The organism is Rhodanobacter sp. C01, from assembly GCF_002001045.1.
Classification (GTDB): domain Bacteria; phylum Pseudomonadota; class Gammaproteobacteria; order Xanthomonadales; family Rhodanobacteraceae; genus Rhodanobacter.
This window is the reverse complement of record NZ_MUNR01000006.1, coordinates 115,343-173,013: the sequence shown is the minus strand read 5'-3', so window position 1 is coordinate 173,013 and position 57,671 is coordinate 115,343. Positions and strand designations below refer to the sequence as shown.

At 63.5% G+C, this 57,671-nt stretch carries 53 protein-coding genes (2 of these 53 running past the window's edge); 31 read left to right on the top strand and 22 right to left on the bottom strand.

From position 1 onward, the window contains the following. The 8 genes from nadD to B0E50_RS03395 all read right to left on the bottom strand — a co-directional run. Positions 1-553 carry the 5' portion of a nicotinate-nucleotide adenylyltransferase gene (nadD, locus tag B0E50_RS03430; protein ID WP_077439732.1) on the bottom strand. It extends 80 nt beyond the left edge of the window, so 553 of the gene's 633 nt are visible here — the first part of the coding sequence; its start codon is at positions 551-553; the stop codon falls past the left edge of the window. Further along, positions 550-1,560, bottom strand: coding sequence for a DNA polymerase III subunit delta (holA, locus tag B0E50_RS03425; RefSeq protein WP_077439731.1), 1,011 nt, complete (start codon positions 1,558-1,560; stop codon positions 550-552). Before holA ends, nadD begins: the two co-directional genes overlap by 4 nt. Beyond that, positions 1,560-2,108, bottom strand: coding sequence for an LPS assembly lipoprotein LptE (lptE, locus tag B0E50_RS03420; RefSeq protein ID WP_077439730.1), 549 nt, complete (start codon positions 2,106-2,108; stop codon positions 1,560-1,562). The genes holA and lptE overlap by 1 nt, the downstream gene beginning before the upstream one ends. Positions 2,109-2,113: 5 nt before the next feature. Beyond that, positions 2,114-4,753: a leucine--tRNA ligase gene (gene leuS, locus B0E50_RS03415; protein ID WP_077439900.1), complete on the bottom strand. Its 2,640-nt coding sequence runs from the start codon at positions 4,751-4,753 to the stop codon at positions 2,114-2,116. Between the two features lie 117 nt (positions 4,754-4,870). Beyond that, entirely contained in the window at positions 4,871-5,491 is a 621-nt protein-coding gene (locus B0E50_RS03410) for a PqiC family protein (protein WP_077439729.1), read from the bottom strand. Continuing rightward, positions 5,488-7,173 carry an MlaD family protein gene (locus B0E50_RS03405; protein WP_077439728.1) on the bottom strand — a complete coding sequence of 562 codons (1,686 nt, stop codon included), beginning with the start codon at positions 7,171-7,173 and terminating at the stop codon, positions 5,488-5,490. Before B0E50_RS03405 ends, B0E50_RS03410 begins: the two co-directional genes overlap by 4 nt. Next, a complete protein-coding gene (locus B0E50_RS03400) occupies positions 7,166-7,789 on the bottom strand; it encodes a paraquat-inducible protein A (protein WP_077439727.1) in 624 nt (207 codons plus the stop codon). The genes B0E50_RS03405 and B0E50_RS03400 overlap by 8 nt, the downstream gene beginning before the upstream one ends. Next, the gene (locus B0E50_RS03395) at positions 7,786-8,403 is read right to left on the bottom strand and encodes a paraquat-inducible protein A (RefSeq protein ID WP_077439726.1); all 618 of its coding nucleotides are present in this window, start codon (positions 8,401-8,403) and stop codon (positions 7,786-7,788) included. The genes B0E50_RS03400 and B0E50_RS03395 overlap by 4 nt, the downstream gene beginning before the upstream one ends. A 137-nt stretch (positions 8,404-8,540) precedes the next feature. On the opposite strand from B0E50_RS03395, the gene trxA reads away from it, so the two are divergent. Both trxA and B0E50_RS03385 read left to right on the top strand, forming a co-directional pair. After that, the gene (gene trxA, locus B0E50_RS03390) at positions 8,541-9,410 is read left to right on the top strand and encodes a thioredoxin (protein WP_077439724.1); all 870 of its coding nucleotides are present in this window, start codon (positions 8,541-8,543) and stop codon (positions 9,408-9,410) included. A gap of 100 nt (positions 9,411-9,510) precedes the next feature. Next, entirely contained in the window at positions 9,511-9,963 is a 453-nt protein-coding gene (locus B0E50_RS03385) for a DUF4442 domain-containing protein (protein ID WP_077439722.1), read from the top strand. Positions 9,964-9,969: 6 nt separating this feature from the next. On the opposite strand, the gene B0E50_RS03380 is transcribed toward B0E50_RS03385, so the two are convergent. Both B0E50_RS03380 and B0E50_RS03375 read right to left on the bottom strand, forming a co-directional pair. After that, positions 9,970-10,641 (bottom strand): hypothetical protein, encoded by a 672-nt coding sequence (locus B0E50_RS03380; protein ID WP_077439720.1) that lies wholly within the window; start codon positions 10,639-10,641, stop codon positions 9,970-9,972. Continuing rightward, the gene (locus B0E50_RS03375; RefSeq protein ID WP_077439718.1) at positions 10,638-11,165 is read right to left on the bottom strand and encodes a sigma-70 family RNA polymerase sigma factor; all 528 of its coding nucleotides are present in this window, start codon (positions 11,163-11,165) and stop codon (positions 10,638-10,640) included. Before B0E50_RS03375 ends, B0E50_RS03380 begins: the two co-directional genes overlap by 4 nt. A gap of 168 nt (positions 11,166-11,333) precedes the next feature. Here B0E50_RS03375 and B0E50_RS03370 point away from each other — a divergent pair, with 168 nt between their 5' ends. The 5 genes from B0E50_RS03370 (at position 11,334) to B0E50_RS03350 (ending at position 19,668) form a co-directional block, all read left to right on the top strand. Further along, positions 11,334-12,011 carry a DUF502 domain-containing protein gene (locus B0E50_RS03370; RefSeq protein WP_077439716.1) on the top strand — a complete coding sequence of 226 codons (678 nt, stop codon included), beginning with the start codon at positions 11,334-11,336 and terminating at the stop codon, positions 12,009-12,011. Positions 12,012-12,013: 2 nt separating this feature from the next. Then, the gene (locus B0E50_RS03365; RefSeq protein ID WP_139350741.1) at positions 12,014-13,843 is read left to right on the top strand and encodes a M14 family metallopeptidase; all 1,830 of its coding nucleotides are present in this window, start codon (positions 12,014-12,016) and stop codon (positions 13,841-13,843) included. A gap of 133 nt (positions 13,844-13,976) precedes the next feature. Beyond that, positions 13,977-16,121, top strand: a complete 2,145-nt coding sequence (locus tag B0E50_RS03360; RefSeq protein ID WP_077439712.1) for a M13 family metallopeptidase — start codon at positions 13,977-13,979, stop codon at positions 16,119-16,121. 384 nt (positions 16,122-16,505) lie between these two features. Then, entirely contained in the window at positions 16,506-18,845 is a 2,340-nt protein-coding gene (locus B0E50_RS03355; protein WP_077439710.1) for a catecholate siderophore receptor Fiu, read from the top strand. Positions 18,846-18,987: 142 nt separating this feature from the next. Then, positions 18,988-19,668 (top strand): Fe2+-dependent dioxygenase, encoded by a 681-nt coding sequence (locus tag B0E50_RS03350; protein WP_077439708.1) that lies wholly within the window; start codon positions 18,988-18,990, stop codon positions 19,666-19,668. A gap of 131 nt (positions 19,669-19,799) precedes the next feature. On the opposite strand, the gene B0E50_RS03345 is transcribed toward B0E50_RS03350, so the two are convergent. Next, a complete protein-coding gene (locus B0E50_RS03345) occupies positions 19,800-20,852 on the bottom strand; it encodes a histidine kinase (protein ID WP_077439707.1) in 1,053 nt (350 codons plus the stop codon). Positions 20,853-21,350: 498 nt separating this feature from the next. Between B0E50_RS03345 and B0E50_RS03340 the strand changes: the two genes are divergently transcribed. From B0E50_RS03340 to rapA, 7 genes are all read left to right on the top strand, one after another. Next, on the top strand, positions 21,351-21,818 hold the full coding sequence (locus B0E50_RS03340; protein WP_305775354.1) for a type IV pilin protein: 468 nt from the start codon (positions 21,351-21,353) through the stop codon (positions 21,816-21,818). 5 nt (positions 21,819-21,823) lie between these two features. After that, the gene (locus B0E50_RS03335; RefSeq protein WP_168170802.1) at positions 21,824-22,423 is read left to right on the top strand and encodes a prepilin-type N-terminal cleavage/methylation domain-containing protein; all 600 of its coding nucleotides are present in this window, start codon (positions 21,824-21,826) and stop codon (positions 22,421-22,423) included. A 59-nt stretch (positions 22,424-22,482) separates the two neighbouring features. Next, positions 22,483-22,917: a hypothetical protein gene (locus tag B0E50_RS03330; protein WP_139350736.1), complete on the top strand. Its 435-nt coding sequence runs from the start codon at positions 22,483-22,485 to the stop codon at positions 22,915-22,917. A gap of 79 nt (positions 22,918-22,996) precedes the next feature. Beyond that, positions 22,997-24,058, top strand: a complete 1,062-nt coding sequence (locus B0E50_RS03325; protein WP_168170801.1) for a PilW family protein — start codon at positions 22,997-22,999, stop codon at positions 24,056-24,058. Between the two features lie 66 nt (positions 24,059-24,124). Beyond that, the gene (locus B0E50_RS03320; RefSeq protein WP_139350735.1) at positions 24,125-24,682 is read left to right on the top strand and encodes a hypothetical protein; all 558 of its coding nucleotides are present in this window, start codon (positions 24,125-24,127) and stop codon (positions 24,680-24,682) included. A gap of 169 nt (positions 24,683-24,851) precedes the next feature. Next, positions 24,852-28,994, top strand: a complete 4,143-nt coding sequence (locus B0E50_RS03315) for a PilC/PilY family type IV pilus protein (RefSeq protein WP_168170800.1) — start codon at positions 24,852-24,854, stop codon at positions 28,992-28,994. Positions 28,995-29,131: 137 nt separating this feature from the next. Next, positions 29,132-31,987 (top strand): RNA polymerase-associated protein RapA, encoded by a 2,856-nt coding sequence (gene rapA / locus B0E50_RS03310; RefSeq protein WP_077439695.1) that lies wholly within the window; start codon positions 29,132-29,134, stop codon positions 31,985-31,987. Positions 31,988-32,024: 37 nt separating this feature from the next. Here the strand turns inward: rapA and B0E50_RS03305 are convergent, their stop codons facing one another. The 5 genes from B0E50_RS03305 to B0E50_RS03285 form a co-directional block, all read right to left on the bottom strand. Continuing rightward, entirely contained in the window at positions 32,025-33,392 is a 1,368-nt protein-coding gene (locus tag B0E50_RS03305) for an amino acid permease (protein WP_077439693.1), read from the bottom strand. A 26-nt stretch (positions 33,393-33,418) separates the two neighbouring features. Continuing rightward, positions 33,419-34,036: a rhomboid family intramembrane serine protease gene (locus tag B0E50_RS03300; RefSeq protein ID WP_077439692.1), complete on the bottom strand. Its 618-nt coding sequence runs from the start codon at positions 34,034-34,036 to the stop codon at positions 33,419-33,421. Positions 34,037-34,225: 189 nt separating this feature from the next. Further along, a complete protein-coding gene (locus B0E50_RS03295) occupies positions 34,226-34,894 on the bottom strand; it encodes a C40 family peptidase (RefSeq protein WP_077439898.1) in 669 nt (222 codons plus the stop codon). Positions 34,895-35,424: 530 nt separating this feature from the next. Beyond that, positions 35,425-36,120 (bottom strand): YggS family pyridoxal phosphate-dependent enzyme, encoded by a 696-nt coding sequence (locus B0E50_RS03290; RefSeq protein ID WP_077439690.1) that lies wholly within the window; start codon positions 36,118-36,120, stop codon positions 35,425-35,427. A 15-nt stretch (positions 36,121-36,135) separates the two neighbouring features. Next, positions 36,136-37,560: a M20 family metallopeptidase gene (locus B0E50_RS03285; protein WP_077439688.1), complete on the bottom strand. Its 1,425-nt coding sequence runs from the start codon at positions 37,558-37,560 to the stop codon at positions 36,136-36,138. 213 nt (positions 37,561-37,773) lie between these two features. On the opposite strand from B0E50_RS03285, the gene B0E50_RS03280 reads away from it, so the two are divergent. From B0E50_RS03280 to B0E50_RS03220, 13 genes are all read left to right on the top strand, one after another. Beyond that, the gene (locus B0E50_RS03280; RefSeq protein WP_077439686.1) at positions 37,774-38,145 is read left to right on the top strand and encodes a helix-hairpin-helix domain-containing protein; all 372 of its coding nucleotides are present in this window, start codon (positions 37,774-37,776) and stop codon (positions 38,143-38,145) included. 98 nt (positions 38,146-38,243) lie between these two features. After that, positions 38,244-38,717: an SET domain-containing protein gene (locus B0E50_RS03275; protein ID WP_077439684.1), complete on the top strand. Its 474-nt coding sequence runs from the start codon at positions 38,244-38,246 to the stop codon at positions 38,715-38,717. A 5-nt stretch (positions 38,718-38,722) separates the two neighbouring features. After that, entirely contained in the window at positions 38,723-39,262 is a 540-nt protein-coding gene (locus B0E50_RS03270; protein ID WP_077439682.1) for a GNAT family N-acetyltransferase, read from the top strand. 183 nt (positions 39,263-39,445) lie between these two features. Then, positions 39,446-40,135: a response regulator gene (locus B0E50_RS03265; protein ID WP_077439681.1), complete on the top strand. Its 690-nt coding sequence runs from the start codon at positions 39,446-39,448 to the stop codon at positions 40,133-40,135. Continuing rightward, positions 40,132-41,532, top strand: a complete 1,401-nt coding sequence (locus B0E50_RS03260; protein WP_077439679.1) for a sensor histidine kinase — start codon at positions 40,132-40,134, stop codon at positions 41,530-41,532. The genes B0E50_RS03265 and B0E50_RS03260 overlap by 4 nt, the downstream gene beginning before the upstream one ends. Positions 41,533-41,715: 183 nt before the next feature. Beyond that, positions 41,716-43,167 (top strand): efflux transporter outer membrane subunit, encoded by a 1,452-nt coding sequence (locus tag B0E50_RS03255; RefSeq protein ID WP_254427165.1) that lies wholly within the window; start codon positions 41,716-41,718, stop codon positions 43,165-43,167. Further along, positions 43,167-44,297, top strand: coding sequence for an ABC transporter permease (locus B0E50_RS03250; RefSeq protein ID WP_077439676.1), 1,131 nt, complete (start codon positions 43,167-43,169; stop codon positions 44,295-44,297). Before B0E50_RS03255 ends, B0E50_RS03250 begins: the two co-directional genes overlap by 1 nt. A gap of 5 nt (positions 44,298-44,302) precedes the next feature. Continuing rightward, positions 44,303-45,055, top strand: coding sequence for an ABC transporter ATP-binding protein (locus tag B0E50_RS03245; RefSeq protein ID WP_077439674.1), 753 nt, complete (start codon positions 44,303-44,305; stop codon positions 45,053-45,055). Then, positions 45,052-46,056 carry a biotin/lipoyl-binding protein gene (locus B0E50_RS03240; protein ID WP_174575018.1) on the top strand — a complete coding sequence of 335 codons (1,005 nt, stop codon included), beginning with the start codon at positions 45,052-45,054 and terminating at the stop codon, positions 46,054-46,056. The genes B0E50_RS03245 and B0E50_RS03240 overlap by 4 nt, the downstream gene beginning before the upstream one ends. An 84-nt stretch (positions 46,057-46,140) precedes the next feature. After that, positions 46,141-46,977 (top strand): alpha/beta fold hydrolase, encoded by an 837-nt coding sequence (locus tag B0E50_RS03235; protein ID WP_077439672.1) that lies wholly within the window; start codon positions 46,141-46,143, stop codon positions 46,975-46,977. Continuing rightward, a complete protein-coding gene (locus B0E50_RS03230; protein ID WP_077439670.1) occupies positions 46,977-47,357 on the top strand; it encodes an EamA family transporter in 381 nt (126 codons plus the stop codon). Before B0E50_RS03235 ends, B0E50_RS03230 begins: the two co-directional genes overlap by 1 nt. After that, a complete protein-coding gene (locus B0E50_RS03225; protein ID WP_077439668.1) occupies positions 47,354-47,749 on the top strand; it encodes an EamA family transporter in 396 nt (131 codons plus the stop codon). Before B0E50_RS03230 ends, B0E50_RS03225 begins: the two co-directional genes overlap by 4 nt. A 21-nt stretch (positions 47,750-47,770) precedes the next feature. Continuing rightward, complete coding sequence (locus tag B0E50_RS03220; RefSeq protein ID WP_077439666.1) at positions 47,771-48,982, top strand: DegT/DnrJ/EryC1/StrS family aminotransferase; 1,212 nt, start codon at positions 47,771-47,773, stop codon at positions 48,980-48,982. 17 nt (positions 48,983-48,999) lie between these two features. Here B0E50_RS03220 and B0E50_RS03215 read toward each other — a convergent pair whose 3' ends face one another. Together B0E50_RS03215 and B0E50_RS03210 are read right to left on the bottom strand one after the other, a co-directional pair. Further along, positions 49,000-49,881, bottom strand: coding sequence for a hypothetical protein (locus tag B0E50_RS03215; RefSeq protein ID WP_077439664.1), 882 nt, complete (start codon positions 49,879-49,881; stop codon positions 49,000-49,002). After that, positions 49,874-50,944 (bottom strand): GNAT family N-acetyltransferase, encoded by a 1,071-nt coding sequence (locus B0E50_RS03210; RefSeq protein ID WP_077439662.1) that lies wholly within the window; start codon positions 50,942-50,944, stop codon positions 49,874-49,876. Before B0E50_RS03210 ends, B0E50_RS03215 begins: the two co-directional genes overlap by 8 nt. A gap of 65 nt (positions 50,945-51,009) precedes the next feature. Between B0E50_RS03210 and B0E50_RS03205 the strand changes: the two genes are divergently transcribed. Together B0E50_RS03205 and B0E50_RS03200 are read left to right on the top strand one after the other, a co-directional pair. Then, on the top strand, positions 51,010-51,267 hold the full coding sequence (locus tag B0E50_RS03205) for a phosphopantetheine-binding protein (protein WP_077439660.1): 258 nt from the start codon (positions 51,010-51,012) through the stop codon (positions 51,265-51,267). Further along, complete coding sequence (locus B0E50_RS03200) at positions 51,264-52,499, top strand: beta-ketoacyl-[acyl-carrier-protein] synthase family protein (RefSeq protein WP_077439658.1); 1,236 nt, start codon at positions 51,264-51,266, stop codon at positions 52,497-52,499. The genes B0E50_RS03205 and B0E50_RS03200 overlap by 4 nt, the downstream gene beginning before the upstream one ends. Positions 52,500-52,600: 101 nt before the next feature. Here B0E50_RS03200 and B0E50_RS03195 read toward each other — a convergent pair whose 3' ends face one another. Both B0E50_RS03195 and B0E50_RS03190 read right to left on the bottom strand, forming a co-directional pair. Beyond that, complete coding sequence (locus tag B0E50_RS03195; protein ID WP_077439657.1) at positions 52,601-54,001, bottom strand: aminotransferase class III-fold pyridoxal phosphate-dependent enzyme; 1,401 nt, start codon at positions 53,999-54,001, stop codon at positions 52,601-52,603. A gap of 76 nt (positions 54,002-54,077) precedes the next feature. After that, complete coding sequence (locus B0E50_RS03190) at positions 54,078-54,779, bottom strand: MtnX-like HAD-IB family phosphatase (protein ID WP_077439655.1); 702 nt, start codon at positions 54,777-54,779, stop codon at positions 54,078-54,080. 141 nt (positions 54,780-54,920) lie between these two features. On the opposite strand from B0E50_RS03190, the gene B0E50_RS03185 reads away from it, so the two are divergent. Together B0E50_RS03185 and B0E50_RS03180 are read left to right on the top strand one after the other, a co-directional pair. Next, positions 54,921-55,724 (top strand): MipA/OmpV family protein, encoded by an 804-nt coding sequence (locus B0E50_RS03185; RefSeq protein WP_174575017.1) that lies wholly within the window; start codon positions 54,921-54,923, stop codon positions 55,722-55,724. Between the two features lie 97 nt (positions 55,725-55,821). Next, on the top strand, positions 55,822-56,436 hold the full coding sequence (locus B0E50_RS03180) for a hypothetical protein (protein WP_077439653.1): 615 nt from the start codon (positions 55,822-55,824) through the stop codon (positions 56,434-56,436). Between the two features lie 220 nt (positions 56,437-56,656). On the opposite strand, the gene B0E50_RS03175 is transcribed toward B0E50_RS03180, so the two are convergent. Next, entirely contained in the window at positions 56,657-57,547 is an 891-nt protein-coding gene (locus tag B0E50_RS03175; RefSeq protein ID WP_254427164.1) for an alpha/beta hydrolase, read from the bottom strand. A 78-nt stretch (positions 57,548-57,625) separates the two neighbouring features. After that, positions 57,626-57,671, bottom strand: partial view of an SRPBCC family protein gene (locus tag B0E50_RS03170; protein ID WP_077439650.1) — the end only. The gene runs 455 nt beyond the window's last position; only the last 46 of its 501 coding nucleotides appear in the window; its start codon lies beyond the right edge, outside the window; its stop codon occupies positions 57,626-57,628.

Genomic DNA, 57,671 nt, shown 5'->3' with positions numbered 1-57,671 from the left:
CGAGCAGCTCGCGGATGCGCGTGGCGGAGATTTCCAGCGGCGTGACCGCCAGCTCGATCAGCTTGCCGGCCATCGTGTGGTGCAGCACGGAGACATCTTCCACACGACGACCTGAAATCACGTGCTGCAGCTCATCCGACAGCTCGGCCTCCACGCCGGGTCGACTCAACACGCCGACGTGCGCAACCTCGAACAATTCGCGCCAGCGGTGCCAGCTAGGCAATCCGGCGAATGCATCAGCACCGATCAGCAACAGCAACGGGCGGTCGCCTTGCTCGGCGCGCAATTCGATCAGCGTATCTATCGTGTAGGACGGCCCGCTGCGTTCCAGTTCGCGGGTGTCCAGCGTCAGGCGTGACTGACCTTGCAGCGCAGCGCGCAGCATCGCCACGCGCTGCGCTGCCGAAGCCATCGGCGGCGGACGATGTGGCGGCACGCTCGCCGGCATCAGGCACACGTCGGCGTCGAGCAGTTCGGCGGCTTCCCACGCCACACTCAAATGGCCCAGGTGCACCGGATCAAAGGTGCCCCCGAAAATGGCGAGAGGCTTCACACCAGTACCCGTGCCGCGCGCGGCTCGGCGATCGCGGCAATCAGCCGCTCGGCCTCCTGCCACGGATTGCCGGCTTCGCGACCCTTGACCATGCGATCGATGCGCGAGGCACGCGCGAGGCACTGCAGCCAGTGCTCACGCGGGGCGCGACGCAACGCCTGGCGAAACAGGGTCTCGCGTGCCTGCCACAGATGCTCGGCGCGGAACTGGGCAGCGAGGTCATGTGCGTTGGCCAGGCGCAAGGCCAGTTGCAGCTGATTGACCAGCCAGCCCATCAGCGCAAGCAGCTCGTCGCCTTCGGAGCGCAACCCGGCAAGGACGCGCAACGCGCGCGCGCCGTCACCAACGAAAGCAGCATCGGTGAGCTTGAACACGTCGTAGCGGGCGCTGTCGGCCACCAGGTTTTCCATCTCGGCGGCATCGATGCGGCTCTCATCGTGCAAAACGGCGAGCTTGTCGATCTCCTGCGCGGCGGCCAGCAGGTTGCCCTCGACGCGCTCGGCGAGCAAGGCGATCGCATCGGGCGTGGCCGACAGCCCGCGCGAGGCGAGCCGCGCGCCGATCCACGCGCTCCACTCGTTCGGACGCGGCGCGTTGAACACAACCATCGTGCCGCTGGCGTCGAGTTTCTTGCTCCACGCGCCATCGTGCTTGCTGCTCCACTCCATCGCGGTGATCAGCAAGGTGACATCGGGTGGCGGATCGGCACAGAACGCATTGATCGCCTTGGCGCCTTCGATACCCGGACGGCCGGTGGGCAGGCGCAGATCGATCAGCCGGCGGGTGGCAAACAGCGACATGCCGGCGGCGGAACGCGCCAGCTCGTCCCAGTCGAAATGCTGACCGACATCGAGCACGTCGCGCTCGCTGTAGCCAAGCTTCTTCGCCTGCGCGCGCAGCGCGTCGGCCGCTTCCAGCACCAGCAGTTCCTCGCCGGCGAGCAGGTACACCGGCGCCAGGCGGTCGGCCGCCAGCGCCTTCTGCCACTGACTGGAACCGAGCGGCATCAGTGCGTGCTGGATGCGCTCGCCGGCACGGCCAGCCCATGCTTGCCGACCGCCTGCAACCGGAACAGGATCGCCTGCACCATGTCGTCGTTGAGGCTGTGCTGGATTTCCTCCACCTGCGAGGCGTTGCCGACGGTGTTGGTGGCGTCGTAGCTGTATTCGCGCGACATGTTGATGTGCTGCAACGGGATCAGCAAGGTGCCGTCGGGACCGGTCACGTCGAACTGCACCTGGTAGTGCACCGAGTATTCGGTGATCCGCACATAGCCGCCATTGGTCAGCGAGTCGGTACCGAACGCGGCAACCGGCACACGCAATTCGGCAATGCCGGTACCCGCGTTGTCCTCGACCGTGACACCGGAGGTTTCCAGTGCACGGGAAAGCATGCGCGGGAATTCCCCGCCGCCAGCGACAGTAAGGTGAATGCGCTGCAGCGACGGCGGCAATGCCGCGTTTTCGCGCAGATGAAAACCACAGGCGGCCAGTGCGAGCATCGGGATCAGCAGCAGTGCAGCCTGGAACAGTCGTCCCGCTTTCATGAAGCTCATGGATTTCATCCTGCGACGATGTTGACGATCTTGCCGGGAACCACGATGACCTTGCGCACGCTCATGCCTTCCAGGAAATGCACCACCTGCGGCTGCGCCCGCGCTGCAGCTTCGGCCTCTTCCTTCGAGGCCGTCGCAGCCAGCTCGATGGTAGCGCGCAACTTGCCGTTGATCTGCACCGCCAGCGTAACCGAGTCACGCACCAGCGCAGCCGGATCGGCCTTGGGCCACGACTGATCCTCCAGCACGCTCTCGGCGTGCCCAAGTACCTGCCACAGTGCGTGGCTGATGTGCGGCACCACCGGATTGAGCAGCAGCACCATCGCCTCCAGCGCCTCGTGGCGCACCGCACGACCCTGTTCGCTCTGGTCGGTGAACTTGCCAAGCGCGTTGAGCAGTTCCATCAGCGCGGCGATGGCGGTATTGAAGGAGTGGCGGCGGCCGAAGTCGTCGCCGACCTTCTGGATCGTCTCATGCAGCTGGCGACGCAAATTCTTCTGGGTCGCATCCAGTGCAGCCGGATCGGTGACCGGGTGGTCGGGATTGGCCGCATGCGTGGTCACTTCGCGCCACAACCGCTTGAGGAAGCGCGACATGCCTTCGACGCCAGCCTCGCTCCATTCCAGCGACTGTTCCGGAGGGGCGGCGAACATCGAGAACAGCCGCACGGTGTCGGCACCATACTTGCCCACCATGGTTTGCGGGTCGATGCCGTTGTTCTTCGACTTCGACATCTTTTCGGTGCCGCCGATCTTCACCGGCTGGCCGTCAGCCTTCAGCACCGCACCGATCACGCGCGCCTTGTCGTCGCGTCGGATCTCGACCGCAGCCGGGTTGATCCAGTCCTTCGAGCCGTCGGCGTTGTCGCGGTAGAACGTCTCGGCGATCACCATGCCCTGGCACAGCAGGTTCTGCGCCGGCTCGTCCGAATGCACCATCCCCGCGTCGCGCAGCAGCTTGTGATAGAAGCGGAAGTACAGCAGATGCATGATCGCGTGTTCGATGCCGCCGATGTACTGGTCGACCGGCAGCCAGTAGTTGGCGCGCTCGTCGATCTGCGCATTCGCACCGGGGCTGGTGTAGCGCGCGTAGTACCAGCTCGACTCCATGAAGGTGTCGAAGGTGTCGGTCTCGCGCTCGGCCGGGCCGCCACACTGCGGACAGATGCACTTGCGCCATTCCGGATCGGCCTTGATCGGCGACTGCACGCCACTGAACGCCACGTCCTCCGGCAGCACCACCGGTAACTGGTCTTCCGGCACCGGCACTGCGTCGCACTTGGGGCAATAGATCACCGGGATCGGGCAGCCCCAGTAGCGCTGACGACTGACACCCCAGTCGCGCAACCGCCAGTTGGTCCGACGCTGGCCCTTGCCTGCGGTTTCGAGCACGCCGGCAATGTAGTCGAAGGCGGCGCGGTAATCCTTGCCATCCATCGCGCCGGAGTTCATCACGCGCATGTCGGCACGGGTCTTGTCCGAATACCAGTCCTGCCAGCTCGCCGCGTCGTAGTTTTCGTCACCAGCGGCGATCACCTGCCTGATCGGCAGGCCGTACTTGTGCGCAAACGCGAAGTCGCGCTCATCGTGGCCGGGCACCGCCATCACCGCGCCGGTGCCGTAGCCCATCAGCACGAAGTTGGCCACCCACACCGGCACCTTGTCGCCGCTGATCGGATGGATCGCGAACAGGCCGGTAGCCATGCCGCGCTTGTCCTGGGTCTCAAGCTCGGCCTCGGAGACGCCACCATGCTTCAGCTCGTCGAGAAACGCGGCCAGCTGCGGGTTGCCCTGCGCCGCTTTCAGCGCAAGCGGATGCTCGCCCGCAATCGAAACGAAGGTCACGCCCATCAGCGTGTCCGGGCGCGTGGTGAACACTGTCAGTGGCTCGGCTTCGCCTTCCACAGCGAAGTGGATTTCCAGCCCCTCGCTACGGCCCAGCCAGTTGCGCTGCATGGTCTTGACCGCGTCGGGCCAGCCCGGCAGCGTGTCCAGGCCGTCCAGCAGCTCCTGCGCGTAGTCGGTGATCTTCAGGAACCACTGCGGGATTTCGCGCTTCTCCACGACGGCGCCGGAACGCCAGCCGCGACCATCGACCACCTGCTCGTTGGCCAGCACGGTCTGGTCGATCGGATCCCAGTTCACCACCGCGTTCTTGCGGTACGCCATGCCCTTCTTGAGCAGGCGGGTGAACATCAGCTGTTCCCAGCGGTAGTAGTCCGGCTTGCAAGTAGCGAACTCGCGCGACCAGTCGATCGCATAGCCCAACGACTTGAGCTGGCTGCGCATGTGGTCGATGTTGGCGTAGGTCCATTTGGCTGGCGCGGTGTTGTTCTTGATCGCGGCGTTCTCGGCCGGCAGGCCGAACGCGTCCCAGCCCATCGGCTGCAATACATTCTTGCCCTGCATGCGCTGGTAGCGGCTGATCACGTCCCCAATGGTGTAGTTGCGCACGTGACCCATGTGCAGCGCACCGGACGGGTACGGCAGCATCGAGAGGCAGTAAAACTTCGGCCGCGCGGCATCCTCCTTCACTTCATAGGCGCGCTGCGTGTTCCAGTACTGCTGCGCGGCAGCTTCCACCGCCTGCGGGCGATAGGCAGCTTCATCCTGCTCGGGAGAGATCGGTGCTTGAATGTCCTGCATGGTTCCGTTGCCGTGGTGCGGTGGGTGCGCGCCGGTGGCAGCCGGCAGCGGTGAACTGATCAGACTAGCCCAGCACAGGCCGGGCGCCAAGGGATCGGACAAAACCGGTAGGTGCCGTCACCCTGCCGGGCAGGCAGGAATCTGGCCGCTGCCGAGTGAGCGCGCCGCCGTGGCGATCTGCCCGGCCAACTCGCCGAGCGCGCGCTGGTGGCCCTGCACCAGCGCGTCATAGCCCGGGCCGACACTTTCACTGGCGCGACTGGTGCAGGCCAGAACGGCAGAATGGTCACCATGCAGCAGTCGCACGCTCCAGGCGCCCTCGATCAGCGCATAGCTGCCAGGCGCCGAATCGAACCGGCGAATGTCCAGCTTGATCCTCAGCACGGGCTTGTCGTTGCCCGGCAGCCCGCTGACATCCTGGCTGTGCAGCTCACGCGCGAGATCAGCGGACAGCGCTCCGCGAACCTCGTCACCGAGGGGTGCGATCCAGCGTTCGCTGCCGAGCAGGGCCACGCCCTGCCCGCCTTCGCGCACGACCAACTGCGGCTGGTCGACCTGCGCCGGCACGCTGACCGGCAACAGTTCGAACGGCAGCGATAATGTTGCGGACGGCGCAGTCAGCCCACCGACTGACTCGTCGACCGGTGAAACAAGCGTGTAGTAATGCAGCGGTGCCGACGCACATCCCGCCAGCAACAAGGCGGCAAGTCCGAACAGCGGCTTTGCGTTACGGATCATGGCTTGCTCCCTTGCTGCGGCTGTATTGCCGGTGGAGCGGCGGCCGGTTTCGGATCCGCCTGTCGTCCGCGGATCAGCGCTTCCGGATGGCCGCCGAGGTAATCGGTGAGCACGCGCAGCGAACGCGCCATGCGCTGTACCTGTCCCAGCGTGGCGCCAAGGTTCTGTTGCAGCGGCGAATCACCGGACAGCGCATCGTTCGCCGTACCCATGGTCTTCTGCACGCCCTGCAAGGTGTCCTTGAATGCGGGCAAGGTCTGGCCATTGACCTGCTTCAGCGTGGCATTGAGGCCAGCCAGGGTCTTGTCCAGGTTCTGGCCGATGCTGTCGAACGGTATCTTGTCGAGCTTGGCGACGATGTCGGCCATCTGCTCCTGCAATTTGTCGAAGCTGCCCGGCACGGTAGGGATGATCAGCGGTTTGGCGTTCGGGTCGAACGTCACCGCCGGGGTATGCGGAATGAAATCCAGCGCCACATACAGCTGTCCGGTCAACAGGTTGCCGGTGCGTGCCTGCGCACGCAGGCCGTGGTCGACCATCCGCCCGAGCAGTTGCGACAGGTCCGGACTCTCGCCGCGCGCCTTTGCCAACGCCTCCAGCTTGTCGTAGGCATTGCCGAGGCGCTGCGGATAGACCACCGCACCCACCACCACCGGAAAGCGCTGAGTCTTGTCGTCGTAATCAAGATTGACCGACACCACCTTGCCGATGTTGATACCGAGGAACTCCACCGGCGCGTCCACCGCCAGCCCGCGCACCGACTGCTCGAAGCGCATGCGGAAGTAATGCGGCTCGCCATCAGGTGGCGCCATCGCCGTGGCCTGGTCGTCAAACAGCTGGTACTGGGTCAGCTCGGGAGCCGGCGTGGTGTCGTGCGGCCCGCGCGGATCGAGAAAGGCAATGCCGCCGGCCAGCACCGAGGCCAGCGACTGCGTGTTGACCTTCAGGCCAGCGGCGCCGAGCGACACGTCGATCCCGCTGGCATTCCAGAAGCGGGTGGACCGGGTGACGAATTTGTCGTTCGGACCATCCACGAAAATGCCCAGCGAGACGCCCTTGCCGTCCTTGTCCAGATCATAGGAAACCACCCGACCGACCTGGATGCGCCGGTAATAGACCGGCGAGCCGATGTCGAGCGAGCCCAGGTCGTCCGCATGCAGGGCGAAGCTGCGCCCGGGCGCGCCGTGGTTCACCGAGGGCGGGATCTCCAGCCCCTTGAACTCGTCCTGCGGCGTCGAGGAATCGCTCGCGTCAACACCGATGAAGGAACCGGACAACAAGGTGTCGATGCCCGACACGCCGCCCAGTCCGATGCGTGGACGCACCACCCAGTAGCGCGTGCCTTCGGTGGCAAAGCTTGCGGCACTCTTCTCCAGCGCCACGCTGACCAGCACCCGCTTGTGGTCGGAACTCAGCCGGATCTTGTGCACCCGGCCGATCACCACGTTCTTGTACTTCACCGGCGTCTTGCCGGCGTCCAGGCCCTCCGCGCTCTGGAAACTGATGGTGATCTGCGGGCCGGCCTGCAACCAGTTGTTGATCACCAGCGACAGCCCCACCAACGCCGCCAGCGCCGGCACCAGCCAGATCAGCGAGGCATTGAAGCGCCGTCGCTTCACCACCGGTTGCGGCAGTGCATCGTCGTCCGGCCGATCATTTTCGATGCGGCTGTCGTCAGTCATCAGTATCCCTGCCATCCCAGATCAACCGGGGGTCGAAGCTCATCGAGGCCAGCATGGTCAGCACCACGGTCAGGCCGAAAAAAATCACGCCGGGCAACGGCTCCACCAGGCTCAGCAGGCCGAAGCGCACCAGGGCCGTCAGCAACGCCACCACAAACACGTCGAGCATCGACCAGTAGCCGATGAACTCGACCAGTCGATATATCTTGGCACGCTGCACCCGTGCCCAGCCGCTGCCGCGCTGGCTGGTCACCAGCAGCACGCTCAGCGAGAGGAACTTCAGCATCGGCACCACGATGCTGGCGGTGAACACGATGACCGCCAGATCCGGCGACCCCTTGACCCACAACTCGACCACGCCGCTGATGATGGTGTTGTCGTCGATGTCGTTCAAGCTGGCAGTGCGCATGATCGGCAGCACGTTGGCCGGGATGTACAACAGGAACCCGGCGATCAGCAGCGCCCAGGCGCGCATGTAGCTGTCGGGCTTGCGCCGGTGCAGTGCCGAACCGCAGCGTGGGCAGGCCATGTCATCGCCGCCCGTGTCGCGGCATGTCAGGCCACATGTGTGGCAGGAGATCAGGCCAAGTTCGGCGGCGCGGGGCAAGCTGTTCATGCCGGGCGTTCCGCTGTGTGATCCCACAACTGGCGCAGGTCCACGCCGGCGAAGATGGTGATCAACAGGGTCAGCGCGGCATACGCATAGATGCCCGGATCCGCCACCACATCGAAATAGTTGTGCGCCTTGACGATCGCCACCAGCGCACCAAGCACGAACACCTCGCTCATCGTCCACGGCCCCAGCCGGTGCAGCGCCACCATCAGCGGCACGAAACCTGGCGCGCGTCGCCCTTGGCGGCCAAACCACAGCAGCCAGCCCAGCGTCAGCATCTTGACCAGCGGGAAGAAGAACAGCGTGAAGGCGGCCAGCACCGAGACTACCTGCGCCTGCTGTTGCCACATCGTGATGATCATGCCCCACAGCGTGGTACCGCTGAACTGGCCATTCAGGCCTAGCGTCACGATCGGCCACATGTTTGCTTGCACGAATACGATCATCGCCGTCAGTACCAGCGCCAGCATCGCGTTCACGCTCAGCCCTTGGTGCCGTTCAAGCTCGGCCATGCAACGTGCGCAGCGCGCCACTTCGCCACGCACGAGCGGACGGCGCTGGTACACCGTGTCGCAGTGTTCGCAGATCAGCAGACTTTCCGGTGCAGCCATGCCCATGCGCTCGATGCCTTGTTGCGGCGTGACGATCCGCGGATTCTCGCAAATCTGGAGTGAAGCCGCTGAACCGCGTGCGACCGCTTGATATGCTGCCGAATGCCCTGATCTGAACCGTCAATGCCGAGCTGGAGCTTTTCGTGACTGATGCCACTGCCGTTTCCCATGTCTTCGACGTGGATCAGCAAACTTTCGAAGCCGACGTCCTGCAGGCCTCGCTGACCACCCCGATACTGGTGGATTTCTGGGCCACCTGGTGCGAACCATGCAAGACGCTCGGGCCGATGCTGGAAAAGCTGGCCGCCGAATACAACGGTGCGTTCCGGCTGGGCAAGGTCGACGTGGACACCCAGCAGGAGCTGGCCGGCATGTTCGGCATCCGCAGCGTACCGACCGTGGTGCTGGTGAAGGATGGCCAGGTACTTGACGGTTTCGCCGGTGCGTTGCCGCTGGGCCAACTGCGTGAATTCTTGGCGCGTCACGTGCAACCGCTGGAAGCCGCCGAGAGTGCCGAAACCGCCGATGAAGTCGTGCAGGAATCCCCGGAGCAGGCAGTCCACCGACTGCAGCAGGCGATCATCGCCGAACCGGACAAGGCCGAACTGAAGCTCGACCTCGCGCTGGCGCTGATGCGTGCCGGCCAGATCGCCGACGCCGAAACGGGACTCGCAGCCTTGCCGGCCAACCTTGCCACCGATGCCCGCGCCGTGCGCCTGCGCAGCGAACTGGAACTGGCCCAAGCGCTGAAAGACTCCCCCGGGCTGGCCGAACTGCAGCAGCGCGTGCAGGCCGACCCCGGCGACTGGGTGGCACGCGACCAGCTCGGCGTGCATCTGTTGCTGCAAGGCGACGCCGAGACCGGTCTGGAGCAGTTCCTGCTCATCTTGCAGAAAGCCCGCGACTGGAACGATGGCCAGGCGAAGAAGCGTCTGCTCGCCGCCTTCGCCACGCTCGACAATGCCGAGTTGGTCGGACGGTATCGGCGCCGGATGGCATCGCTGCTGTTCTGACCACCCGATGCGTACCCTTGTGCAGGAGCGCACCCGCGCATTCCATACTTGAGCGTACGTTCGGGTAAGATGTCGTCCATCCCCGAACTGACGAGCTTCCATGCGCGCTGCCACCTTCCGCCGCCTGCTCAACCTGTGGCCGCCATTCCTCTTCAACTCCATTCGCCTGCAATCCCTCAGTGATGACTACACCGAGGCGAAGGTGGTGCTGCGGCTGCGACCGTGGAACCGCAATTACGTGAAGAGCCAGTTCGGCGGCAACCTGTTCGCGATGGTCGACCCGTTCTGGATGCTGCTGGCCATGCACCAGCTCGGCACCGACTACTACGTGTGGGACAAGGCAGGCACGATCGACTTCGTCGCACCCGGCTACGAGGATGTCTACGCGCACTTCAGGCTGGAACCGGCGGTCGTCGACGAACTGCGCACCGCGGCAACCGGTGGCGAGAAAGTGCTGCGCTGGTTCGAGACCGAGGTGACCACCGCCTCCGGCAAGGTCATCGCCATAGTGCGCAAGCAGCTCTACGTGCGGCTGAAGCCGAAAGCGCGCTGAACGTGCTCATTCGCTCTCGAAGCGCTTGAGCTCTGCCAGGACAGATTCCGCTTTCTGCACACTGCGACCGGCAAAGTTGTTCTCCAGCCAGCGCCGGTGACCCGCCCAGCGGATCAGGCCATATGCCAATCCGACCACGGCCAGCGAGACGAAGCCGCAAAGCACCATCCACAGCACCAGCCCGGGGGCTCGACCCCACCAGTCGGCGTAACCCATTCGATCCCAGTCGTACTGGATCAGCATGAGCATGACCGGAATCCAGACCACGCTGCCCAGCACGGCGAACACCGGCGCCTCCACCCCGACTCGCCATGCACGCAGCGTCGCCAGCCGCCGCTGGATCTCCAGCACCGGCGCCGCATAGTCGATGCCCTGTAGCAGGGACAGCACTCGCACCGAGAAGATGATCGTCAGGATGCCGAATACTTGCACCGCGATGCCGCAGGCCATCGCCTGCCATATATGTGTATGCGTGCTCCAGAACGCCACGCCCCACAGCATCACACCGATACCCAAGGCGATCTGCGCTCCCTGCCCCCACACCAGCGACCGCAGTCCGCGGCGCATCCTGTCCATACGACTGTCGCGGAAAATCTGCACATTCAGCGCGTGCTGCTGCTCCAGTCGGCGATCGAGCGCCTGCCAGGCAAATTTCATCTCGTCGAGTTCCATCGTCATGCTCCAGTGCTTGCCGTCGCGGTCATCTGTCCGCGCAATTTCTGCTTGATGCGGCCGATCTTGGTCGCCACATTGGTTTCGCTGATGCCGAGGATCTCGGCCATCTCGGTGTAGCTGCGGTCTTCCAGATACAGCAGGATCAGCGCGCGATTGAGCGGATCGAGCTGGCCGATGAACGCGTACAGTGCTTGTAACCGTTCGTCCTGTTCGGCGATGCCCTCACCCCCACCGACGGTTTCCAGGTGGTGTGCTTCCAGCGGCTCGAAACGATCAGCCTCCGACCAGCGCTCGCGCCGTGCCTGCGAGATCGCCACGTTCAGTGCAATGCGATACGTCCAAGTGGAGAACTTCGCCCGTGCCGGGTCATAGCCACCGAATGAACGCCAGAGCTGCGTGCTGATCTCCTGCACCAGATCGTCGCGATCGGCCGCATTGCGGCTGTACAGGCCAGCCACCTTGAACACGATCTTGCGATGTTCGTGCAGCAGCGACTCGAAGCGTTGCTGGTGTTGCCTGGCAGTCATGGACGTCGTTTCCCCTCCGTTCCACCCATGATTCGCATGGACGCGAAAAAAATCACAGTGGCGCAATGACGATGCCATCAACGCCGGCATGCGCGGATCGCAGCGGCAACATGACAGGCCATCATCGTCCCCTACAATGAGAACTCCCTTCTCCGACCAAACCCGCCCATGCGCCCCCTGCGTCTCAAACGCTATCTGCTGACCGGCCTGCTCACCTTCATCCCGCTATGGGTGACCTGGCTGGTGTTCAAGTTCGTGCTGGGCTTGCTGGCCAGTATCGGCGCCCCACTGGTGAGTGCCCTGCTCAATGCGCTGGCGCTGGTCGCACCGCGCGTAGCCGACACGCTCAATACGCAATGGCTGACTTTCATCATCGCGTTGCTGATCACCCTGATCGCGCTGTACCTGCTCGGCTGGCTGGCCAACCGGGTGATCGGCCAACGTTTCATCAACGCATTCGACGGCCTGCTGGCGCGCATCCCGGTGGTGCAGACGATCTACGGTGGCACCAAGAAACTGATGGCTGTGCTGCAGAACAAGCCCTCCGGCGTGCAGCGAGTGGTGCTGGTCGAGTTTCCGCGCCGCGGCATGAAAGTGGTCGGCTTCGTCACCCGGGTGATGATCGAGGAGGGCACCGGCCGCGAGATGGCGGCGGTATTCATCCCGACCACGCCGAACCCCACCGGCGGTTATCTCGAAGTGGTGCCACTGGATGAGCTAACCCCCACTGACTGGACGATGGACCAGGCCATGGCCTTCATCATTTCCGGTGGCGCGGTGGCGCCCGATACGTTGCCTGCCTCGCCCGCAACACTTCGACACGACGAACCCAAGGATCACGCATGAGTCTGCGCCATGTCTTGCTGGCTACCCTTCTGGGTGTTGCCACCATGGTCGTGCACGCTACCGGCTCGAACGCCACCGACTGGATCACGCCGGCCGAGGCCGCGCATTTCCGCACCACGCCGAGCTATGCCGATACTCTGGTCTATCTGAAACGGCTACAGCAGGCGGCACCGGGCGTGATTCGCCTGGAAACCTTCGGCACTACGCCGGAAGGTCGGCCGATGACCGTGGTGATCGCCAGTGACGACGGCACGTTCGATCCCGCCACCGCGCGCAAGGCCGGCAAACCGATCGTGCTGCTGCAGGCCGGTATCCACCCCGGCGAGATCGAGGGCAAGGACGCCGGGCTGATGCTGTTGCGCGATATCGCGGTCACCCACAAGTACCCGCACGTACTCGACCATCTGGTGCTGGTCTACATCCCGGTGTTCAGCGTCGATGGCCACGAGAATTCGTCGCCGTACCACCGCATCAACCAGAACGGCCCGGACAGCATGGGCTTTCGCGGCCAGTCGCAGTACCTCAACCTCAACCGCGACTACGTCAAAGCCGACGCGCCGGAAATGCTCGCGTGGCTGAAGCTGTGGCAACACTGGCTGCCGGACTTCCTGATCGACGTGCACACCACCGACGGCGCCGACTACCAGTACGACCTGACCTGGTACACCGAGGATCCGCACAAGCTCGATCCGGCGGTGAGTGCATGGCAGCACGACATGATCGTCAACCATGCGATACCTGCATATGAAAAGCGCGGCCACCTGGCCTCAATCTATCTGGAGTTCAAGGACGGTCGCGACCCGCGCAAGGGCATCGAGAACTTCGGTTCCGGCCAGCGTTTCTCCACCGGCTACGCCGCGCTGCAGAACCGGCCTGCGCTGTTGATCGAAACGCACATGCTCAAGCCGTACGCCGTTCGTGTGCACGCCGTGTACGACCTGGTCGAGCTGATGCTGGAGCAGATCAACCAGCATCCAGCCTCGTTGCTTGCAACCACCGCGAAGGCCGACGCCGACACCATTGCCCGCGCCCACGATGCACAAGCCCGCGTGCCGCTGACCTTCAAGCCGGATCCGCAATCGACCAAGTTCGAGCTGAAGGGCTATGCATTCACCCTGACCCACAGCGACATTTCCAACAGCGAATGGATCCAGTACGACCCAAGCCAGCCGAAGACGTACAGCATCGACAACTGGAATGGCCTGCTGCCGGATCTCTCGATCACCCCGCCGGCGGCGTACGTGGTGCCGGCGCAGTGGACGACCATCATCGACAAGCTCGATGCACACGGCATCCGATACCGCCGCATCGATCATCCGCTGACGATCCACGCCGAGGGTTATCAGCTCGATGATCCAAGCTGGGCCAGCAAGTCGTTCGAGGGACACCTGATGCTGCGCGACTTCGCCCTGCATACGGTGCCACGTGAGGTAACGCTGCCAGCCGGCTCGGTGATCGTGCCGCTGGATCAGCGCACCGCCAACGTGGCGATCAACCTGCTCGAACCGCAGGCACCCGACTCGCTGCTGCGCTGGGGCTATCTCGACGCAATCTTCGAGGCCAAGGAATACGCCGAGCCACGCGTGCTGGAAAAACTGGCGCGCGAGATGCTGGAGAAGGATCCATCGCTCAAGGCCGAATTCGAGCGCAAACTGCACGAGGATCCCGCCTTCGCCGCTGACTCCGGAGCACGGCTCGAATTCTTCTTCGACCATTCGCCGTGGTATGCCGCCCAGCATGTCGGCGCCTACCCGGTTCTGCGACTTGATGCCGCCCAATGGCTGAGCCTGCAGGCAGCGCGCGCCACGACACTGGCACCCCCTGACCTTTGACACTGTCTGGGTCATGACGTTTGACCTAGCGTGAGAGAGGCATGGCCGCGTTTTGGGGAGAAACCAGCAGGATACGGCCAGTGACGACCCACCTACCCGCCCGATGGGCGACCTACTCAACAGAGGGACATCCATGACCAAGCAGTATCTGAAGCCCCTGGCCCTGGCGGTAAGCCTGGCCCTGACCTTGACCGCCTGCGGCAAGAGCGAACAGGCCGCCGCCCCGGCGCCGCCCCCTGCCAGCACCGCCGCTGCCGCCAGCACTGCCCCGGCAGCTGCCAGCACCAGCGCAGCCGTCGACACCGGCAAGAGCATCTTCGATGTCAGCGAGCTGGATCCGACCATCAACGCCTGCCAGGACTTCAACGGCTTCGTCAACGCCAAGTGGGTCGCCGCCAACCCGATCCCCCAAGACCGCACCCGCTGGGGTGCCTTCGACCAGCTGGCCGATGCCAGCCTGAACACTCAGCACGACATCGTCGATGCCGCCTCCAAGAATGCAGCGCAGGCCAAGGCCGGCTCGATCGAACAGAAGATCGGCTACCTGTACCAGTCGGGCATGGACGATGCCGCCATCGAGAAGGCCGGCTTCGACCCGATCAAGCCGAAGCTCGACGCCATCGCCGGCCTGAAGAGCGGCAGCGACGTCGCCGACTACATCACCAAGAGCTACGCCGAGGGCGACGGCCAGGTGTTCCAGTTCGGCGCCGGCGCCGACTTCCAGCATGCCGACATGCAGATCGCCTACGCCAACGAGGCCGGCCTGGGCCTGCCGACCAAGGACTACTACAGCGACGCGAAGTACAAGGACATCCGCGATGCCTACGTTGCGTACATCGCCAAGACGCTTGAACTGACCGGTGTGGCCGAAGCTGATGCCAAGAAGCAGGCCGATGACGTGCTGGCGTTCGAGACCAAGCTGGCCGCCGCCTCGCTGTCGCCGGTCGAGGAACGCGATCCGAAGAACGAATATCACTTCGTCAGCGTGAAGGCCGCCGACCAAGTCACCCCGCACTTCAGCTGGGACAAGTTCTTCACTGCCCAGGGCGTGACCATCGACAAGGGCTTCTCGCTGTCGCAGCCGAAGTTCTTCGCCGAGTTCGACAAGCAGCTCGCCAGCGCGCCGATCAGCCAGTGGCAGGCCTACCTGCGCTTCCACACCATCGACGATGCATCGAACTACCTGAGCAAGAACTTCCAGGACAACAGGTTCGACTTCTATGGCAAGACCCTGGCCGGCCAGCCGCAGCAGAAACCGCGCTGGAAGCGCGTGCTGGGCGCCGTCAACGGCTCGATGGGCGAGGCGCTTGGCCAGCTGTACGTGGCCAAGGTGTTCACGCCCGAGGCGAAGGAGCGTGCGCAGGAACTGGTCGACAATGTGCGCAATGCGCTGAAGGCCCGCATCGAGAACCTCGACTGGATGAGCGCCGAGACCAAGGCCAAGGCGATCGACAAGTGGAATACCTTCCTGCCGAAGATCGGCTACCCGGACAAGTGGCGTGACTGGTCGGGCCTGAACGTCACCCCCGACAACTACTACGCGAACGTCCAGGCGGCCGCCAAGTTCAACTACGAGTACGACCTCGCCCACATCGGCAAGCCGACCGACCGCAAGGAATGGGGCATGACCCCGCAGACGGTCAACGCCTATTACAACCCGACCGACAACACGATCAACTTCCCGGCCGCGATCCTGCAGCCGCCGTTCTTCAATGCCAAGGCGGACGACGCGATCAACTACGGCGGCATTGGCGCGGTGATCGGTCACGAGGCCAGTCATGGCTTCGACGACCAGGGCAGCCAGTTCGACGGTGCCGGCAACAACAAGAACTGGTGGACCAAGGACGACCGCGCCAAGTTCGACGCCCGCACGCAGAAGCTGGTGGACCAGTTCGATGCCTACGCGCCGCTCAAGGACAAGCCGGACCTGCACGTCAACGGCAAGTTGACCCTCGGCGAAAACATCGCTGACCTGGGTGGCATGAACGTGGCGTATGACGCCCTGCAGGCCGCGCTGAAGGCACACCCCGAGGAAGCCAGCCAGAAGATCGACGGCTACACCGAAGACCAGCGCTTCTTCCTGAACTGGGCGCGCGTGTGGCGTGGCAACGTGCGGGAGAAGCAGGCGGTGCTGTACCTCAACACCGATCCGCATGCTCCCGCCTCGCTGCGTGCCATCGCCGCGCCGTCGAACATGCCGGCGTTCGCCAGCGCGTTCCAGTGCAAGGCTGGCGACGCGATGGTGCGTCCGGACGACAAGCAGGTGAAGATCTGGTAAGCCGTCACGACGGCATGCCGCAGCTCAGCGCGGCGTGAAAACCAGGGCCCCGCACGCAAGTGCGGGGCCCTTTTCGTTGATCGGAACACTCATGCAGCGCTGTATACCGTCACGGCGGCATGCATCTGCCCAAGACATGTATTGCAAATCATTCTCATTAAAAATATCTTGTGCATCTGCTCTGGCAGGGTATGTGGTGCACGCGAACCGCTGCACCGCACAGGCCAGATCACCGATTACCGGGGTTTGCACAGCCACGCAGTCACCCACTGCGCGTGCCGCCTGCTGACCTGAACACCTGCATCCAGCCATTGCGAAATCCGCATTCGCCAGACCCGCCAGGCCCTGTCGATACGCGACGCTCCATTCATCCACGGAATCCCCATGCCTTTCATCACCAGCCGCAAACATCCCGCAGCACGGCGCAAGTCACCCCAGGCCTCCGGCATGGTGGCCGCCACCCTGATTACCGGCTTGGCACTGGCCATGCCCGCGGCGGCAGCCGACATGCCGGCCAGCAACCCCGACAACGACGCACAGGTTGCCAACGCAAAGACCCTGCCGAGCGTCAAGGTGGAAGCCACCCCCAACGACTACAAGATCGACAAGGTCTCCTCGCCCAAATTCACCCAGCCGATCCTCGACACCCCGCAGACGATCAGCGTGATCAGCAAGGAGCTGATCCAGCAACAGGGTGCCACCACGCTGACCGAGGCGCTGCGCAACAGCCCCGGCGTCGGCACCTTCTACGCCGGCGAGAACGGCTCGACCAGCACCGGCGACGCGATCTACATGCGCGGTTTCGATACCTCCGGCAGCATCTTCGTCGATGGCGTGCGCGACCTCGGCACGATCTCGCGCGACGTGTTCAACATCGAGCAGATCGAGGTGACCAAGGGCCCGGACGGTACCGAGTACGGCCGTACTGCCCCCACCGGCGCGATCAACATGGTCAGCAAGCAGCCGCAGCTGGGCAACAGCGTTTCCGGCTCGGTCAGCTATGGCAGTGCCGACCAGAAGCGCAGCACGGCCGACTGGAACGAGGCGATCGGCGAAAGCGCTGCATTCCGGCTCAACGTCATGGGCCAGAACAGCGGCGTGCCCGGGCGCGACGACGTGGAAAACAATCGCTGGGGCATCGCGCCGACCTTGGCTTTCGGGCTGGGCACGCCGACCCGCGTGTATCTGGATTTCCTGCACATCAAGCAGAACAACATTCCCGACGGCGGCGTCTCGACCATCGGCCTGCCCGGTTACAGCAGCCCTGATCCGTCACGCGCATTCCTCGCCGACGCACCGGCGGTTGACCCGAGCAATTTCTACGGCACCAGCCAGGATCATGACCGTGACCAGCAGGACATGTTCACCGCCATCATCCAGCACGACTTCTCGGACAACCTCGCGCTGCACGACACGCTGCGCTGGGGCCGCACGCGGCAGGACTATCTGCTGACTTCGTTCATGGCAACCGCGGCCAACCTGCTGACCCCGGATCCGACCGACCCGTCGACCTGGACCGTGGCGCGCAGCAATCCGAACTTCAAACACCAGAACAATCGCATCGCCACCAACCAGACCAACCTCACCGCCAACTTCGAGACGGGCGCCATCACGCACAACCTCAGTGCCGGCATCGAACTGACCCAGGAAAAAGCCACTGCACTGGGCATCGTCGCGCTGAATGGCAGCACCTGGCCGGCAGCCAACCTCTACGATCCCGACGCCGATGTCGGCGGGCTGATCTATGGCCCGAACGGCACCTTCACCAGCGGCCAGACCAACACCGAAGCAGCCTACCTGTTCGACACCATGAAGTTCGGCGAACAGTGGCAGATCAATGCGGGCGCACGGCTGGATCACTACAGCACCGATTTCAACAGCACCGTGGTCTGTGGCGGCAAGAGCACACCCGCGTGCGGTGCGTTGCCGGCCGGCAGCGTCGTGCCGGGCATCGACGCCCGCGTCTCCGGCAACCTCCCCAACTACAAGCTCGGGGTGCTGTACAAGCCGACCGCCAACGGCAGCATCTACGTCAATTTCGCCATGTCGCAGGAGCCGCCGGGCGGCAATACGCTTGCCTTCAGCAGCTCGGCCAACAGCCTGGACAATCCCGACCTCGAACCGCAGAAGGCGCACACCGCCGAGATCGGCACGAAGTGGAACGTGCTTGACGACCGTTTGCTGCTGACCGGCGCGTTGTACCGCACCACAGTCACCAATCAGCTGGTGCAGGATCCAACCAATTCCGCCGTGTACGACCAGATCGGCAAGCAACGCGTGGAAGGCATCGAGATCAACGCCGTCGGTAAGCTCACCGACAACTGGTCGCTCAGCACCGGCTACACGATCATGAATACCAAGGTGGTCAATGGCAACTCGGTGACCTCCGACGGTTCCAGCGCGCTGGCGTATACCCCGAAGAGCGCCTTCACCGCGTGGACCACCTACCGCCTGCCGTTCAACCTGACCATCGGCGGCGGCGCACGTTACTCCGGCGAGCTGCAGCGTGGCACCGACAGTGCGATCGGCACGCCTGCCTATACGCAGGACTACTGGGTGTTCGACGCGATGGCCAGCTACACGGTCAACAGACACTTCGACCTGCAATTGAACGTGTACAACCTGTTCGACAAGGATTACGTCGCGGCGATCAACAAGAGCGGTTACCGCTATATTCCGGGAGTCGCCCGCTCGGCCATGCTGACGGCCAACTTCCATTTCTGATCCCTGCCCGAAGACCCCGCCGTTCGGGAGAATGCAAGAGACAGGGCTTCGGCGCGGAGGCTGCAATACCGTCCGCTCGAACGTCGCCTGCCCTTGAGCCATGGGCTGACTCGAGGGCAGCAACCCAACACCGGAACCCATCATGCTGCTGCATATTCCCGAAGTCCTCAGCCGCGACCAGATCACGCAGTTGCGCAGCGCGCTGGATGCCGCCGACTGGACGGACGGTCGCGAAACCGTCGGTGCGCAGGGCGCGAAGGTAAAGCACAACCAGCAGCTGCCGGATGCTTCGCCACTGCGGCAGCGACTGGGCCAGTTGGTGCTGTACGCCTTGGCGCGACATCCGGTCTATCACGCGGCGACCCTGCCACTGCGCACGCTGCCCCCGCGCTTCAACCGCTACGAAGGCGGTGGTCACTACGGATTCCACGTCGACGGCGCGGTCATGGCACTCCCGGCCGAGGCCGGACAATTGCGCAGCGACATCTCCTGCACATTGTTCCTTAGCGAACCGGATGAGTACGACGGCGGTGAGCTGATCGTCAGCGACACCTACGGGGAGCACGATGTGAAATTGCCCGCCGGTGACCTGATCGTCTATCCGTCCAGCAGCCGGCATCGGGTCGCACCGGTCACGCGTGGCGCGCGCGTCGCCTCGTTCTTCTGGGTACAGAGCCTGGTCCGTGACGACGGCCGCCGCCGTCTGCTGTTCGAGCTGGACGGCTCGATCCAGACCTTGACCCAATCCGGCGCCGATGCCGATGCGCTGCTGCAACTGACCGGCATCTACCACAACTTGCTGCGGCAGTGGGCCGAGACCTGAGCGACTCGCCTGTGTTTCTCAACTTATCAAGCAACTGATGGGCATGCACGATGAACTTCTGTCGGCGGCATGAGCGTCTACCAAGTTAAACGCGATGATTGGTCAATTGTTGACGACCATCCGCATATGCATCACTGACGTGGCCCTGGCAATTGCAGCAGTACCACGAAACGATTTCCCTGCGGCCCCGCCTGTATTTTGGCCAGCGGCCCGTACCGGTAAGCAACACGTTGCCTTACGCTGTCCAGACCGTGACCGTTGCCTGCCTCGGGTGGTGTGACCGGTAACGGATTGCCTATCTCGATACGCACTCCGTTGCCATCGCGCCGTCCACGCAAGGTCACGTCGCCGCCTTCGCGCAATGGCTGGATACCGTGGCGAACCGCGTTCTCCACCAGTGGCTGCAACAACAGCCGCGGCAATGGAAAGTCGGCAGGCAGGTCATCCAATTCGCGCTGCACACGCAGACGCTCGCCCAGACGCAATTGTTCGATCGCCAGGTAGCGCTCGACCAGCGCCAGCTCATCACCAAGCGTGCCATCACCAGTGATGTGCTGACCCAGCGCAGCGCGGAACAGCTCGGACAGGTCCTCCACCGTGCGCTCGGCCGCGTCAGGATCGACCCGGATCAGTGCAGCCACCGTGTTCATGCTATTGAACAGGAAGTGCGGGCGGATGCGCGCCTGCAACGCCTCGACCTGTGCCCGCGTGACGGCCGCCAGCCGGGCCTGCCACTGCGTCAGCACGTAGAAGTAGCGCAGCATAACCGCACCAAGCAAGGCCGCGATCGCCACGTTGTCGCGAACAAAGATACCCAGGTCGCTCTGCTCCAGCTGCAACTGCAGAGCATCGTTGAATTCGTGCGCCACCACGCTGGCGCCAGCCACGATCGGCATGATTACCAGCCACGCTCCTACATAAGGCATCTGTCTCGGCAATCGCTGCAGCAGCGAACGCAACGCACACAACACCAGCCCGATCATCAGGGCCAGCCAGGTCACAAACAGGATGCTGATGCTGTAACTGCTCCAATCCCGCCGGTTGTCTGATGCCAACCACATCGTCGTTGCGGCAAGCGTTGCGATCACCAGCAGCGCGAACATCATGGGCAAACTGCAGAAATCCGGCAAAGGACCGTATTCGGTTGGGCTTGGCGGGCCGCTGACAGGGCGAGAGTCACGCATGCGGCCAAGTATGCCGTATTTGCAGATGAGGCCTGGGGTGAGTCGCAACGGCATGCGCTGCACGCATTCACGTCGACAATCCGTTGCTCCGGTTGTCCGATTGCGATGTGAGCAATCTGCACCGACCACACTAGGTTTCCTGCTGCGTCCTGTCGCACTGATCGCCTCGACAGCGAATCAAGCGTTGCTCACGGACGCTCGCCGCTATTCGACCGAGCAATACGAATCAGCGACTCGTCACATCGTTGTTTAGTTAGAAAGTGCCTGCGTGCATCCTCAGACGGCTATCGCAAGAAATTGCGTTAGCTTGTTGATCCGCATCAATATTTTTGCGACGAACGGCTGCTTTCCTCCGACAAGCGGTAGTTCTAATCGGATTGCCTGCACGCGAGAATGAATCGACGCCGCGGCAAGCATGCAAGTCGACCGGGGCAGCAAGGGGCATCGGAAAGCATCCGATGAAAGACCATTAGGTATCGACGCCATACGGGGCAATCCATGAACACGATGCACACGCATCGCAAGCCGGCCGCCGGTTTTACGCTGATCGAGCTGATGATCGTGGTCGCGATCGTCGCCATCCTCCTCGCGATTGCCCTCCCCAGTTACACGGACTACATCACTCGCGGCAAGCTCACCGAGGCGCAAAACAACCTCGCGGCCTATCGGGTGAGCATGGAGCAGTACTATCAGGACAACCGCAATTACGGCGGCGCTACATGCGGTGTACCGGCACCGACCAGTACCAGCCTCAAATATTTCGCGATTACGTGCGCACCTGTTGGTGGCGGTTCGACAGCCCAGGCGTATCTGGCAACAGCTACCGGAGACGCCGGCACGTCCGTGGCCGGTTTCACGTTCACTATCGACAACAGCAACAACCAGCAGACCACGGCTGAGCCTGCAGGCTGGGGCTCTGGCACGATCAATTGCTGGGTGATCCGCAAGGGCGGAAGCTGCCAATGAGGTCGATGTCGCCACGACGCGGTTTCAGTCTGGTCGAGCTGATGACGACGCTTACGGTGCTTGCGATCCTGATCCTGATCGCCATTCCCAATTTTGAACAGTGGATGCTGAATACGCGTATCCGCACCGCCACCGAGTCGATCCAGAACGGTCTGCGGCTGGCGCGTAACGAAGCGTCGCAACGGGCGACTTTTGTCAGGTTCGAATTGACCTCGGCCACCGACGCGATCTGGGCGGTCTGCCAGCTACCGGCCACAGCGGCCAGCGCCGCCGCCGTAACCAGCTGCACAGGTCAGACAACCATCCAGCAGGTACGTGCTGACGATACGAGTGGCGTGCAGATAGGAGCCGGGACAGCCGTGGCGGATCTCGCTGCGGGCAGTTATGCCACCGCCATCACCGGTGGCCTGCCGGCCGGCATCACATACACCGCGTTGGGCCGCCCATCGGACTACGGCAACACCTCGATCCTCCGCATCGATGTCACCGCGGCGCAAGCCGGCAGCAGGCGTCTGGTCACCACGATCTCGGCAGGCGGCATGGTGAACATGTGCGACCCGGCCATCACCTTCAATACCACCAGCAGCACGCAGGGGTGTCCATGAAAACCTCGAGCATTGTGCAATGTGGCCATGCTTCACCACGATCGTCCCGGCAGGGTTTCGTGTTGCTGGATGCACTGATTGCCGTGGTGATCTTCTCGATCGGCATCCTTGGTCTGGTGGCCCTGCAAAGCTCGGCGATCAAACTCGCTGGCGATGCGAAATACCGCACCGATGCCGCCATGCTTGCTGACCAGGTGATTGCCGAGATGTGGGCAAACAACGCTGCCAGCCGAGCCGCTTTCATCACCCAATATACCGGTGGCAGTGGCACGAATGGCACGGCCTATACGGCATGGGCCAATACCCTCGACTGTGCGTCCGCCACCGCCGCCACAGGATGCCTTCCGGGGGTGACAGCCAACCCTCCCGTCATCACCGTGACCCCCATCACCACCGATACCAACGATTCGTTGGTTAAGGTCACCGTCAACTGGCAGGCCCCGAACGACACTGGTCCCCACAGCTATGTATCCATTACACAAATCGGCATCTGAGCCCGCTCTCGATCGCCGACGCGATCCCGCACGCTGCCCGCTTCCAGCGAGCACCGGAGGGTTTTCGCTGATCGAACTGATGGTGGGCATACTGGTCAGCCTCATCGGCACACTGGCGATCATGGCGGCTTTCTCGGTATACGAGGGCAAGAAGCGCACCACTACCAGCGGCGACGATGCGCAGCAAAATGGCAGTTATGCCCTGTATGAGCTGGAACGCCAGGTTCGTTCCGCTGGCTCCAGCATTGTGCAAGGCAAGAGTTACAGCGTCTGGGGCTGCCCGATCACGGCGCTCACGGCAGCCGCCATGCCCGCCCCGTTCAACAACGCGGCTCTTGGCCTGCCAGCCACCACGCCGGTGGTGCCGGTACTGATTGCCGCGGGTGGCACCAGCCCTGACGCGATCAGCGTGATTGGCGGCGACTCTTCGCAACAGGTGTTCAAGATCGGAGTCACCTCGGCTACCGCCGGAAATCCGGTGGTGGTAGGCAACTCGTTCGGCATTCTTCCGAACGATTACCTGCTGGGCACGCTTGCCAACGGTACGTGCCAACTCGGCCAGGCCACGGCCGTGACCACGGCGAGCAACAGCATCACCGTGGCAGCGGCCACTACCCAGATTACCGGACTGGTCAATTCGGTGAATCTGTTCGATCTGGGTCCCGAACCGATATTCACCCTGTTCGGCGTCGATACAACCAGCAATTCGCTGGTGTCGTTCGATCAATTGCAGCGGACGGCCAACGGCGGTAAAGGCACGCTGCCGATTGCCGATGGCATCGTGCAGATGAAAGCCCTGTATGGCATCCACGATGGCACGGGACCTGCCGGCGAATCCACCTACGCAGTCGACAAGTGGGTGCAGCCGGTAGGTGCCACCTGGGGCATCGGCGCACTCACGGCGAACACTGTCGCGGCAGCTGCAGCAGCGACCCAGATCGTCGCCATTCGTGTGGCAGTCGTGGCGCAAAGTCGTTTGCCGGAGCGCACAAGTGACTACGTGGGAAATGCCGCGCTGACATTGTTCCCCGATCTTCCCGCAGCAGAGCAATACAGCGTCGCCACACAAACGCAATACCGCTACAAGGTCTACGACACCACCATTCCGATTCGCAACGCGATGATCGTCCAATATTACTGAGCGACCGACATGAGCATGAAAAGCGTTGGCAGCGGAAATCGGAGCAACCTGCGCCGCCAGAAAGGCATGGTATCGGTCCTCATCGCGATCATCGTGCTGGTGGTATCGCTGCTGGCTGCGATGGCACTGATGCACTCCGTGGATACCAGCAACACGATCGCCGGCAGCCTGTCCTTTCGTCAAGGCGTCGTGCAGGAGGCCGAACGTGCCTACAGTGCCGCCAAGGACAGTGCCACCCTGTATCCCGAACCATCCAGCGACAGCAATCAGCCGACTCTTGGCTACTACGCCACACCACAGGCAGCCACCGTCCGTCCCGACAAGGACATGCCCGACATCCTTGTGAATGCAACGTGCCCGTCAACTGTCGTTGTTTGCATGACTGGATTGGCCACCAACAATACCGTGCTTTACGTGATCGAGCGACTCTGCCCGGCGGTGGGCGCTGCCAACCCGAGCACGTGTGTCGTGCCGGGCGCATCGATCGAGGGCGGCTCCGTTTCCAACCAGACCAAGGACAACGGCCCTCCCTTTTCATCCGGCGCCTATGCAGCGTTCCGATTGAGCGTGAAGGTGATGGGTCCAAGGGGCGCCATTGGATATGTACAGACCGTACTGCGTTGAAGGACGCAGAAACGAGAAGTACACGGGGACGCTCGCTGGCACACGACACATTCGCACGGTGACGGCTCAGGGGTAATTCATGCAACCGAACCAGCGACTTCCTTCCAATCATGGGCATGAACCGAGAGTTCGTACCCCCAGCTTTCTCACTCGCAAGTCGGAAACGGCCATGTCCAAGTCTCCTCGTTCATTCCGCTTCACTAGTCTTGGCAGCGTGCTGTTGACCTGCGTGCTGACCTTGATGGGCGGCGGTAACGCACAGGCGCAGACAGTACTGTCGGATAACCCGGTATACAGCGCTTCCAATGTGCCGGCCAACTTGATGATGGCACTCTCAGTGGAGTTTCCGACCGGCACCGTGGCGGCGTACGGCACCGCGAAGGGATATTCGGCAAGCACCACGTTTCTCGGCTATTTCGACCCTGGCAAGTGCTACACCTACAGCACGTCATCCCCACCCGGGACACAGACTGCGGGGTACTTCGTACCCAACGGGCCAGTGAACTCCAGTGGTGGTTGCAACATAAAGTCCGGTACGACGACCACGTCCTACTGGAGCGGCAACATGCTGAATTGGGCCCTCATGACGGCCCTAGACGAGTTCCGCCAAGCTCTTACCGGTGGCACGCGCATTGTCGACACCACGTCGAGTACGGTGCTCATACGTTCGAATCTCAACTCGCAAAGCACAACGGGCAACGACCCCAATCGACAGATTGATGCCACGGACAATGTCTCGCCGTCCACGGTGGTCGGCGACACGAATTACTCGTCAGCAACAAACGTTTATCTTGAAGTGGCTGCACAGGGCACTCAATTCGTCATCTCGAACAACAGCTCATTCAGCAATTCGGGAAATGGAAATAAGGCGACCACCTACAACGCTGAGGTCCAGGTTTGCGTAGTGAACAAGACAGCGTTCACGACATCCCCATACGGACTGGAGAGCAATTGCAACTCGGCGCACGCGACTACCGACTATGTCGGTGCCGGCCAATACGCCAAACCCGAAGGCCTGATCCAGCAAAACTACACCAAGATCCGTGTCGGCGCAGCGGCCTACGCCTTCCAACAAGGCAATGGTGCCGCCAACGGTACGGTAAGAGCCTTGCTGCGCGACAATGGCCCGACGACCTACAACGGCTACGGTACGCGCCAGACCAATACTCACAGCGAGTGGAATGCGACAACAGGCATCTTTGCCACCAATCCGGATACAGATGAAGCTGCCGGAACAGCCCCTGGAGGGGTGAATGCAACAGCTACGGGCGCCATCAACTATCTGAACAATTTCGGCTACGCCAACGGTTATGAGACGTATGACACGATTGCCGATCTGTACTGGGCAGCACTGGCCTACTACATGCAGGTGCCACTCGATTCCACCTACACCAGTGGCTTGACTACCACCAATAGCCTTGACACAAGTTATCCCGCGTTCACCGGTACGACTGGTGCAAATGGACAGCTCAATGATCCGATCCAGTACACCTGCCAGTCCAACGCGATTGTCACCATCGGCGACGCGCATACATGGTATGACACCCGTGTGCCCAGCTCTGGAGGACCCGCTGCTGGCACCGGTCAGGGACCCTTAGCTGTCGTCAATGGGGCCGATGCGGGTGGCTATGCCACGCAGCTAGGCAACCTTCCCTTGATCGAGGCCAACGGTGCCACAAAGGCATCGATCACCATGGCTCAGCTTAGGTACAAGGGCTCGAGCGCGCTGACAACAACGGTCGTTCCTGCCGCCAACCAGTTGGGGCTCACCACTGAACCTGATGGCACGACCAATCCGACCTACAACATGGCGGGCTTAGCCTATTTCGCCCATACCCAGGAAATCCGCCCCGACATCAACGCCAAAAACCCGACCAACACGTTCAAGCACACTGTAACCACCTATACGCTCGACGTACTTGAACCGGGCTCCTACGACGGCATCAATCCCAACTACACCTACGATCCGGCCGATTTCAATACAACCAGTGGCCAGGCTGGCCCGAATATGTACTGGTTGGCTGCCAAATACGGTGGCTTCAATGACGTCAATGGCAACGGCATTCCCGCCAATATCCTGACCTGGCACACCAATACAACTACGGCAGCGGCCTTCAATCTGCGGCCGGACAATTACTTTCCCGGCAACCAGCCAGCATTGATCCAGTCCGGTCTGCAGCAGATCTTCAACAATGTTTCCTCGACCGCCTCGCAAAACGCGTCGGCACCGAGTGTGTCGCCAACCCGTGCACTCAGCAACGTCACCGCGAGCGTCGCTCCCTACTATTCACCTGTTGCCGGCTTTCCGATCTATACCACTTCGTACACCCCGGTCACCTGGACGGGCGATGTGGAAGGCTATGTTGGGGCGGATACCGCGGGTGCCGCTGTCACGCCCGTCACTGGCAGCACTCCCTGGCATGCGCAGTTCCAGTTGGACACCCTGACCCAGTTCCTGTCCGGAACGACCGTGGTGGGCTGGAATACTGTCGGTCGCCGCATCATCACCTGGAATGGTTCGAAGGGCGTGCCGTTCCGTTACACCAATTTATCCACTGCCGAACAGAGTGCGGTAAATAGCGTGACTACCGGTGGTACCGGTACAACCTTGGTCAATTACTTGCGTGGCGACAAGAGCAACGAAGGAACTTATTACCGCACGCGCACCCATATCCTTGGCGATATCGTGAATTCCACGCCGGTACTGGTACAGGGCGCCACTTCACCGTCGTACACCGAAACCGCGAATCCGGGATACACCACTTTCTCGACAGCGTCGACGACGGCGACGCCGGCCGGGGTGGCCAACCGCCAGCCGGTAGTCTACGTGGGCGCGAATGACGGCATGCTGCATGCGTTTGAGGCCGACTTCCTGAATTCGACAGCAACCGATACCGTCACGGGTGGCGGCAGCGAACTGTTCGCTTATGTGCCGAGCCTGCTCTTCAATGGCCCCACGAGCACACCCCTGGTGAACGGCCTGCCCGCGCTTGCCAATCTCAATGGCGTCTCCACGAACAACTATGCGCACCACTTCTACGTGGACCGCACGCCCCAGGTCTCCGATGTCGATTTCACCTATACCGGCAATGGCACGGTGACGCCCGTCACTACAGCCAGTACATCCAACTGGCATACGATCCTGGTGGGCGGACTCGGCAAGGGCGGCATGGGCATCTACGCACTTGATGTCACCAAGGTTCCGGCTGCAGTCGATACCACCACCAGCAGCACGACCGTGGAGACATCGGAAGCCAAGAATGTGCTGTGGGAGTTCAACGACTCGGACATGGGTTACAGCTATGGCGCCCCACTGATCGTGAAAACCCGCAAGTACGGCTGGGTCGTGGTGATGACTTCCGGTTACGACAATACCGGCAGCGGCCAGGATGGCCATGGCGTACTTTATGTCCTAAATATCCAGACCGGTGCACTGCTGCAGAAGATCGACACTGGCGTGGGCAGCACTTCCGCCCCTGCCGGCCTCACCCAAGCCACCGCCTATACCCAGAACGTTGCCGACGGCACCATCGATCAGGTCTATGCTGGCGACCTGCTGGGCAATGTATGGCGTTTCGACCTGTCCGAAGGCGCCGTGAATGCTAGTGGCGCCGCGACAGGTCCCTATCCGGCACCAACCCTGCTGGCCACGCTTACCGATGCATCGGGCAAGGCTCAACCGATCACCACGGCACCGCGCATCGAGGAAAGTGTCGATTCCACCGGTCTCGGCACGCTCCGCTGGGTCTTCGTAGGCACGGGCCAGTTTCTCGATATCAGTGACCTGTCAACCACCCAGCAACAAACCATGTATGCCTTGCGCGACGGCACCGGATCCACCCCGTCGACCACCGGGCTTCCACTGACACGAAGCACGTTGACAGCCAACACCAACCTGCTGACTGGCCTTAACCTGACCGACTCCTCTACAGGCTGGTACTACGATCTGACCGGTACCGCAGGCGCGAACGGAGGTACCGAGCGAGTTGTGGTCAACCCTGACGCCGCAGCAGGCGTCTCCATCATCACTTGGACAACGTTAACGCCGTCCACCGACCCTTGTTCCCTCTTGGGTAGTGTCTATGCCACCAACTTCAGTGGTCAGTCTCAGCTCGTGAACACTTCGAATACTGTGATGAGCTCCATTACTACGAACACGGCAACGACCGGAATCCAGATCGTTCAGCTGCCTAACGGTACCTATGCGCTGTTGTATGGCCAGACCGGCGGTGCACCCCAGACGGCAACCATCCAACAGCCAGGCTCGGGCAATGCACTGCAACGCACAAACTGGCGCGAGATACTCAACTGAGTTGTCCGTGTCCATTGATTGGCCGCCCAGGCGAGCGCATCGCCCGGGCACCATCGGCAAGCTGGAGTGCATTCTCCCTAGGCAGCAACAACCACTCGGCGGATAATCGACAGCCCTCTACGCCAAGCGGCTGCGCAATGTTCGTACCTGGTCAACGCTGGATCTCCTCTGCCGAACCCGAGCTTGGTCTCGGCACTGTCTTGCGCGTCGAAGGGCGCGGCGTGCAAGTGCTGTTTGCCAAGGCGGGGGTACTACGCCCGTATGCGATCGATTCGGCGCCACTGCTGCGTGCCGAATTCCGCGCCGGCCAGCGTGTGGCAGGCAAGGGCATCGCGTTCCTGGTGGAGCGAGTGGAAATCCGCGAGGAACTGCTGATCTATCGTGGCGAGGGCCGTGAACTGCATGAGGGCCAGCTCGACGACGAGCAGAGCGTAAGCCAGGCCGACGATCGCCTGATCGGCGGCCGCACCGACCCGGTGGCGCAGTTCGAGTTGCGCATGGAAGGCCTCAAGCGCCGCGCGGAAGCACGCCGCTCGGCGGCCTGGGGCCTGGGTGCGGCAAGGATCGGGCTGGTGCCGCACCAGCTGCGCGTGGCCGGCATCGCCTCGGCGCGCCGACCGCCGCGGGTGCTGCTGGCGGACGAGGTGGGCTTGGGCAAGACCATCGAGGCGGGCATGATCATCGCGCGCCAGCTCGCCACCGGCCGCGCCTCGCGCGTGCTGCTGCTGTTGCCCGATACCTTGGTGTACCAGTGGTTCGTCGAGCTGCTACGTCGCTTCAACCTCAGCTTCGCGATCTATGACGAGGAGCGCTGCGAAGCGCTGACTCAATCCGACGAACAGCAATCCGGCGACAGCGGCAACCCGTTCGAGGACGAGCAGTTGGTGATCGCCGATTTCGGCTTTCTGGAAAATTCGCCGAAGTACGCGCAGCAATTGCTGGACGCCCCGTGGGACTTGCTGGTCGTCGATGAAGCACACCATCTGGCGTGGTCGCCGGAAACCGCCAGCCCGCGCTACACGATGGTGGAGAAGCTGGCGGCGGCGATCCCCGGTGTGATCCTGCTCACCGCCACTCCGGAACAGCTCGGCCGCAGTGGCCACTTCGCCCGCCTGCGCCTGCTCGACCCACAGCGTTATCACGACCTGGACGGCTATCTGGCCGAGGCCGACAGCTATCAGACACTGTCACGGATTGCCGACCGGCTGCTGGATGGCATCGCGCTCGACGATGCCCAGCGCGACACCCTGGCCAGGGCCTTCCATGGCGACGAGATGCTCACCGCGCAATTGGCGGATTCAACCAAGCCGGCGAACGCGCGTGAACTGCTCGCCGCGCTGATCGATCGCCATGGCACCGGTCGCGCGATGTTCCGCAACAACCGTGCCGGCGTCGGCGGCTTTCCCAAGCGGTTGCCCGAATGGCATCTGCTCGATGCCGACACGCTGGAGGAAGGCACGCGCCAGTCCCTGCTGGCCGAGTTTCATGCCGACATCCAGCAACCACCGGCCCTGATTGAAATCGATTACAGCGTTGATCCACGCGTCGATACCTTGATTGCCCTGCTCGACCAGCACCCACAGGACAAATTCCTGCTGATCTGCCGCAGCCAGGCCAAGGTGCTGGCGCTGGAGGAAGCGCTACGCACTCGCAGCGGCGTTGGCGTGGCGCGCTTCCACGAAGGTCTCGGCATCATCCAGCGCGACCGCAATGCGGCGTATTTCGCCCAGCCCGATGGCGCGCGCCTGCTGCTGTGTTCGGAAATCGGCTCGGAAGGGCGCAATTTCCAGTTCGCGCACCGCTTGATCCTGTGGGACCTGCCGCTCGACCCGGATCTGCTCGAACAGCGCATCGGCCGGCTCGACCGCATCGGCCAGAAGCACGACATCAGCATCCACATCCTCGCCGTCGCCGACAGCGCGCAGCACGTGCTCGCGCGCTGGTACGACGAAGGCATCGATGCGTTCCGCCTGAGCCCGGCTGACGGTCGCGAGCTGCTGCGCCGCTATGGTGAGCCGCTGGCACGGCTGGCTGATGAACATGCACGTGGCGACGACAACCGCGACCAGGAGCTGGACGTGCTGCTCGCCGAGACGCGTGCCAGCCACGAACAGATGGCCGAGCTGATCCGTGCCGGTCGCGACCATCTGCTCGAACTGGCGTCCAGCCGCGACCTGCACGCCGACGAACTGCAGCAGGCGTTTGCCCGCGAGGATCGCGACCCCGGCCGCGACGCCTTCGTGCAGCGCCTGCTGGAAGCATTCGGCATCCATGCCGAGGAACTCGGCGGCCAGGTGCTGCTGCTCGACCCGCAATACCTGTCCACCGATGCCTTGCCCGGTTTTGCCGAAGGCCCGCAGTCGGTGACGTTCGCCCGCGAGGTGGCGCTGGCACGCGAGGATCTGCCGCTGTTGCGGCTGGATCACCCGCTGGTCGCCGGTGCGATGGATCTGGCGCTGTCCGGTGAACAGGGCAATGCCGCCTTCATGGTCGATGATGAACTGTCGCCGCGCACCGCCCTGCTGCAGGCGGTGTTCCTGCTTGAATGCGTCGCCGATCGCCGGCTCGACGCCGAGCGCTTCCTGCCGACCCTGCCGATCACGGTCACGGTCGACACCAAGCTGGCCGAACGCGTCGATTTCTCGCCCAGCGACATCGCCTTGCGCAAGGCCGGCGACCGCAATATCGAAGTGGCGCGCTACCGCAAATTCCTCGGCAAGCTGGTACCGCCGATGCTGGAACGTGCCGGAACACTCGCTGCCACGCGCGGACAGGCCAGCATCGACGAGGCAGTGGCGCTGGCCACGACCACGCTGGATGCCGAACTGTCGCGGTTGCTCGCCCTGCGTGGGGTGAACCCCTCAGTCAGCGAAACTGAAATCACCGCAGTCGCCGATGAACGTTCGGCCCTGCTGGCGGCGCTGCCGCAATCCCGCCTGCGGCTGGACGCGGTGCGCTTCGTGGTCAGCCCGGACTTTCTCGCGTTGCGCTGAACGGCTCACGCCATCCCCCAGTCCATTGCCCGCGTGATCAGGCGGCGGGCTGATACCCCGTGGCCCGCAGGCGACGGTCGATGCCGAACACCTTGTACGCGACCGTCAGCAACAATACCCAGGCCACGCCCAGATAGAGTGCCACCCGGGTATCCGGGCTGTAGCCGAGCATCACCAGCACGAAGGCGAGAAACGCCAGGCACACCACGCTGCTCAACGGCCACCAGCGCAGGCGGAAGGCCAGCTCGACCTTCTGTTGCCGGCGGAAACGCCAGTGCGCGATCAGCACCATGCTCCAGGTCCACACGGTGTTGAACGCGAGGATCGACATCATCATGCCGAAGATGCGCCCAGGTATCAGGTAGTTCATCAGCACCCCGAACAGCAGGAACACCAACGTCACCAGCACGCCGCGCACTGGCACGCCATGCGTGCTCAACCGCCCCATTGCTGCTGGCGCCTGCCCCTTGCCGGCCAGACTGTGCAGCATGCGGCTGCCGCTGAAGGTAGTGGAGTTGAAGCTGGACAAAGCCGCGGTGATCACCACGAAGTTGATCAGGCCCGCCGCCTGAGGAATGCCGAGCCTGGCGAACGTACTGACAAACGGACTGCTGTTCGCGTCCAGTTCGTTCCACGGATAGATCGCCATGATCACGAACAGCGCGCCCACGTAGAAGATCAGGATGCGCCAGATCACCGAGTTCACCGCGCGCGGGATCGTGCGCTCGGGATGCGCCGCCTCGGCCGCCGCCATGCCGATCGTCTCGATGCCGCCGAAGGAGAACACCAGCACCGGCAGCGCCAGCACCATGCCGGTCACCCCGTTCGGAAACCAGCCACCGTGCGTCCACAGGTTCGATACCCCCAGCGGATGGCCGCCGTTGCCCCAGCCCAGCCAGATGATCGCGGCACCGCCAAGGATCATCAGCACCACGGTCAGCACCTTGACCAGCGCGAACCAGAACTCCAGCTCGCCATACACCTTCACCGCCATCAGGTTCAGGCCGCCGATCATCGCCACGCTGCCGAACGCCCAGATCCATTGCGGCAGTTCGGGAAACCACGCCTTCATGTAGATGCCCACCGCCGTGCTCTCGGCGATGCCCACCCCCATCATCAGGATCCAGTAGTTCCAGCCGGTGAGGTAACCGGCGAATGGCCCGAGGTACTTGTGCGCATAGGCGCTGAAGGAACCGGCGATCGGCTCGTGCGCGGCCATCTCGCCCAGCGCGCGCATGATGATGAAGATCATCGCGCCGCCGAACATGTAGGCGAACAGCACCGATGGACCGGCCAGCCGGATCGTGCTGGCCGAGCCGAGAAACAGGCCGGCGCCGATGCACATGCCCAGTGCCATGAAGGTGATGTGGCGCGGGGTCAGCCGGCGTTGCAGGGATTCGGACATGGATTCCACTCGTGGAGAAGGATGGTTCAGCGTCGCAGGATGCGCTTCGGCTTGAGCGGCAGGCGCCCGCGCCAGTACTGGATCAGCACGATGCCACCCAGCATGCCACCAAGGTGGGCGAAATGCGCGACACCCGGCTCGATGCCGGTCACTCCCATGGTCAACTCGACGACGGCATACCCCGTCACGAACAGCCACGCCGGCATCGGGATCGGCAGGAACATCAGCATCACCTTCTCGTGCGGATACATCATGCCGAACGCCAGCAGCAGGCCGAAGATCGCACCGGACGCACCGAGCGTGGGACCGTATTCCGTCGGCGGAAAGAACCACAGCACCGCCAGCTGCAGCAATGAGGCGACGATCGCGCAGACGAAGTAGTAGATGGTGAACTCGCGCGCGCCCAGCGTGCGCTCGATCGCTCCACCGAACATGTACAACGCGAACATGTTGAACAGGATGTGGGCATAACCACCGTGCAGGAACGCGCTGGTGACGATCTGCCAGACCCCGAAGTAGCCACTGCCCAGCGGCCAGAGCGCGAAATACTGCACGATGACGTCGCCCATCACCTGCTGCAGCAGGAACACGACGACATTGGCGATGAGCAGGTTGCGGGTGACCGGCGGCAGATCAAAAGGCATCAGAGGATTCCCGGTGGAACAACGACAGCAGGGTAAGCGTTGTGCAGGCATCGGTGTGATACCGACATGGGTCCGCTTACCGGTATCGCACAAGATCGTTCATCCATCGACAACGTCATCGAGCTGGCACAGCGAACGAAAAAGCCGCCTCGCGGCGGCTTTCCTGCAACAACGGCAACGGGCATCGGATCAGCCGTTGCGTGCAACCTGCGCGATTGCCTCCGGACGCTTGGCGCCCGCAAAGCGCTTGGCCCAATAAGCATCGTTGAGGCTGGAGATTTCCACCGACTTGCCGGTGGCGGGCGAGTGGATGAAGCGGCCCTCGGAGATGTAGATGCCTACATGCGAAATGTTGCGCTTGCCGTGGGTGCGGAAAAACACCAGATCACCCGGCTTCATGTCGGCACGATTGACCTTGAGCCCGGCCAGGAACTGCGAGGCGGAGTTGGTCGGCAGCTGCAGGCCGATCGCATGGGCAAACACGTAACGCACGAAGCCGCTGCAATCGAAACCGGTCGAGGGATCGCGGCCACCGCGTACATAGCGGATGTCACGCAGGTTCATGGCCAGCGAAATCAGCGCCTTGCGCAAGTCGGTGACATTCTCGGCATCGGCAGTGTCTGGCGTCTGGCCGGAGCTGGCAACTGCGACGACATCCACGGCCTCGACACTTCGATCACCGGCTGCCAGCGAACCGAAAAAATAAGTCGGTTTGGTGGACTGCACCAGCATCTGGGTCGGGTTGAATACCGGAGCCTGGCTGAGCCAGGCAGGGGTGGCGTCGACGCTGGCCGGAGCCGCGGTCGTCACGAAGGCATTGGCCTGAAGCAGGTGGGATACCGGCTGCGCCGGCGCCATCTCGACAGTGTCTGTGGTATCGGCAACATCGGTATCTGCAACGGTTGCACTGGGTGCCGCCGAGTGATGGCGAACCGTCTTGTGCGCCGCGCCTGCCAGCTTGCCGTGGGTCGTCGGCTTGTGGTGGATCGTCGACTTGCTGTTCGCCTGCTTGTGCTGCACCTGCTTCGCATGGACCGGCTTGCTGTGCGTCTTGCTGGTAGCGGCCTGCACCGGTACGACAACGAACAGGGCAGCAGCGAGCACTGAGAAGGCGGTCAATCGGCTGATTGGCATGCGGGAAAATCCCCTGGAGGACATCAGGATTAGCCGCCTGCAGAGCTGACGACGTAACTAGCGTGTGAAGTTAGCAAGAAGACATAGGCCGTTTGTTCTATCGAGGTTAACTGAACTCCATCGTTTCAAAAAACCGTGATCTGCCGCACGATTCTATAACCCAATGATTTTAATGAATTAAAATCCGAATTTCGCGCTTTGTCGATGATTTCGGAGTCCGATCGAACCATCATGGCATTCAATCCGGGAGCAGATTAAGTCCGCCCACCAAAGATTGCCGTGCCGATCCGCACCTCGGTGGCGCCTTCGGCGATGGCAAGCGGAAAGTCGCCACTCATTCCCATGGAAAGCCTTTGCAGATCGTGGCCTTGCGCCACGGACTGGTCACGGAGCTGGCGCAGCAGGCGGAAACAGCCGCGTACTTCGGCAGCCTCGTCGGAATGGACCGCCATCGTCATCAGGCCGCGCACATGCAAGGTGTCGTAGTCACGCAAGGTATCCAGGAAGGCTGGCAGTTGCGCCGGCGGCAATCCATGCTTCTCCGGCTCGGGCGAGGTTTTGACCTGCACCAGCACGTCCATCGAACGACCCGCCTGCTGCAGCTGCCGATGCAGCGCCAGCGCCAGCTCCGGCCGGTCCAGCGACTGCACCTCGCTGGCCAATCGCGCCACCTCTTTGGCCTTGTTCGTCTGCAGGTGGCCGATCACCACCCAATCGATGCCGCAGTCGGCCAGCGCTGCCGCCTTGTCGCGGATCTCCTGCACCCGGTTCTCGCCAAAGCGACGCAAGCCCAGCGCGACCGCCGCCCGGATCATGTCCGAACCGAAGGTCTTGCTGACCGGCAGGATGCATACCGTGGCTGGATCGCGTCCAGCGGCATGACAGGCGTCATCGACCCGCTGGCGAATTTCCGCCCAGTTGGAAGCCAGATAGGCGGTATCCGTACTCATGCGCGGGATATCGACTCAGGCCTTCGCACCCTGTTGATGGTGTCGTGCCACCACTTCGGCCACCACCATGCTTACCTTCTTGCCGGTGGGGATGTGCAGAAATTCATTCGGGCCGTGCGCGTTGGAATGCGGACCGAGCACGCCGGTGATCAGGAACTGTGCCTTGGGGAATTTTTCTCCCAGCATGCCCATGAACGGGATGCTGCCGCCTTCGCCCATGTAGGTCGCCGGTGCGCCGAAGTAGTGCTGCGAAGCCTCCGCCACCGCCTGCTCCAGCCACGGCGACAGCGCAGGCGCGTTCCAGCCGCTACCGTCCTTCTCCAGGGTGAAGGTGACCTTGGCCCCGTACGGCGGGTCCTTTTCAAGCAGCTGTTTGAGGAATTCGCCAGCCTTCGCACCATTCAGCGTCGGCGGAACACGCAGGCTCAACTTCACTGACGTCAATGGACGCAGCACGTTGCCGGCGCTCTCCAGCGCCGGGATGCCACCGATGCCGGTGACCGCCAGCTGCGGACGCCAGGTACGGTTGAGCACCAGCTCGGCCAGATCGTGGGTCACCGGCTGCATGCCCTCGACCCAGGGAAATTTGCTGTAGATATCGTCGCCAAGTACTTCGGCCGAAAGCTTGGCCTGTTCGACCCGCTGCGCCGGAATCTCGACATACAGCTCTTTCGGCTTGATCCGGCCGGTCTCCGGATCCTCCAGCCGCGACAGCAGTTCACGCAGAATGCGGAAGCTCGATGGCACGACGCCGGAGGCGTCGCCCGAATGCACGCCCTCCTCCAGTACCTGCACGGTGAGATTGCCACCGGTCATGCCGCGCAGCGACGTAGTCAGCCACAACTGGTCGTAGTTGCCGCAGCCGGAATCCAGGCAGACCACCAGCGACGGGCTGCCGATGCGCGACGCCAGGTGATCGACGTAATACGGCAGGTCGTAGCTGCCGGACTCCTCGCAGGCCTCGATCATCACCACGCAGCGCGCGTGCGGAATGCCCTGCTCGTGCAGTGCCAGCAGTGCAGCCAGCGAACCGAAGATCGCGTAGCCGTCGTCAGCACCGCCGCGACCGTAGAGCTTGTCGCCCTTGATCACTGGCGTCCACGGACCGAGGCCCTCGGCCCAGCCGGTCATTTCCGGCTGCTTGTCCAGATGGCCATAAAGCATCACGGTATCGTCGCCCTGGCCGGGCACTTCGATATAGATCAACGGCGTGCGCCCTTCCAGCCGCACCACTTCTAGCGTGGCCCCCGGCAACGCTGCCAGCTTGGAGCGCGCCCAGGTTTCCATCAGCTTCACCGCGGCATCCATGTAACCGTGTGCGACCCAGTCCTTGTCGAACATCGGTGACTTGTTGGGAATGCGGATGTACTCGACCAGCTGCGGCACGATTTCGTCGTCCCACAGGCCGCTGACGTAGCGGGAAAGGCGGGCAGTATCCATGGTCGGGCTCCGGCAAAGGTCAATCACGCATTGTACCAGCGCGCCCCGACCGCACCGGCATCATGCCGACATGCCATCAGGGGATGCCCACAAGTGGCTGCAACACCGGCGCACAGCCCCGCCCTGGCGGAGCCGACTGCACCGTTGTGTACCCCACAGCCAGAGTGAGGTCGCGGCACCCGGATGCCGCCATCACACCCAAGGAGAAAGGCCATGTTCCACAAACTTGCCGCGTTTGCCCTTGCATTGACCCTTGCACTGCCCGGCCTGTCGTTCGCCGCAACGCCGGTCAACATCAACAAGGCCGATGCCACCACGATCGCCAGTTCACTCGATGGCATCGGCCAGTCCAAGGCGCAGGCGATCGTCGCCTGGCGCGATGCGCACGGCCCCTTCAAGAGCGCGGATGACCTGGCCCAGGTCAAGGGCATCGGCCAGGCGACACTGGAACGCAACCGCGCCGCCATCCTGCTCACCGATGCCACAACACCGGCAACCACGGCCGCAGCCAAGGCGGACAAGCCCGCCAAGAGCCGGCGCCGCAGCAAGAAAGCTGCTGCCGAGGATGCCGAAACGACGGAATAATCACGAATACCCCACGGATGGGAACCCGGCGGCGCGATCCCTCGTGGGGCGCGCCGCTTGCGTTACACTCGCGCGCCCTTCCCGTTACCGCACCCACCATGATCCTGCCGCGCTATCACGTTGCCGTCTCCGCCATCCACGGCGCAGGCAAGGGCCTGTTCCTGGATGAAACCGTGGCGGCCGGACGCATCATCACGGCGCCCGACGGCATCAACGAGACGTTCCGCCATGCCGACATCACCGCCTCGCCGGAGCTCAGCTCGCAGTTCCACGCCAGCGCACGCTGGTTCGAGGATCGCTACACACTGTCTCCCGACTGGCCCGACGAGTGCTACATCAACCACAGCTTCACGCCGAACGGCTTGTGGCACCTCGGCTTCGTGTTTGCGCTTGCCGAACTGCCACCCGGCACCGAGATCACGGTGGATTACCGGCACCTGCTGCCACCCGGCCAGGCGGAGGATTTTGTGGATTCGGTCACTGGTGAGACAATTACCGGATTGTCCTGGCCTGAGAGCCTCGCCAGCAGCACCCGTGCGCTGGCCGCACTGCTGGACGCCAACCACCGCTGATTGTGATGTTTGATATTCCGACTCTTGAAACGGCGCGCCTGCGCCTGACCGCGCTGACCGAACAGCACTTCAATGACTATGCCGCGATGCTGGCCGACCCGGACAGCACGCGCTGGATCGGCGACGGACAGCCGCTGGACCGCACCAATGCCTGGCGCTCGCTGGCCATGCTGCTGGGTCACTGGCAGTTGCGCGGCTGCGGCATGTGGGCGCTGGAATTGAGATCCACCGGCGAATTCATCGGCCGCGCCGGCCTGATGTATCCCGACGGCTGGCCGGATCTGGAACTCGGCTGGATGCTGAAGCCGGAACACCGCCACCACGGCTATGCAACCGAAGCGGGCGACGCGGTACTCGATTTTGCCTGGAACCAGTTGCATGCCCAGCGCGTGATCAGCCTGGTGCGGATCGGCAATGAAGCTTCCGACCGGGTGGCCGAACGACTCGGCGGCGAGCACATCGAGGACATGGATTTCTACGGCAGCAACAGCCACGTGTTCGCCTACTACCCGCCGCATCGCGAGACCCGGCGCGCCTACGCCTGATCCTGAGCCGCACCCGAACATCGCTGGTGCTGACGGGAACTGCCATGGACGCTGCTTGTCTGCAGCTCCACGACACCGGAGAATCCGCAGACGCGCTGCGTCCACCATGGGCCGCAGCCTGACACCAGGCCGTACCGCGTTTCATGATTGCTGATCCGCGGCCGATCCCCCCAGGAGTCCCTTATGCGCATCCTGCTGGCCGAGGATGATCCATCCATCGCCGAAGGCATCTGCGCATCGCTGCGGCACGGCGGCCATGCGGTGGATCACGTCGCCAGCGGCAGCCTCGCCGATGCGGCACTGCGCGACCACGAATACGACCTGCTGGTGCTGGATCTGGGACTGCCCGCGCTCGACGGCAGCGAGGTCTTGCGTCGCCTGCGCGGTCGCGGCACGGTCCTGCCGGTGCTGGTGGTGACCGCGCGCGACGGCCTGCCCGAACGCATCCGCGTGCTTGACCTGGGTGCGGACGATTACCTCGTGAAACCCTTTGCGCTGGCCGAGTTCGAGGCGCGCGTGCGCGCCTTGCTGCGTCGGGCCAGCAGCCAGGGCAAGCCGGAACTGCAACTGGGCCGGCTGCGGCTGGACCTGCCCGGCCACCGCGCCTGGATCGACCAGACCCCGCTGGAACTGACCGCGCGCGAGTTCGGCCTGCTGGAGGCGCTGGCCCTGCGAGCCGACCGTGTCACCAGCCGAGCGCAGTTGATCGAGGCGCTGTGCGACTGGGATCAGGAGCTGACCGACAACGGGCTGGATATCGCGATCCATCGCCTGCGCCGCAAGCTGCAGGGCAGCGGCACCGGTGTGCGCACGATCCGCGGTCTGGGCTATCTGCTGGAAGAGGCTGAAGAATCCGGAAGCGACCCGGCATGAAGACGCCGCAAATCCGTCGCCGCCGCCCCAGCCTGCGCCGGCGTCTGCTGATTTTCCTGCTGATTCCGATGGCCGCGTTGCTGCTGCTGGACGCAGTGCTGACCTACGGCGTGGCTCTGGGTTACGCCAACAAGGTGCACGACCGCGACCTCAGCGACGATGCGCTGACGCTGGCGAAGATGCTCGGCAACGACCAGCTTGGCGGCACGCTGACGCCACAGGCGCGGTTCCTGCTCGAATACGATCCGGCCGGCCACAGCTATTTCAGCGTCATCAGCACCCGACACGGCCTGCTGGCCGGCAACGGGCGACTGCCGCAGCTTTCGCGAACACCCGTACTGGGCGATGCACCCACGCTCTATGACGCGCAACTGGATACGCATGCACTGCGCGCCGCCAGCGTGCACACCGCTGCCAGTCATGACCCCAACGACAGCCTGATCATCACGGTGGCCGAAACCCTGCGCGACCGTCACGAACAGGCCCGGGAAATCCTCTTTCTGGCCACCGTGATGCAGACCCTGCTGCTCGTCTGCGTGCTCTCGCTGGTCTGGTTCGGCGTCAGCCGCGGCCTGCGCGTGCTCGACCCGCTGACCATCCGGCTGGCCGCACGCACGCACGAGCTGACGCCGATCAACGGCCCCGACGTACCACAGGAGATCCAACCGCTGACACGTACGATCGATGCCTTGTTCGGCCGCCTGCGCGGCATGCTGGCCCTGCACGACCGTTTCATCGCCGACGCGGCACACCAGCTGCGCACGCCGCTGGCCGGATTGAGCGTGCATGTCGACCGTGCACTGGCTGACCCACAGCCGGAAACCGTGACCGACGCACTCATGCACATCCAGCGGCTGACCCATCGCGCCGCACGAACCACTTCGCAATTGCTCTCGCTGGCGCGCGCGCAGGCCTCGCCGGACGACAACGAAGAGTTCAAACGGCTCGATCTGACGCGCCTGATTCCCGAAGCGGTTTCACTACGCGTGCATGATGCGCTGGTCGCTGGCGTGGACCTGGGCTACCAGGAGCCTGCTACTAAGCAAACGCTATGCATCATCGGCGATGCTGCCAGCGTGCTGGATCTGCTCGACAATCTGATCGACAACAGCGTGCGCTATGGCGGCCGTGGCAGCACGGTCACTGTCGCCCTGCATGCACGTGCCGATGGCGGTGCCAGCCTGAGCGTCGAGGATGATGGACCCGGCGTACCGCCCGAACTGTTGCCGCGCCTGAGCGAGCGTTTTTTCCGCGCCGCCGCCAACGGCGAGGAAGGCAGCGGACTGGGCCTGGCGATCGTGCAGCGCATTGCCGAACGGCATCACGCCGAAGTGATCTACCGGTCGAGCGAAGAGCGTGGCCTGCGCGTCGAAGTGATCTTCCCGCCACTGGCATGACATGCAACCGGATCACAGGACTCGCTGCACCACGGCTGTACGTTCGGGCAACCCCCTATTGCGCTCTCCCGCTTCGCCTTCACAATAGTCGAGGACGCTGCCGTGGCAACGATCCATCCTGATCACCACGGATACCGACTCGGCACGCCAGCGCCGGATCATCGCCATGGAACCATGCTTACCGTGCCATCTCCACTCATGCGCAAGGTGATCACCCGCAGCCTGCTGCGTGGCGGCCTGACCGCTGCTTTGCTTGGCGGACTCGCCGGCTGCGCCGCGCCGCTGCCCAGGCTGACCCCACCGGTGCCTGCGCAATGGCAGCATGCCGTCGCCTCGGATCCAGCCAAGCCGAGCGATCTGCATGGCTGGTGGCATGCCTTCGGCGATCCAGGACTGGATGCCCTGGTCGATCATGCATTGGCCAACAATCTCGATGTTGCCCAGGCAGTCGAGCGCATGCGCGCGGTACGCGCGCTGCAGCGTAGTGCCCAGACACGCTACTTGCCGGCGGTGCGCGCGAGCACCAACGATGTGGTCGAACCGAGCGCAAATGCCTCCTATCAGCTGGTCGGTTTCGATGCCACCTGGGAATTTGGCCTGTTCGGTCGTGCCGAAGGCTCCCGCCGCGAAGCGCACGCCGCGCTGGACGCGAGCATCGCCGATCTGCGCACCGCGCAGGTCTCGCTGGTCGCCGAAGTCGTGCGCGAATGGATCGAGTTGCGCACCGCGCAGCAGCAGGAACAACTGCTGCTGCAGATCAACGACGCCCGTCAGCACGAATGGGAATTGCTGCAGGTGCGCCAGCATCTGCAGTTGGTGGCACCCAACGCGGTGGATCAGGCTCAGGCGGCATTTGCGCAATCCACAGCCGCCCTGGCCGCTCCGCGACAGGCCATCAACGCCAGCGCGCAGCAGTTGGCCATGCTGCTGGGCCAGAACCATCCTGATCCGGCGTGGCTGCAGCCCGGCACTCCACCTGAACTGGGTGCATGGCGGCTCAACAGCACTCCGGCTGATCTGGTGCGCACGCGCCCCGAGATTGCCCGTGCCGAAGCTGATGTATTGCAAGCCGCCGGTGCGCTGGCCCTGGCCCACGCCGACATGTTTCCCAGTATCGGCATTGGCGGTTCGGTCGACTGGGCCACCGACATCTTCGACAACAAGAAACATGGCACCACCCCCAATTCGATCGTCTCGTTGGGGCCCGAGCTGACCATTCCCCTGTTCGACTGGGGTATCCGGCTGGCAGCCAAGCACGCCAAGGATCACGAACTGAAAGCCAGCGTGCTGGCTTACCGGCAGGCCGTGCTGCAAGGCGTGGCCGAAGTGGAAACCGCGCTGGGCAACGTGCAGCAACAACGGCAGCGCGAACAGCAGAGCCAGCTCGCGTGGCAGGCATTGCAACGCGTCGACCAGACCGTGCAGGCACGGGTCGGCCTCCGGTTGGGCAGCCCGCTCGATCGTGCCGAAAGTCAGGTTGCCGCCGCCCAGGCTGCGATCGAGCTGGCTGATGCACGCGCGGGACACAGTCTGGCTTACGTGGCGCTGTTCAAGGCACTCGGCGGGGCGCCCTTGCCAAGCGCTGCCGAAACAGATGCGCCCGCGGCAGCAGCCTCTGACGAGATGCACCGCTGATGGTTGCCCTTGCGCGCAAGACGCTGATCTACGAATGGCGACGGTTTCTGCCGGCCATGCTTGCGGTGGGTTTCGCCGGCCTGCTGCAGCTGCTGCAGATCGCGCTGGTGCTGGGCATCTTCGGTAGCACCAGTCTCTACATCACCGGTTCGTCGGCGGATGTCTGGGTGGGTTATCCAGGCACGCAGAGCGTGGGCTCGGGCCGCACGATCGATGCCGACGTGGAATCGCGCATCCTGATGGACCCGGCCGTGCTGCGAGTCGAACCGTATATCTGGGACGATGGAGACTGGCGTGGCCCTGCCGAAACCGGTGGCGTCTCGGTGTTCGTTTCCGGTATCGACCCCAGCGCCAATGGCCTGATGTTCTCCAAGGCACTCCCGGCCGACCTGCGCGCACGACTGGCGGAACCGGACGCGGTCGTCGTCGATCGATCCGCACTGGACCAGCTCGGTGTCGACATCGGCCAGACCGCCACCATCAATGGCCATCAGGTGCGTGTGGTCGGCATCAGCAGCGGCCTGCGCGCGCTGGGTGGCGTCAACGTGCTGTGCTCGCTGGATACCGCGCGACAGCTGAATGACGATCCGACTGACAGCGGTCCGACCTATCTGGTCGCCAAGCTGCGCAATCCGGCCCAGGCTGCGGCGGTCGCCGTGCGCCTGCGCGGCAGCACGGCGTTCGGCCCCTATACGACCTGGAGCGCCAAGGATTTCGCGAAGATCTCGGTACGCTACTGGCTGTTCGACACCGGCGCCGGTGCCGGCGTGCTGTTCCTGGCCGGCATCGTGTTCCTGGTCGGTGCGGTGATCACCAGTCAGACCCTGATCGCCGCGGTCAATGGCTCGATGCGCGAATATGCCACCCTCAATGCGCTGGGCGTGGGTGTTGGAGCGCTGCGCCGGGTGGTACTGGAGCAGGCGTTCTGGGTGGGCGCACTCGGGCTGCTTGGTGCCGGCCTGCTCGGCATCGTGCTGATGCTGCTGGCACGCAGCCAGGATGTGCCGGTGGTGCTGAACGTACCGGCGGCTCTCGGCTGCATCATTCTGGTGATGGGCCTGGCCGCGGTTTCCGGACTGGCCGCCATGCGCAGCATGCGTCGCGCCGACCCTGCCACCTTGCTGAGGTAGCCGCGATGCATCCTGCCGCCACTACCGAACACGCAGGCACTCCCGCCCTGCTGGCCGAAGGGATCAGCAAAGCCTTCATCTCCGGCCAGCAGCGCACCCAGGTGCTGGACAACCTCTCGCTGAGCCTCGATGCCGGCGAACTGACCCTGATCTCCGGCCCCTCCGGCTGTGGCAAGAGCACCTTGCTGGCGATCCTCAGCGGCCTGCAGAAGGTCGACAGCGGGCATGTGCGGGCACTGGGCAGCGAACTCGGCCAGCTCGACATGCGCGCGCTGGAGCGCTTCCGCCTGCAGCACACCGGCTTCGTGTTCCAGGGCTTCAACCTGTTCCCGGCGCTGAGCGCGTTCGAGCAGGTCGAGCTGCCGTTGAACCACATGGGCCTGTCGCGCAACGAGGCACGCCGCCGTGCGCAGCAATCGCTGGAAGAAGTCGGCCTGGCACACCGCATGCGCCTGCGCCCGTCCGAGCTGTCCGGCGGCGAGAAGCAGCGCGTGGCGATTGCCCGCGCGCTGGCCAAGGAGCCGGAGCTGCTGTTCGCCGACGAACCAACCAGCGCGCTGGATGCCGCCAACGGCCAGATGATCATCGACATCCTGCACCGGATCGCCCGCACTCACGGCACCACCGTGTTGTGCGTCAGCCACGATCCGCGCCTGGTCGTCCACGCCGATCGCGTCCTGGCGATGGAGGACGGCCGCATACTCAGCGATCGACGCCCGCCCGCGCCGACCGCACCAGATCAGGGAATTCCGTCATGAAGCTGCCCATCATCAAGCCGCCCGCACCCTTTCCGTCACGGCACCCGCAGGCGTTGCTGCTGATTCGTTTAGGCTGTCTGGCCATGGCGATGACATTCCTGCTGAGCGCGTGTTCCAGGTCCGCCGATGCCCCCGACAAAGGCACGGCCAAACCCCCTGCCGCGTATGCCGCGGTAGCGCGCGGCAAGATCGATATCGAAGGCGGCCTGCTGAACCTGTCGATGCCGCGCGAAGGCACTCTCGCCACGGTCGCCGTGCATGAAGGCGACCACGTCAAGCAGGGGCAGCTGCTCGCCACGCTGGATACCGAGCCGGCAACGCTGGCCGTGGAGGCGGCACAGACGCAACTTGAGCAGGCACAGGCGCAGCTGAAGCTGCTGGCAGTCAAGCAGACAGCCGCGAAAGAGCGTGCCCGCCGGCTCGTGGCGGCAGCGGCGGCCGGCGCCGGCGACGGCCAGAGCGCCGACGATGCGCGTGAAATCGCGGCACAGCTCGACGCCGAGCAGCAGGGCGACCAGGCCGCGCGGGACATGGCCAGCCAGAAGCTGGACGAGGCCCGCTACGAGCTGAAACAGCGCAGCCTGCACGCGCCGTTCGACGGTGAGGTGGTGCACGTGCTGGCCCAGCCCGGTGCCAGCGTGTCGCCGTCGTCCGGCCCGCTGTTCACCCTGCTGCCGCAGAAGCCGCGGATCGTCCGTGCCGAACTCAACGAGAGCTTCGTCGGCGTGATCCAGCCCGGCATGCATGCCGAGGTGGTCGCCGACAGCGGTGGCGACAACACCCGCTGGAGCGCGCACGTATTGCGCGTCGGCCAGGTGTACGGACCCGCCACGCTGGAGAACGATCCGCAGATACGTGCCAACGCGCGCACGGTGGAATGCGTGCTGGCATTCGACCAGACCGGCTCTGATGATCGGACCCGGGACCTGCGCATCGGCCAGCGCGTGATCGTGCGCTTCGGCACCGCGTCGACGCCTGCCCAAACTGCCCCGAAAGACTGAGGAAACCGCGATCTGCGAGCCTTTACAGTATCAAGGACCGTCGTCGGTCAACTGGCGACGGCCTATCAGGTACAGGGTAACCGCGTGATTCAGCAAACTGATTTCTTCTTCGAGGGCGGGCGCAGCGGCGTACTGCTGATCCATGGCCTGACCGGCACGCCGATGGAAATGCGACTGCTCGGCAAGGGTCTGAACCGTGCCGGCTTCACCGTACACGGCATGCAGCTGGCCGGCCACTGCGGCAATGTCGAGGACCTGCTCGCCACCGGCTGGCGCGACTGGTATGCCAGCGTCGAGAAAGCGGCCGACGAGATGCTCGAAAAAGTCGACCATCTGTTCGTCGGCGGCCTGTCGATGGGCGCGCTGCTGGCACTGAAACTGGCCGCGGATCGGCCGCAACAGGTTGCCGGTGTCGGCGTCTACGGCGCCACCTTCCGTTACGACGGCTGGAGCATTCCGTGGGCCGCGAAACTGTCGTTCCTGCTTCCGCTGCTTAAAAAGTTCGGCATCGGCCGCAATCGCAGCTTCATGGAGCAGCCGCCCTACGGCATCCGCGACGAACGTCTGCGCGCCCAGGTCAGCACGGCGATGCTCGGCGGTGACAGCGCCGCGGCCGGCCTGCCGGGCAACCCGTGGTATTCGCTCGCCGAAATGTACGGCCTCGCTGCCGAAGTGCGCAGCCAGTTGCCGCAGGTGGTCGCGCCGTGCCTGGTCGCGCACGCCAGCGAAGACGACGTCGCCAGCCTGAAGAATGCGGAACTGGTGATGCGCGAAGTCAGCGCGCCGGCCGAACTGCTGCTGCTCAAGGACAGCTACCACATGATCACGATCGACAAGGAGCGCCGCACCCTGATCGATCGTTCGGCTGCGTTCTTCGACAGCATCGCCGCGTCGAACGGCACGCAGCGCGTTGCCGCCTGATGATGTCGGTGGCGGGATCCATCTCACCTCTGGTCGCCGGCCTGTGGTTGCTCAACATCGTGCTCGACACCGGTGGCCAGTTGGCTTTCAAGGCCGCTGCCGGCGATGAAGCAGCGGGTGATGGTCTGGCACGCTGGAAGCACATGGCCTCACGGCCATGGCTGTGGCTCGGCGTCGCCAGCTACGTGATCGAGTTCCTGGTGTGGATCGCGTTCCTGTCGCTGGTCCCGCTGTCCGAAGGCGTGCTGCTGGGTTCGATCAACATCGTCGCGATCATGGTCGCCGGGCGTTTCCTGTTCGGCGAGAAGCTGACCCGGCTGCGGGTCGCCGGCATTCTGCTGGTGACACTCGGCGTGGTGATCGTGGGAGTCGGCGGATGAAGCGTTTCTACCTGTTCGGCTTCCTGCTGCTGATGGGTTTCGACACCCTGGCGCAGATCAGTTTCAAGTACGCCGGCACGCAGGCGCTGCCGGTGGCTGCCAGCATTGAGTGGGTGCTGCGCGTGTTCGGCCAGCCGTGGGTTTACGGCGCGGTGATCGGTTACATCGGCGCGTTCTTCACCTGGATGGCACTGCTCAAGCACGCGCCAATCGGCCCGGCCTTCGCTGCCTCGCATCTGGAAGTGGTATCGGTGATGCTGCTGTCGGTGTGGCTGTTCGACGAACATCTCACCCTGCCCCGCGTCATCGGCGCAGTTGCGATCATCGCCGGCATCGTCTGCCTTGGCATGGCGGAGAGTCGCGAACACGTACCGGAGCCTGCCGAAGCCTGAGGCATCGGCCAAGCTGCGCATATGCTGCCACGCCGCCATCACGAACTGCCGCCCACCGCCGGCTTGCCGCTTCGGTTCGCCGACCTGCGTCCAGACGCCGCGACGCTGGCGGACGATATCGCCAGGCAGCTCGGCACCCCGCCACTGCAGCTCGAATGCTCCGGCACTGCCAGTCTGCTGGTCACGCTGACCGCCCTGCGCGAACTGCAACCCAGGCGTCGCCGTGTGGTGGTACCTGCCTACACCTGCCCGCTGGTCGCGATCGCGGTGCAGCAGGCCGGTCTCGAACTGCAGTTGTGCGATCTGCGCGCCGGTCACTACGACATGGATCCGGCTGCGCTGCGCGCGGCCTGCGACGAACGCACGCTGGCGATCATCCCTACCCATCTGGCCGGCCGCGTCGCCGATGTCGATGATGCGCTGGCGGTCGCCAACAACGTCGGAGCCTACGTGATCGAGGATGCCGCGCAGGCGCTGGGTGCACGCCGCGATGGCAGCAGCGTGGGACTGGCCGGCGACGTGGGTTTCTTCAGCATGGCCGCCGGCAAGGGTTTGTCGATCTACGAGGGCGGTCTGCTGCTGGCGCGCGATCCGGAACTGCGCGAGCGGCTGGCCCGTACATCCGCGCGCATCGTGCCACGCAGCTTCGGCTGGGAAGCGAAGCGAAGCATCCAGCTGCTCGGTTATGCCGCGTTGTACCAGCCCCGCGGCCTGCGGCTGGCATACGGCAACCCGCTGCGCCATGCCTTGCGGCGTGGCGATCCGGTGGCCGCCGTGGGCGACGATTTCCCACTGACGATACCGCTGCACCGCGTCGGCCACTGGCGCCAAGCCGTGGGTGCGCATGCCGCCAGCCGCCTCCCGGCCTTCCTCGACCGGTTGTCCGCGCAGGCGCAACAGCACCTGCCACGACTGCGCCGTATCGAGGGCATTACAGTGCTGGATGATCCGATCGGCGCACACGGCACGTGGCCGTTCCTGCTGCTGCTGCTGCCCGATCAGGCACGCCGCGATGCTGCACTCGCGCAGCTATGGCAAGCCGGGCTGGGCGTCAGTCGCCTGTTCATCCACGCCCTGCCCGATTACGCCTATCTCGCCGACGTGGTGCCAGCGCAGGATGTACCGAACGCCCGCGATTTCGCCGCACGCAGTTTCAGCATCGGCAACAGCCCGTGGATGACCGACGTGGACATCGAAAGCATCTGCGGCGTGCTTGAAGCCGTACTGCGCTGATCTCGGCCAGGCACCTCTCAGCCAGACACCGCCGCAATCGCCGCCAGCAGCTGCAGGTTCAACGCATGCTGCTGCGCCTGCCAGTCGGTCAGCAGGGCCGGATCGATCTCGGGCTGTTCGTCCATCGCCGACAACCGACGCTTCCACCAGCTCAGATAACGGTAATGCGAAACCTCGCCGTTGATGTCGCTGCCGACCAGGCCGTGGCGCAGGCTGCCGATCAAGTTCAATGCATGCCCCGTCAGCAACCGGCCCTGATCCCAGTTGGTGTGCGCCACTTCGGGCGAGAACGCATCCTTGTCGATCGACAGGTAGCTCGGCGCAGTCTGTGTGCGCTGCAGGTCGACGAACGCATCGACCATCGCCTCGGGCGTATCGAAACCGCGAAATGCCTGCGTCAGGCCGAGCCGGCGCGCCCAGCCGGTGTCGACACCGACACTCCAGTAGCTCAGCTTGCCGCGCCGCAGTGGGGTCAGGTAGTTCTCCCACGCATGGCCGCCACCGATGTCGGCCGAGGTGATGCCAAGTACATGCACGTGACTGACCTGCGGCAGCATCGCCACCTTGCGCACCCACGAACCGCAGTGCACGCCAAACGGAAAACGCATGTTGTCCGGATGATTGTCCAGCACCACGACCTGGAATGGCGTGTCCTGCGGCAGGCGTGCAATCAGCGGCCAGCTCAGGTGGTGGAAATCGCCGCTGCCCATGAACACGGTGCCGTACCGGGCCGGCAGCAATTCATCGAGCATCGTGCCGAATCGCCGCATGGTCGCCAACGAGCAGCCGAAGCGGATCGACTCCTGCCAATGCTCCAGCGGCAGCACCAGGCGATTGGGCAGTGGCCCGACCGAACGGTCGATATCGAGTACGACGGGCCGGTTTGCGAGATCATTCATCGGTAGCCTCCGTTGCCGCCTGCCAGCTGCGATCGCTTTCAAAATGACTGCCGAGCTTGCGCAGCAAGGCACGCAGCAACGGATTGCGTGCATATACCGCATGCCGCGTGAAGGTCATGCTGGCGCCGAGGAAGGATTTCACCTCGGGATCGGTCCAGCCGGCCACATAGTGGGTCAGCCCGCGCTGCCGCGCGTAGTCGAGGTTGTGCATCCAGCTGACGAAATACAGGTTGTGCTCGCGTGCCTGCGGATAGGCGAAGCCGACGTACTTGTCGATCAGCTTGCCGCCGTGCTCGTAGCAGAGGTTCCAGCCGATCATCTGCCCGGCATGGCGATAGATGAAGACCACGCCATGGCTGCCGGCATCCTGCAATACATCGCGGAAGAACGCCGCACTCAGCCGATCGAAGTGGATTTCGCTCTGTGCGTATACGTTGTCGAACAGCGCATAGAACTCCGCCAGCGTTGCCTCGTCATGGAAGCGTGGGTCGCCCGTGCTCACCACTTCGACCTTGAGGTCGGCGCGCGAGCGCAGTTTGCGCCGGATATTCTTCCGCCGACTGGATGACAGTCGCGAAAGGTATTCGTCGCCCGAGGCGAAGTTGATCGGTACCCACGCCAGTGCCTGGCCCTCCAGCAATACATAGCCTTCACGTTCACAGGCAGCGGCGAATTCGCGTGCATACGCGTTGTCCGCATCGCCGAGCAAGGGCGAGTCCTGTGCGATGTCCTTGACGATCATCAGCTTGCATTCACGCCCGTACGCCGCCTTGAGCCCTTGCGCGAGGGCGAGCGGCGTCGCGTTTGGCGGCAACGGTGCGTATTCCGACACGGTGGTGCCGGCGAAACGCGTGCGCCAGCGCAGCAGGCGCCCCCACAGGCGATACAGCGGCAGACGCGTCACGCGGCGGCGCAGCGCATCGTCCGCGGTGGTCAACAGGTCGAAGGGGGCCACAAAAGCCGGCATGCCCTGCGGCGACAGCTCGACACCGAAACCGATCGGTGGCTGTGCCATGAAGTGCGCCAGTAGTGCGTCCGGCTCCAATTGGGAGATGAAAGGCATGGGTAAGCCAACTTGCCTAGACTGGTGAGTATGTAAGATTGTCGTGTACAGCCAGGAACCTGACCATGACCGATACGACCCAGCAAGAGCTTTTCGACATCATCGCCAAGCAGGCCAAGATCGATGTGGCGATCATCAAGCCCGAGTCCACCTTGAAGGATCTGGGCATCGCCTCGCTGGAGGCGATCGAGCTGATCTTCGACATCGAGGAACATTTCGACATTACCTTCCCCGACCAGCAAGGTGCCAATTTCGACAGCGACACCGTGCAGAGCCTGATCGACGCGGTACAGAAGGCGCTGGACGAAAAGGCCGCGAAATGACGCAGGGCAATCCGATGCGTCGCGTGGTGATCACCGGCATGGGTGCTATCAGCCCGCTTGGCGTGGGTGCCGAGGCGCTGTGGCAAGGCCTGCGCGAAGGGCGTAGTGCCATTGGGCCGCTGCAACATCCCGACGCCGATCGCCTGCGCGTGAAGATCGCCGCGCAGGTGCCGGCGAGTTTCGATCCGACTGCGGATATCGACGAACGCACCCTCATCATGCTCGACCGCACCTCGGAATTCGCGCTGCATGCAGCGCGCGAGGCGATCGCGCAATCCAGGCTGGACTTCAGCCAGAACGGTCTCGGCGTACGCACGGCTGTCGTGGTCGGCACCGGCGTCGGCGGTGAAACCACCCAGGACGAACAGAGCCGACGGCTGTACGCAGAGAACTCCAACCGCGCGCATCCGCTCACGATCGTGCGCGTCATGACGAATGCCTCGGCCAGCCAGATCAGCATTGCCTACGGCCTGCGCGGACCGACGTTTGCGGTCGCCAGTGCCTGTGCTTCGGCCAACCACGCGATCATCCAGGCTGCGCAGATGATCCGCTACGGCATGGCTGACGCGGCCATCACCGGTGCTACCGAAGCCTGCCTGACCTATGGTGCCCTGCGCTCGTGGGAAGCGATGCGTGTACTGGCCGACGACACCTGCCGCCCGTTCAGTGCGAACCGTCGCGGCCTCGTGCTTGGTGAAGGCGCCGCCATCTTTGTGCTGGAACTGCTGGAACATGCGCAGGCACGCGGTGCCACCATCCTTGCCGAGGTGGCCGGCTTCGGCATGACCGCCGATGCCACCGACATCGTGATGCCTAGCGCGGAAGGCTCTTCCGCGGCGATGAGCCAGGCGCTGGCCGATGCGGGTCTCGCCCCGCAGGACGTTGATTACATCAACGCCCACGGTACTGGTACCCAGGCCAATGACACCACCGAGACCAAGGCAATCCGCCTCGCATTCGGCGAACACGCCGATCGCCTTGCGGTGTCGTCGACCAAGTCGATGCACGGTCACGCACTGGGTGCATCCGGTGCGCTGGAACTGGTTGCCGTCATCGGTGCCATGCGCGACGGCGTGGTGCCGCCCACGGCGAATCTGGACAAGGTCGATCCGGCCTGCGATCTGGACTACGTGCCGAATGTCGCCCGGCCGATGCCGGTCCGCGCAGCGCTGAGCAACTCGTTCGCGTTCGGCGGGCTCAACGCGGTACTGGCAATCAAACACGCGCCGTAACGACCCGCACCGCAACGGCATTTCAGCCTGCGACAAACAAAAGAACCCGGCGACAAGTCGCCGGGTTCTTTTTGCGCGTGATGATCCACGCGCGGCCAAGCTCAGCCCTTCTTGGCTTTGGTCAGCAGCTGGTCCAGCAGCGACATCGCCAGATCGATCTCCTCGTGCGTGATGTCCAGCGATGGCGCGAACGTGATCACGTTCTTGTACCAGCCGCCCACGTCGAGCACGAGGCCGATCTTCTTGCCGTTGTGTTCGAGGTCACCGGCCAGGCCGATGTCGACCATCTTGTCGAGCAGCGCCTTGTTAGGCGTGAAGCCGTCATCGGTGCAGATCTCGGCGCGCAGCGCGAGACCGAGGCCGTCGACATCGCCGATTTCCTTGTGCTTCTTCTGCAGGTCGCGCAAGCCTTCGAGGAAGTGCGCGCCCTTCTTCGGCACCGTGGTCTCGTAATCCAGCTCGTAGCCCATCTTGATCACTTCCAGACCCAGCGAGGTGCCGAGCGGGTTGGAATTGAAGGTGGAATGGGTCGAGCCCGGCGGGAACACGGTCGGGTTGATCAGCTCTTCGCGCGCCCACAGGCCGGACAGCGGATTCAGGCCGTTGGTCAGCGCCTTGCCGAACACCACGATGTCCGGCGTCACGCCGAAGTTCTCGATCGACCACAGCTTGCCTGTGCGCCAGAAACCCATCTGGATTTCGTCGGACACCATCAGGATGCCGTACTTGTCCAGGACCTTCTTCAAGCCCTTGAAGAAATTCATCGGCGGCAACACGTAACCGCCGGTACCCTGGATCGGCTCGACGTAAAACGCTGCGTATTCGCACTGGCCAGTCTTGGGGTCCCACACGCCGTTGTACTCTGTCTCGAACAGGCGCTCGAACTGGCGCACGCAGCTGTCGGAATACTCTTCCGGCGTCATGCCCTTCGGACGACGGAACGGATACGGGAACGGCAGGAACATCGCACGCTCGCCGAAGTGGCCGAAGCGTCGGCGGTAGCGGTAGCTCGACGTGATCGACGAGGCACCCAGCGTACGTCCGTGGTAGCCACCTTCGAAGGCGAACATCAGGCTCTTGCCGTTGCAGGCGTTGCGCACGATCTTCAGCGAATCCTCGATCGCCTGCGCGCCACCCACGTTGAAGTGCACGCGACCATCCAGGCCGAACTTCTTCTTCGCATCCAGCGCGATCGTCTTGGCCAGCTCGATGCGGGTCTGGTGCAGGTACTGGCTTGCGACCTGCGGCAGCACGTCGATCTGCTTTTTCAGCGCGTCGTTGAGGCGCTTGTTGCCGTAACCGAAGTTGACCGCCGAATACCACATCTGCAGATCGAGGAACGGCGTGCCGGCGGTGTCGAACATGTAGCTGCCTTCACCGTGACGGAAGATCTTCGGCGGATCCACGTAGTGCACGGTGTCACCGAACGAGCTGTACTTCGCCTCGTCGGCGAGCAGCTGCGCGTCGTCGATGAAACCGGCGGCGGTCTTGTCGATTTTCATGGGGAAAGATCCGGAGTGATTCGGGGGATTCAGAAAGAGGGAAATTCAGAAAAAAGAAGCAACGTATACCGCGCGATCAGGCCAGTGCGGGCGCATGCTCATGATGCCAATGGCTGGCCAGGCTGCCGTCGAGCAGCTTGGGCAGGAATTCCAGCGCATCCTCGAAACCGGTGATGGGCACGTAGTCGATGCCGGTCGCGCGGCAATGCTCGATCAGGCGATGCTTGGCAAACACGAAGTCGACGCGGTCGGCAGCGCAGAAATCCGAAGCGCCGTCACCAATCAGCAAGGTCTTCGCACCGGTCGCGCGGGCCTGCGCCACACAGGCGCACTTGCAGGTACCACTGCGGCAACCCTCGGCCTGGAACGGCGAGGTCAGCTGCCACTGCTTCGGCGGCTGCGCCGGCGACAGGTGGTTCGCCGCCAATGGCAGCTTGTCGAGGCCATAACGGCCGAGAATCTGGTGGATCGCGTAGTCGAGACCGTCGCTGACGATGCGGATCGGCACGTTCAGCTCGCGCGCCTTCGCCACGAAACCCGGGAACGCGTGATCGATCCATAAGCCGGCCAGATGCGTGTCGAGCTCGGCACGGGTCATCTGCAACAGGTCGACCTGGCCGGTCATGCACTCGCGTGAGCCGATACGACCGGCGCGCCAGTCCTGCTCCAGCACTTCCCAGCCGGGACGGCCGAAACGATCGAGCAGCGAGTCGATCACGTCTTCGACGGAAATGGTGCCGTCGAAATCACAAAGGATGGTCCAGCCAGACACGGACATCGGAAACTCACACTAATCAGCGATGGCATGCAGGGTAGGCAGGCTGTCTTTCGGCGCCCTTTCCCTTTCCCTAACATATGCTGAGCCAGAACCTGCCGATTCGCAGCAAATCGCGGCAACAACCTCTATGCTGCCGCCCCCATGACCCGCATACCCCGGCCTGCAAGCTCCCCACTCCGTCATCTCCTGTTGTCCGCCGGCCTGCTGGCCTGCCTGCTGTGGACCCAGGGTTGCATGGCCGACACCGATGACCAGCCGACCTTCGCCGGCGGCATCGGCATGGAACATCTGCCGAGTTGGCCCGGCGCGGCAACCTCGCGCAACCAGCCAATACCATACGTCGACATCGAGATCCCCAACCGGATCAGTCTGTCCACCCTGGACGGCCTGCAGGTCGACCTGATCGTTGGACAGGTGCTGCACGGTGGCCTCTACGGCGACTACCAATGGGGCCGCGACAGCGACGATCTCGGCGTGCTGCGTGACAAGATTGCCCCGTTGTCGCCACGACTCACGTTGGGAGGCTACCTGGAATGGCAGCTCACCAAACAGATCGACGTGGGAGCCAACCTCAGCCACGACACCTACGGCGCCGGCGCCTATCTCGACCTCTATGGCGAGTGGGATCTTCCCAAGATGTGGCTGCTTGAGCACTCTTTGGAACTGCACTGGCAGGCCATGAACGCACAGGCCATGAACCGCTTCTTCGGCATCAACCCGAGCCAGGCCAACGCACTCAGCGTACCGGCCTGGCAACCAGGCGCAGGCAGCCAGTCAGCCTCGCTGGAATACGACCTGTTCGTACCCACCAGCAAGCACACCGGTTTCGCGCTGGCCGTGACCTGGGAACGTCTGCTGGGCGATGCCGGTGACAGTCCACTGGTGACACGCTTCGGTTCGCGTACGCAGCTGAACGAATCGGTGGCGTTCATCTACCACTTTTGAGGGAATGAGCGCCCGCTGCTGCGCGGCCACGATGCCCCTGACTTCAGGGCGATACACTCGCGCTTCGCTCAAGTCCCTTCCGATCAAGGATCAAGGTATGACGAAGTCGCTTGCTGCACTGGTCGCTGCCCTGGCGTTCACCATGCCGATGCCCGCAGCCCATGCCGACCAGGCCATCGTGTTCCTGCGTCACGGCGAAAAACCACCGCGTGGACTGGGCCAGCTCGACTGCCAGGGCCTGAATCGCGCGTTGGCTTTGCCAGACGTGCTGCAGGCCAAATTTGGCACACCCACCGCGATCTATGCGCCCGACCCGGGATCCACTGCGCGGGACAAGGGCATCGAATACAACTACATCCGCCCACTGGCCACCATCGAGCCGACCGCGATCCGGCTGGGCCTGCCGGTCAACACGTCGTTCGGAGTGCGGCAGGTCACGCAACTGGAACAGGAGCTGCTCAAGCCTGCCTATAGTTCGGCGACGATCTATGTGGCGTGGGAGCACAACCTGGCGTGGCAGGCGGTGCAGCAGCTGGTTGCCACTGCCGGTGGCAACGCGCAACAGGTGCCCGTCTGGGCCGACGATGACTACGACTCGCTGTACGTCCTGCGCGTGAAGTGGCAGAACGGCAAGCCAGTTTCTGTGAGTTTCGCGAAAGAGGCTGAAGGACTGAACCATCAGTCGACTGAATGTCCCGGTGCGCGCTCTTGAGTGGAGCAAAGGGCAGCAACATGTTTCACCGCTAGAAACTAGAAATGCGCATACTTACCTCAGCTCAAAGAATGACTGCTATCGACGGCGGATTCAACCAGTCAACGGTGTTCGGCGCTGGTATTGACGACTAGCGGGAGCTGGAGGGCATGTTCACTTCCCACCGGCGCCGGTCACTCCGACCCACGCCCAGATAGCTCCATGAGCGCGTCGCGGGCCGCTAACCTACTGCCTTCGATGCAGCGTCGAGGAAGCGCTCGACGATCGCCGGCAGCATCGGCTCGACGGGGAGCGTGTAGTGGGTGGTATTCGGCAAGATTGCAAGCTCGTTTGCGGGCCGCAGGGAGCCACCGATTCCGGCATCGCGTTGGCCGCCTCCCAACGCCTTCCAGAACTCGACCATGTGTTCGGGCCGGATGGCGTCAGCGTCGGCAAAGACCAGCAGTGTGCGTGCGTGCAGCTTCGCGACCTCGGCGCTCCAGTCGAAGGGGCGTTCGGTCATGTCGCCCACCTTCCTGAAGAGGTTGGTCCAATCGACATCGGGATAGGTCTCCCCTAGCGGCGATGCCTTGACGCCAGAGCCCAACGTGGCAGCGTTGGCCTGCAACTGTTTGAAGGCCGTTACCACCTCCGGATAAAAGCCGTCCTGCCTCATTGCCGCGGACACGAGCACGAGCCGGTCGACCACGTCCGGATGGCGGATAGCGGCCTGCAGCGCGACGCTGGAGCCCAGCGAGTAGCCCATGACATCGGCCTTGCCGAGCTTCAGGTGGCCGATCAGGGCCGCGATGTCGTCAGCCATTGTTTCACTGCGCAGTGGCCTGTCAGTGTCTGGCGTGCGCCCATGGGCCTGGAGATGGGGGGCGATGACCTTACGGCCCTTGGCCAGTTCGGTCAGGTTGCTGCCGAAGCTGTCTGGATCGATGCCACCGTGGAGAAGGATGAGCGGCTTGCCGGCGCCATGCACGGTGTAGAAAACATGCTGGCCGTTGACGTCGGCAAAGTGCCCGATCGGATCCGTAGGCGTATTCTTGTTCTTGGCGCTGACGGGAAGAACCGCCGTCAGCACGGCGGTCGCCATGGCCGTCTTCAGGAAATCACGTCTGAGCATCTCGTCTTCCCGTGGCGCCTGACTGGCCGGCGCGGCGTGATCGTGTGTTACACCGATACGCCGGCCGCTGCGGTGTGGTCACGATCTGCCTGCGAGCAACTCATCCAGCTGCGCGAACTGTTCG

Excerpts from the sequence above, each read along its gene's own strand:
- B0E50_RS03340 (WP_305775354.1), top strand. The coding sequence starts at position 21,351 with ATGAACACGATGCACACGCATCGCAAGCCGGCCGCCGGTTTTACGCTG.
- B0E50_RS03400 (WP_077439727.1), bottom strand. The coding sequence starts at position 7,789 with ATGAACAGCTTGCCCCGCGCCGCCGAACTTGGCCTGATCTCCTGCCAC.
- B0E50_RS03265 (WP_077439681.1), top strand. The coding sequence starts at position 39,446 with ATGCGCATCCTGCTGGCCGAGGATGATCCATCCATCGCCGAAGGCATC.
- B0E50_RS03195 (WP_077439657.1), bottom strand. The coding sequence starts at position 54,001 with ATGAAAATCGACAAGACCGCCGCCGGTTTCATCGACGACGCGCAGCTG.
- B0E50_RS03190 (WP_077439655.1), bottom strand. The coding sequence starts at position 54,779 with ATGTCCGTGTCTGGCTGGACCATCCTTTGTGATTTCGACGGCACCATT.
- B0E50_RS03410 (WP_077439729.1), bottom strand. The coding sequence starts at position 5,491 with ATGATCCGTAACGCAAAGCCGCTGTTCGGACTTGCCGCCTTGTTGCTG.
- B0E50_RS03405 (WP_077439728.1), bottom strand. The coding sequence starts at position 7,173 with ATGACTGACGACAGCCGCATCGAAAATGATCGGCCGGACGACGATGCA.
- B0E50_RS03370 (WP_077439716.1), top strand. The coding sequence starts at position 11,334 with ATGCGCCCCCTGCGTCTCAAACGCTATCTGCTGACCGGCCTGCTCACC.
- B0E50_RS03325 (WP_168170801.1), top strand. The coding sequence starts at position 22,997 with ATGGTGGGCATACTGGTCAGCCTCATCGGCACACTGGCGATCATGGCG.
- B0E50_RS03215 (WP_077439664.1), bottom strand. The coding sequence starts at position 49,881 with ATGAATGATCTCGCAAACCGGCCCGTCGTACTCGATATCGACCGTTCG.
- B0E50_RS03240 (WP_174575018.1), top strand. The coding sequence starts at position 45,052 with ATGAAGCTGCCCATCATCAAGCCGCCCGCACCCTTTCCGTCACGGCAC.
- B0E50_RS03230 (WP_077439670.1), top strand. The coding sequence starts at position 46,977 with ATGATGTCGGTGGCGGGATCCATCTCACCTCTGGTCGCCGGCCTGTGG.
- rapA (WP_077439695.1), top strand. The coding sequence starts at position 29,132 with ATGTTCGTACCTGGTCAACGCTGGATCTCCTCTGCCGAACCCGAGCTT.
- holA (WP_077439731.1), bottom strand. The coding sequence starts at position 1,560 with ATGCCGCTCGGTTCCAGTCAGTGGCAGAAGGCGCTGGCGGCCGACCGC.
- B0E50_RS03205 (WP_077439660.1), top strand. The coding sequence starts at position 51,010 with ATGACCGATACGACCCAGCAAGAGCTTTTCGACATCATCGCCAAGCAG.
- B0E50_RS03280 (WP_077439686.1), top strand. The coding sequence starts at position 37,774 with ATGTTCCACAAACTTGCCGCGTTTGCCCTTGCATTGACCCTTGCACTG.
- B0E50_RS03225 (WP_077439668.1), top strand. The coding sequence starts at position 47,354 with ATGAAGCGTTTCTACCTGTTCGGCTTCCTGCTGCTGATGGGTTTCGAC.
- B0E50_RS03300 (WP_077439692.1), bottom strand. The coding sequence starts at position 34,036 with ATGCCTTTTGATCTGCCGCCGGTCACCCGCAACCTGCTCATCGCCAAT.
- B0E50_RS03285 (WP_077439688.1), bottom strand. The coding sequence starts at position 37,560 with ATGGATACTGCCCGCCTTTCCCGCTACGTCAGCGGCCTGTGGGACGAC.
- B0E50_RS03380 (WP_077439720.1), bottom strand. The coding sequence starts at position 10,641 with ATGACGATGGAACTCGACGAGATGAAATTTGCCTGGCAGGCGCTCGAT.
- B0E50_RS03375 (WP_077439718.1), bottom strand. The coding sequence starts at position 11,165 with ATGACTGCCAGGCAACACCAGCAACGCTTCGAGTCGCTGCTGCACGAA.
- B0E50_RS03320 (WP_139350735.1), top strand. The coding sequence starts at position 24,125 with ATGGTATCGGTCCTCATCGCGATCATCGTGCTGGTGGTATCGCTGCTG.
- B0E50_RS03250 (WP_077439676.1), top strand. The coding sequence starts at position 43,167 with ATGGTTGCCCTTGCGCGCAAGACGCTGATCTACGAATGGCGACGGTTT.
- B0E50_RS03350 (WP_077439708.1), top strand. The coding sequence starts at position 18,988 with ATGCTGCTGCATATTCCCGAAGTCCTCAGCCGCGACCAGATCACGCAG.
- B0E50_RS03360 (WP_077439712.1), top strand. The coding sequence starts at position 13,977 with ATGACCAAGCAGTATCTGAAGCCCCTGGCCCTGGCGGTAAGCCTGGCC.
- B0E50_RS03335 (WP_168170802.1), top strand. The coding sequence starts at position 21,824 with ATGTCGCCACGACGCGGTTTCAGTCTGGTCGAGCTGATGACGACGCTT.
- B0E50_RS03290 (WP_077439690.1), bottom strand. The coding sequence starts at position 36,120 with ATGAGTACGGATACCGCCTATCTGGCTTCCAACTGGGCGGAAATTCGC.
- lptE (WP_077439730.1), bottom strand. The coding sequence starts at position 2,108 with ATGAGCTTCATGAAAGCGGGACGACTGTTCCAGGCTGCACTGCTGCTG.
- B0E50_RS03180 (WP_077439653.1), top strand. The coding sequence starts at position 55,822 with ATGACGAAGTCGCTTGCTGCACTGGTCGCTGCCCTGGCGTTCACCATG.
- B0E50_RS03385 (WP_077439722.1), top strand. The coding sequence starts at position 9,511 with ATGCGCGCTGCCACCTTCCGCCGCCTGCTCAACCTGTGGCCGCCATTC.
- B0E50_RS03185 (WP_174575017.1), top strand. The coding sequence starts at position 54,921 with ATGACCCGCATACCCCGGCCTGCAAGCTCCCCACTCCGTCATCTCCTG.
- B0E50_RS03210 (WP_077439662.1), bottom strand. The coding sequence starts at position 50,944 with ATGCCTTTCATCTCCCAATTGGAGCCGGACGCACTACTGGCGCACTTC.
- B0E50_RS03295 (WP_077439898.1), bottom strand. The coding sequence starts at position 34,894 with ATGGCGCCGGCGCAGCCGGTATCCCACCTGCTTCAGGCCAATGCCTTC.
- B0E50_RS03355 (WP_077439710.1), top strand. The coding sequence starts at position 16,506 with ATGCCTTTCATCACCAGCCGCAAACATCCCGCAGCACGGCGCAAGTCA.
- B0E50_RS03245 (WP_077439674.1), top strand. The coding sequence starts at position 44,303 with ATGCATCCTGCCGCCACTACCGAACACGCAGGCACTCCCGCCCTGCTG.
- leuS (WP_077439900.1), bottom strand. The coding sequence starts at position 4,753 with ATGCAGGACATTCAAGCACCGATCTCTCCCGAGCAGGATGAAGCTGCC.
- B0E50_RS03275 (WP_077439684.1), top strand. The coding sequence starts at position 38,244 with ATGATCCTGCCGCGCTATCACGTTGCCGTCTCCGCCATCCACGGCGCA.
- B0E50_RS03315 (WP_168170800.1), top strand. The coding sequence starts at position 24,852 with ATGTCCAAGTCTCCTCGTTCATTCCGCTTCACTAGTCTTGGCAGCGTG.
- B0E50_RS03270 (WP_077439682.1), top strand. The coding sequence starts at position 38,723 with ATGTTTGATATTCCGACTCTTGAAACGGCGCGCCTGCGCCTGACCGCG.
- B0E50_RS03220 (WP_077439666.1), top strand. The coding sequence starts at position 47,771 with ATGCTGCCACGCCGCCATCACGAACTGCCGCCCACCGCCGGCTTGCCG.
- B0E50_RS03395 (WP_077439726.1), bottom strand. The coding sequence starts at position 8,403 with ATGGGCATGGCTGCACCGGAAAGTCTGCTGATCTGCGAACACTGCGAC.
- B0E50_RS03175 (WP_254427164.1), bottom strand. The coding sequence starts at position 57,547 with ATGCTCAGACGTGATTTCCTGAAGACGGCCATGGCGACCGCCGTGCTG.
- B0E50_RS03260 (WP_077439679.1), top strand. The coding sequence starts at position 40,132 with ATGAAGACGCCGCAAATCCGTCGCCGCCGCCCCAGCCTGCGCCGGCGT.
- B0E50_RS03305 (WP_077439693.1), bottom strand. The coding sequence starts at position 33,392 with ATGTCCGAATCCCTGCAACGCCGGCTGACCCCGCGCCACATCACCTTC.
- B0E50_RS03345 (WP_077439707.1), bottom strand. The coding sequence starts at position 20,852 with ATGCGTGACTCTCGCCCTGTCAGCGGCCCGCCAAGCCCAACCGAATAC.
- B0E50_RS03200 (WP_077439658.1), top strand. The coding sequence starts at position 51,264 with ATGACGCAGGGCAATCCGATGCGTCGCGTGGTGATCACCGGCATGGGT.